The 57,671-nt window shown below is 67.9% G+C and carries 34 protein-coding genes and 5 pseudogenes (1 of these 39 running past the window's edge); 19 read left to right on the forward strand and 20 right to left on the reverse strand.

Annotation, left to right across the window (positions count from 1 at the left end; translation table 11 throughout):
• Positions 1 to 131: 131 nt before the first annotated feature.
• From AB0M93_RS00005 to AB0M93_RS00015, 3 genes and pseudogenes are all read right to left on the reverse strand, one after another.
• Positions 132 to 287 (reverse strand): annotated as a pseudogene (locus AB0M93_RS00005) (IS5/IS1182 family transposase); the annotation flags it as partial.
• Positions 288 to 850: 563 nt separating this feature from the next.
• Positions 851 to 1,006 (reverse strand): annotated as a pseudogene (locus tag AB0M93_RS00010) (hypothetical protein); the annotation flags it as partial.
• A 237-nt stretch (positions 1,007 to 1,243) separates the two neighbouring features.
• A complete protein-coding gene (locus tag AB0M93_RS00015; RefSeq protein WP_364266141.1) occupies positions 1,244 to 2,683 on the reverse strand; it encodes an NF041680 family putative transposase in 1,440 nt (479 codons plus the stop codon).
• A 178-nt stretch (positions 2,684 to 2,861) separates the two neighbouring features.
• Here AB0M93_RS00015 and AB0M93_RS00020 point away from each other — a divergent pair.
• The 7 genes and pseudogenes from AB0M93_RS00020 to AB0M93_RS00050 all read left to right on the forward strand — a co-directional run bounded on the left by AB0M93_RS00020 (position 2,862) and on the right by AB0M93_RS00050 (position 15,248).
• A pseudogene (locus AB0M93_RS00020) lies at positions 2,862 to 3,674 on the forward strand (IS5 family transposase).
• A gap of 341 nt (positions 3,675 to 4,015) precedes the next feature.
• Positions 4,016 to 11,413 carry an amino acid adenylation domain-containing protein gene (locus AB0M93_RS00025; RefSeq protein WP_364266144.1) on the forward strand — a complete coding sequence of 2,466 codons (7,398 nt, stop codon included), beginning with the start codon at positions 4,016 to 4,018 and terminating at the stop codon, positions 11,411 to 11,413.
• A gap of 43 nt (positions 11,414 to 11,456) precedes the next feature.
• On the forward strand, positions 11,457 to 11,636 hold the full coding sequence (locus AB0M93_RS00030) for an MbtH family protein (RefSeq protein ID WP_364266146.1): 180 nt from the start codon (positions 11,457 to 11,459) through the stop codon (positions 11,634 to 11,636).
• Between the two features lie 53 nt (positions 11,637 to 11,689).
• Positions 11,690 to 13,504: an ABC transporter ATP-binding protein gene (locus AB0M93_RS00035; protein WP_364266149.1), complete on the forward strand. Its 1,815-nt coding sequence runs from the start codon at positions 11,690 to 11,692 to the stop codon at positions 13,502 to 13,504.
• Positions 13,505 to 13,623: 119 nt separating this feature from the next.
• Positions 13,624 to 13,797 carry a hypothetical protein gene (locus tag AB0M93_RS00040; RefSeq protein WP_364266152.1) on the forward strand — a complete coding sequence of 58 codons (174 nt, stop codon included), beginning with the start codon at positions 13,624 to 13,626 and terminating at the stop codon, positions 13,795 to 13,797.
• Positions 13,798 to 14,019: 222 nt separating this feature from the next.
• Positions 14,020 to 14,154, forward strand: a complete 135-nt coding sequence (locus AB0M93_RS00045; RefSeq protein ID WP_364266155.1) for a hypothetical protein — start codon at positions 14,020 to 14,022, stop codon at positions 14,152 to 14,154.
• A gap of 911 nt (positions 14,155 to 15,065) precedes the next feature.
• Positions 15,066 to 15,248: a CsbD family protein gene (locus AB0M93_RS00050; protein WP_364266158.1), complete on the forward strand. Its 183-nt coding sequence runs from the start codon at positions 15,066 to 15,068 to the stop codon at positions 15,246 to 15,248.
• Between the two features lie 922 nt (positions 15,249 to 16,170).
• Here AB0M93_RS00050 and AB0M93_RS00055 read toward each other — a convergent pair.
• Entirely contained in the window at positions 16,171 to 17,148 is a 978-nt protein-coding gene (locus AB0M93_RS00055) for a sensor histidine kinase (protein ID WP_364266161.1), read from the reverse strand.
• Positions 17,145 to 18,038 carry an MEDS domain-containing protein gene (locus AB0M93_RS00060; RefSeq protein WP_364266164.1) on the reverse strand — a complete coding sequence of 298 codons (894 nt, stop codon included), beginning with the start codon at positions 18,036 to 18,038 and terminating at the stop codon, positions 17,145 to 17,147. Before AB0M93_RS00060 ends, AB0M93_RS00055 begins: the two co-directional genes overlap by 4 nt.
• A gap of 776 nt (positions 18,039 to 18,814) precedes the next feature.
• On the opposite strand from AB0M93_RS00060, the gene AB0M93_RS00065 reads away from it, so the two are divergent.
• Positions 18,815 to 19,390 (forward strand): DUF4190 domain-containing protein, encoded by a 576-nt coding sequence (locus tag AB0M93_RS00065; RefSeq protein WP_364266167.1) that lies wholly within the window; start codon positions 18,815 to 18,817, stop codon positions 19,388 to 19,390.
• A gap of 165 nt (positions 19,391 to 19,555) precedes the next feature.
• On the forward strand, positions 19,556 to 20,629 hold the full coding sequence (locus tag AB0M93_RS00070) for an ATP-binding protein (RefSeq protein WP_364266169.1): 1,074 nt from the start codon (positions 19,556 to 19,558) through the stop codon (positions 20,627 to 20,629).
• A 210-nt stretch (positions 20,630 to 20,839) separates the two neighbouring features.
• On the opposite strand, the gene AB0M93_RS00075 is transcribed toward AB0M93_RS00070, so the two are convergent.
• Positions 20,840 to 20,998 carry a hypothetical protein gene (locus AB0M93_RS00075; RefSeq protein ID WP_364266171.1) on the reverse strand — a complete coding sequence of 53 codons (159 nt, stop codon included), beginning with the start codon at positions 20,996 to 20,998 and terminating at the stop codon, positions 20,840 to 20,842.
• Between AB0M93_RS00075 and AB0M93_RS00080 the strand changes: the two genes are divergently transcribed.
• Genes AB0M93_RS00080 through AB0M93_RS00095 form a run of 4 tightly spaced genes read left to right on the forward strand, consistent with a single transcriptional unit; the run spans position 20,993 to position 28,897 of the window.
• Positions 20,993 to 22,723 (forward strand): hypothetical protein, encoded by a 1,731-nt coding sequence (locus AB0M93_RS00080; RefSeq protein ID WP_364266174.1) that lies wholly within the window; start codon positions 20,993 to 20,995, stop codon positions 22,721 to 22,723. The genes AB0M93_RS00075 and AB0M93_RS00080 overlap by 6 nt on opposite strands.
• On the forward strand, positions 22,720 to 23,460 hold the full coding sequence (locus AB0M93_RS00085) for a hypothetical protein (protein ID WP_364266177.1): 741 nt from the start codon (positions 22,720 to 22,722) through the stop codon (positions 23,458 to 23,460). Before AB0M93_RS00080 ends, AB0M93_RS00085 begins: the two co-directional genes overlap by 4 nt.
• Positions 23,457 to 27,851, forward strand: a complete 4,395-nt coding sequence (locus AB0M93_RS00090) for a hypothetical protein (protein WP_364266180.1) — start codon at positions 23,457 to 23,459, stop codon at positions 27,849 to 27,851. The genes AB0M93_RS00085 and AB0M93_RS00090 overlap by 4 nt, the downstream gene beginning before the upstream one ends.
• Complete coding sequence (locus AB0M93_RS00095; protein ID WP_364266183.1) at positions 27,848 to 28,897, forward strand: hypothetical protein; 1,050 nt, start codon at positions 27,848 to 27,850, stop codon at positions 28,895 to 28,897. Before AB0M93_RS00090 ends, AB0M93_RS00095 begins: the two co-directional genes overlap by 4 nt.
• 182 nt (positions 28,898 to 29,079) lie before the next feature.
• On the opposite strand, the gene AB0M93_RS00100 is transcribed toward AB0M93_RS00095, so the two are convergent.
• Positions 29,080 to 30,399 (reverse strand): recombinase family protein, encoded by a 1,320-nt coding sequence (locus tag AB0M93_RS00100; protein ID WP_364268883.1) that lies wholly within the window; start codon positions 30,397 to 30,399, stop codon positions 29,080 to 29,082.
• 640 nt (positions 30,400 to 31,039) lie between these two features.
• On the opposite strand from AB0M93_RS00100, the gene AB0M93_RS00105 reads away from it, so the two are divergent.
• Positions 31,040 to 32,245 (forward strand): phage tail sheath subtilisin-like domain-containing protein, encoded by a 1,206-nt coding sequence (locus AB0M93_RS00105; RefSeq protein WP_364266186.1) that lies wholly within the window; start codon positions 31,040 to 31,042, stop codon positions 32,243 to 32,245.
• On the opposite strand, the gene AB0M93_RS00110 is transcribed toward AB0M93_RS00105, so the two are convergent.
• Positions 32,242 to 35,751 (reverse strand): HEAT repeat domain-containing protein, encoded by a 3,510-nt coding sequence (locus tag AB0M93_RS00110; RefSeq protein ID WP_364266189.1) that lies wholly within the window; start codon positions 35,749 to 35,751, stop codon positions 32,242 to 32,244. The two genes, AB0M93_RS00105 and AB0M93_RS00110, sit on opposite strands and share 4 nt — an antisense overlap.
• A gap of 191 nt (positions 35,752 to 35,942) precedes the next feature.
• On the reverse strand, positions 35,943 to 36,383 hold the full coding sequence (locus AB0M93_RS00115) for a hypothetical protein (protein ID WP_364266192.1): 441 nt from the start codon (positions 36,381 to 36,383) through the stop codon (positions 35,943 to 35,945).
• 65 nt (positions 36,384 to 36,448) lie between these two features.
• Here AB0M93_RS00115 and AB0M93_RS00120 point away from each other — a divergent pair, with 65 nt between their 5' ends.
• Positions 36,449 to 37,006: a hypothetical protein gene (locus tag AB0M93_RS00120; protein ID WP_364266195.1), complete on the forward strand. Its 558-nt coding sequence runs from the start codon at positions 36,449 to 36,451 to the stop codon at positions 37,004 to 37,006.
• A gap of 798 nt (positions 37,007 to 37,804) precedes the next feature.
• Here AB0M93_RS00120 and AB0M93_RS00125 read toward each other — a convergent pair.
• The 3 genes from AB0M93_RS00125 to AB0M93_RS00135 all read right to left on the reverse strand — a co-directional run bounded on the left by AB0M93_RS00125 (position 37,805) and on the right by AB0M93_RS00135 (position 41,948).
• Positions 37,805 to 39,136 (reverse strand): radical SAM protein, encoded by a 1,332-nt coding sequence (locus tag AB0M93_RS00125; protein ID WP_364266198.1) that lies wholly within the window; start codon positions 39,134 to 39,136, stop codon positions 37,805 to 37,807.
• 191 nt (positions 39,137 to 39,327) lie between these two features.
• Positions 39,328 to 41,136 carry a tetratricopeptide repeat protein gene (locus tag AB0M93_RS00130; protein ID WP_364266201.1) on the reverse strand — a complete coding sequence of 603 codons (1,809 nt, stop codon included), beginning with the start codon at positions 41,134 to 41,136 and terminating at the stop codon, positions 39,328 to 39,330.
• A complete protein-coding gene (locus AB0M93_RS00135; protein ID WP_364266204.1) occupies positions 41,133 to 41,948 on the reverse strand; it encodes a hypothetical protein in 816 nt (271 codons plus the stop codon). Before AB0M93_RS00135 ends, AB0M93_RS00130 begins: the two co-directional genes overlap by 4 nt.
• Here AB0M93_RS00135 and AB0M93_RS00140 point away from each other — a divergent pair.
• Together AB0M93_RS00140 and AB0M93_RS00145 are read left to right on the forward strand one after the other, a co-directional pair.
• Positions 41,929 to 42,240 carry a hypothetical protein gene (locus AB0M93_RS00140; RefSeq protein WP_364266207.1) on the forward strand — a complete coding sequence of 104 codons (312 nt, stop codon included), beginning with the start codon at positions 41,929 to 41,931 and terminating at the stop codon, positions 42,238 to 42,240. The two genes, AB0M93_RS00135 and AB0M93_RS00140, sit on opposite strands and share 20 nt — an antisense overlap.
• Before the next feature lie 29 nt (positions 42,241 to 42,269).
• A complete protein-coding gene (locus AB0M93_RS00145) occupies positions 42,270 to 43,370 on the forward strand; it encodes a DNA methyltransferase (protein WP_364266210.1) in 1,101 nt (366 codons plus the stop codon).
• 312 nt (positions 43,371 to 43,682) lie between these two features.
• Here AB0M93_RS00145 and AB0M93_RS00150 read toward each other — a convergent pair whose 3' ends face one another.
• From AB0M93_RS00150 to AB0M93_RS00185, 8 genes and pseudogenes are all read right to left on the reverse strand, one after another.
• Positions 43,683 to 43,874: a hypothetical protein gene (locus AB0M93_RS00150; RefSeq protein ID WP_364266213.1), complete on the reverse strand. Its 192-nt coding sequence runs from the start codon at positions 43,872 to 43,874 to the stop codon at positions 43,683 to 43,685.
• 662 nt (positions 43,875 to 44,536) lie between these two features.
• On the reverse strand, positions 44,537 to 45,274 hold the full coding sequence (locus AB0M93_RS00155; RefSeq protein ID WP_364266216.1) for a dienelactone hydrolase family protein: 738 nt from the start codon (positions 45,272 to 45,274) through the stop codon (positions 44,537 to 44,539).
• A 397-nt stretch (positions 45,275 to 45,671) separates the two neighbouring features.
• Positions 45,672 to 46,306 (reverse strand): annotated as a pseudogene (locus AB0M93_RS00160) (IS5 family transposase); the annotation flags it as partial.
• A 37-nt stretch (positions 46,307 to 46,343) separates the two neighbouring features.
• The gene (locus AB0M93_RS00165) at positions 46,344 to 47,225 is read right to left on the reverse strand and encodes an SAM-dependent methyltransferase (RefSeq protein ID WP_364266219.1); all 882 of its coding nucleotides are present in this window, start codon (positions 47,223 to 47,225) and stop codon (positions 46,344 to 46,346) included.
• A gap of 72 nt (positions 47,226 to 47,297) precedes the next feature.
• Entirely contained in the window at positions 47,298 to 48,161 is an 864-nt protein-coding gene (locus tag AB0M93_RS00170) for a Scr1 family TA system antitoxin-like transcriptional regulator (protein ID WP_364266222.1), read from the reverse strand.
• 171 nt (positions 48,162 to 48,332) lie between these two features.
• Positions 48,333 to 48,557, reverse strand: a pseudogene (locus tag AB0M93_RS00175) (DUF397 domain-containing protein); the annotation flags it as partial.
• 1,281 nt (positions 48,558 to 49,838) lie between these two features.
• Positions 49,839 to 51,257, reverse strand: coding sequence for a hypothetical protein (locus AB0M93_RS00180; protein WP_364266225.1), 1,419 nt, complete (start codon positions 51,255 to 51,257; stop codon positions 49,839 to 49,841).
• 944 nt (positions 51,258 to 52,201) lie between these two features.
• Positions 52,202 to 53,791 carry a GMC oxidoreductase gene (locus AB0M93_RS00185; protein WP_364266228.1) on the reverse strand — a complete coding sequence of 530 codons (1,590 nt, stop codon included), beginning with the start codon at positions 53,789 to 53,791 and terminating at the stop codon, positions 52,202 to 52,204.
• Between the two features lie 286 nt (positions 53,792 to 54,077).
• Here AB0M93_RS00185 and AB0M93_RS00190 point away from each other — a divergent pair, with 286 nt between their 5' ends.
• Both AB0M93_RS00190 and AB0M93_RS00195 read left to right on the forward strand, forming a co-directional pair.
• Positions 54,078 to 55,703 carry a PfaD family polyunsaturated fatty acid/polyketide biosynthesis protein gene (locus tag AB0M93_RS00190; RefSeq protein ID WP_364266231.1) on the forward strand — a complete coding sequence of 542 codons (1,626 nt, stop codon included), beginning with the start codon at positions 54,078 to 54,080 and terminating at the stop codon, positions 55,701 to 55,703.
• 26 nt (positions 55,704 to 55,729) lie between these two features.
• Positions 55,730 to 57,671 carry the beginning of an SDR family oxidoreductase gene (locus AB0M93_RS00195; RefSeq protein ID WP_364266234.1) on the forward strand. The gene runs 4,022 nt beyond the window's last position, so 1,942 of the gene's 5,964 nt are visible here — the first part of the coding sequence; it begins with the start codon at positions 55,730 to 55,732; its stop codon lies beyond the right edge, outside the window.

The following is a 57,671-nucleotide window of genomic DNA, read 5'->3' on the forward strand; positions in this document are numbered from 1 at the left end:
CGTCGGTCAAGACCTGCTCACGCATCCTGCAATGCTGGAACATCCGACCCTGCAACCGAAGCCGACACGCCAGCTCATTCTGAACTGACCTCTTAGTGAGGTTGTCCGAGCAAGGAGCTGACTACTGACGGTCATGTGGTGCGGTCGTGCTCGATGTGGAGGATGATCAGGGCCGCGGCGACAATCGTCCCGATCCGCCATGGGTTGAGGCTGACGTTGCGCAGCGCTTTGAACGTTGTCTTGAGCAGCGAGTTCCCGCGTTCGCCGATCGCGCGCAGGCTGTTGTGGGCCTTGTTGGGCTGCTGCGGGCCAGCAGCAGCCCAACGTTCTTGGGTCTCTTGAATGCGACGGTGATGGTGTCGGCCAGGCCTTCGTAGCCCAGGTCGCCGAGGGTGCGCTGACATGGCCGTTTCATGATCGATGGTGGCGGTGAGTGACGATGCTCGCGTAGGCGTGTCGGATATGGACGAAGCTCCGTTGAGGCCAGGTCTTTCCGCAGATCTGGTTCAAGCGGAGCTTCGTCGTGCCGCAGTCGGCCGTCCTCATTGCCGATCCGTCGCTCGTGCCGCTGTCCGAGGACGTCTCGTCCACGCCTTCGTGCCACGGTCTGCTCGACTTGCTGCTCGCCGTCTCGGACAGCCGGTCCGACCCGGGCCGTGATCATCCGTTCGCGGTCGTGCTCGCGCTGGTCGCGGCGGCCGCGGTAGCCGGGCTGAAGGGCTACACCGCTACCAGCGGCTGGGTCGCCGACGTACTCACCAACATCCTCGACAGTCACCCGCACCGCGGTGCTGTCGCCGCCTCGTTGCGCGGCGTCGACGAGGACGGTAAGCCCGGCCGCGGAGACGAACGTCACCGCAGCGAGATCGAGAACCAGCGCGGCCGGTGCCTCCCGTGCGGCGGCGAGGAACGCCCGACGCAGCGGACCGCGGGTCCGCAGGTCCACCTCGCCGCTGACCGTGAGCACCAGCACGCCGTCGCCCGACGGTGAGCGACCGACACCCACGCCATCGGCGCCGGGGCGTCACCGCAAGCCCGTTCGACCGCCTGGTGCTCGTGCCGGTCCAGCTCAACTCGAATCTCAGCGACGACGCCGTCCGGAAACTGGGCTTTCCGGGACGATCCAGCCGACGCCGCGGCTGAGCATGATCAACTGAGGGAGCGCACCGTGTGCCCCGTCCAGTGGGCTGTAGAAATCGTTCAGCCCGGAGCCACGCAGGAGGCTCGACGCACGACTCGTCCTCTAAGCTTGAGTTTTAACCCTTGATGTCTGTTTTCCTGGTCTTGCCGGGTTGTGAAGCGGGGCTCGACGCGAGTTTCGCGATCCCGACGGGCGTCCGGGACCAGGCCGGCAGAATTTTGGTGCGCTGGCAGGCATCGCGGTTGCCGGTCGAACCGCACGGAAACCACGTCGGACCCGGGCAGGGGACAACCGGCCAGGTGCGGCCGGTTTTCGTTCCCAGGGACGCCGCCGATCCTCGACAACAGGACGGGCCAACCGCAGCTGGGTGTAGACTGCGACCATCAGCCACGTCCAGCGATCCGCGGCTTCGGGAGCGCGAACGCGAGGTGTGGTCCAGCCCAGAGTTTGCTTGAGAAATCGGAACGTATGTTTCAGATCGAACCGACGCAGGAACATCTGCCATAGCCGATCTACCTGGTCTGCGGTGGGCGCGGCATCGTTATCGGTCGTGGAGTACCACAGCCACAACGGTTTCGGTGTCCCGGTGCCAGGTAAGTGCTGGACCTGCAGCCGGATCACTGTGCCTTCCACGATCGGTAGCGACTCCGCGTGGCCGACCCAAGCGCCGACACGAGTCAGCTTGGTATGCAAGCGATCCCAGGACTGGGCGTGCGCGACGCCGTAACGGGTGGTGTTGGTGATCGTGGCCTGCGCCGGGGTCGGCCAACTGGTCGGATCGGTGAACACGAACCGGGCTCCGTGCCGGATACGTCGCCCGCGAGTGCCGGGTTGGCGCGGCGGCGCGGGGAAGCGCAGAACCCGGTCTGAGCGCAGCCGTACCAGGATCCGGACCGGGAGATCGGCCAGCAAGAACGCTAACCGCGAACCGTCGTAGCCGCTGTCTCCGATGATCCAGATTTCCGGGTCGCCCGTCTGCCAGTGCCCGGCGGTGATGAGGGTGTCCACCACGGTGCGCAGTTGGGCAGCGGCCAGGTCGGTGTGGTCATCGACGGGACGTACGCGCAGCACGTCCAGTATCGCCGTCCACGAGCTGCGTCCGGGTTCCAGTGCCACGACATAGGAGTAGGGCCAGCCGGGGATGATCTGGGCTTGGCCCTTGCCACGCGCGTAGGTGTGGCAGAACAACCGCTCGGGACTGGTGTTGGCATCCGGTCGCAACCAATGGCTGACGTCGATGGCCAACACAATCCGACCGTCCTGCGAGCGGGGGATCGACTGGTGGGCCAGGACAGCGCGGAATCGATTGACCTCGAGCCGGCCGCGATTCAACCCGTCGTAGAGGGAGCCGTGACCGCGTCGGTGTTCGGTCGCCAGCGACAGTTCAACCAGTGACGTGACCGGCCCCTCGGCGCACAGTACCGCGTCGGCCAGCTCGAACAACGCGTCCGCGCGGGCGGTTAGGCAGTGGTGAAACGCCGCACGGAACGCGGAGAGGTCCCCCAGCGCAGCGGTCGCGCTGGGATGGTGCACACTGATCATCGAAGCCCTTGCTTGATCTTCTTCCCTAGACAAGAAGCATGATCAACCAAGGGCTTCATCCATGATCAACCGGGTGCCCATCGACCCCTTGAACCTTAAAACTCAAGCTAAGAGATCAGTTCAGAATGAGCTGGCGTGTCGGCTTTGCCCGTGACACTGGGCGTTCCAACATCACCTCATGCGTGAGGAGGTCCTGACCGACGAACTGTGGGCACGACTGGAACCGTTGATCCCGGTGCATCAGAGGCGCTTCCGCTACCCGGGCCGCAAGCGCGCCGATGATCGGGCCGCACTGGAAGGCATTTTGTACGTGATCCGCACCGGGATCGGGTGGAACCGGCTGCCGACAGCGCTGTTCGATGCCTCGGGCACGACCTGCTGGCGGCGGCCGACCGAGTGGCACGAAGCCGGCGTGTGGCAGCAACTGCACGAACGCCTGCTCGTCGAGCTGCGCGCAGCCGGGCTACTGGACCTCTCAGTCGCGCTGGTGGACTCCACGCACCTGCGTGCTCTCAAAGGGGGGACCACGCCGGACCCTGCCCGGTCGACCGGCGCAAGCTTGGCTCGAAACACCACCTGATCACCGACGCCCACGGCACCCCGCTCGCGGTCACGCTGACCGGGCGGCCACCGCAATGACGTCACCCAGCTGATCCCGCTGATTGACGCCATCCCGCCGACCCGCGGCTCGGTAGGCAAGTCACGTCGCCGGCCTCGCCGGCTCTACGCCGACCGTGGCTACGACCACGACAAGCACCGCCGCCTGGTTCGCGCCCGCGGCATCACCCCGGTCATCGCCCGCCGCGGCGCCGAGCACGGTTTGGGCCTGAGCGCCATCCGCTGGCCGGTGGAGCGCACCTTCGCCTGGCTCCACCGGTTCGAGGGTGATGCACGGCTGCGGGGCGGCGCCGATCGTGACGCTGCGGACATCGCCGTCAATCTCCCGCGCCTTGGCAGGTGTCAATGGACCCGGCGCGACACTGCACGGTGATCAATTGTCTCCGGAACTCGCCACGCCGCAAATCCTTTCATTCATCGACAACCGTCGTCGGCGCCGACCTCGGCCACGCCCGGCTGACCATCCTCAGCGGGAGAATCGCCGGCACCTGAATCATTGTGCCCCGTCGGCGACCTCGGTCACCTCGCGCCATGGATGCGGGTGCGGCCAGGTGAGATTCCCGTGTGCCTTCGCGCGAACCTTACGAAAAGTAAGTGCCGCCCCACTCTAAAGGGTGTTCTTGTATCAGGCGGGTGGGTGACTCGATGCTCCAATTGCGCGGTTGTTTCTCCCTGACTATGGTTCTGATCATCTTCGAGTAGGGGTCGGAGCAGGTGACCCGCTGCGAACCCAACGATGGGATTACGTCGTTGCCTTCTGTCGATGCGTTTCGTGTGGACCCTATACCGCGGGCACTCAGTGTGGACGTGGCGCCTCAGTCCTTTCCACAGCAACGACTGTGGATAGTCGACCGATTCGAACCGGGGAACACGGAGTACCATTGCTCGACCGCATTGCGGTTGCGTGGCGCATTGGACGTGGACGCGCTCAATCGGGCCTTGTCAGCTCTGGTGGCGCGACACGAGTCGCTGCGGACCACGTTCGGCGAGGTGGACGGCTGCGGCGTACAGATCGTGGGGAAGCCGTACGAAGTGTGCGTCGCGGTGTCCGACCGCGACCTCGACTTGATCCTCGCCGAGGAGGCGGGTACGCCGTTCGACCTGCGCCGGGGACCGTTGCTGCGAACCCGCCTGGTACGGCTCCGCCCCGATGATCACGTGCTCGTCCTGACCATGCACCACATCATCACCGACGGCTGGTCGACTGGGGTGCTGCTTCGCGATCTCGCCGCCCTGTACGCCACCGATACCCCGCTTCCGCCACTGCCGATCCGCTACCTCGATTTCTCGACCTGGCAACGGGAGGAGTCTCCGGAAGAGCACCTCGGCTACTGGAGGGGACAGCTTGCCGGGCTGACGCCGCTGGAGCTGCCGACCGACCGCCCTCGGCCGGCGGTCCGGACCTCAGCAGGTGCGGTTCACGAGTTCGTGGTGCCGGACCAGGTCGCACAGGCGCTCAAGGAGATGAGCCGGGATCGCTGCTGTACCTTGTTCATGACTCTGCTGGCGGCCTGCCAGGTCCTGCTGGCCCGGTACTGCGGGCGCGAAGACATCGCGGTCGGCACGGTCACCTCGGGCCGGGATCGGGCCGAGGTGACCGACCTGGTCGGCTTCTTCGTCAACACCCTGGTGTTGCGTTCGCAGGTTGCTCCGGGGAAGCGGTTCGACGAGTTGCTCGCCGAGGTCCGCACCACCGTGCTGGACGCCTTCACGCACCAGAACGTGCCGTTCGAGCGCGTGCTCGAGGCGGCGCAACCGGTACGGGACCCCAGCCGCACGCCCTTGTTCGACGTGATGGTGTCGTTGCAGAACACGCCCGGCGAGGTCGTGAACCTGCCCGGACTGAGAGTGGACGAGGTACACCTGCCGGTGGTGTCCGCGACCCACGATCTCGTCTTCGAGTTCCAGGAGTCCGACGGGCGACTGCACGGCACGGTCGAATACAACACCGACCTCTTCGACGTGACGACGATCGAGCGGCTCGCCAAGCACCTGGGAGTCCTGCTGGACGCTGTCTCCCTGGATCCGCATCGGCCGGTGGGCGAACTGCCGTTGTGCGACGATTCCGAACTGCGTCAGATCTTGGTGGACTGGAACGACACGGCTCATGATGTGCCGGGTGTGTCGTTTCCCGCGCTGTTCGAGGCGCAGGTGGCGCGAACACCGGAGGCGGCCGCCGTGGTCTCCGGCGACCGGCGGCTGAGCTTCGCCGAAGTGAACCGTCAGGCGAACCGGTTGGCTCGCTACCTGGTCGAGCAGGGCGCCGGGCCGGAACGATTGGTGGCGTTGATGCTGCCCCGATCCGCCGATATGGTGCTGGCGATCCTGGCTGTGTTCAAATCCGGGGCCGCCTACCTTCCCATCGACCGGAACTTGCCGGCCGAACGCGCCGAGTTCATGCTCGACGACGCCAGTCCGTGCCTCATGCTCGACTCGTGGCCTGACACGACCGGGCACGCGGACGTCGACCTGACCGACGCCGACCGGGTTTCTCACCTCGGTCCGGAGCATCCCGCCTATGTGATCTACACGTCGGGGTCGACCGGGCGTCCCAAAGGAGTGGTGGTCGAACATCGGAACCTGGTGAATGTCACGTGTGACCACGCCGCGATGTTCCCGGTCGGGGAACGGCTTCGGGTGGCGTTGACGGCGGTGTTCTCCTTCGACGCTTCACTGGAAGGTCTCGTGTTCCTGGCCGCCGGGCACGAACTGCACGTCGTCGACGACGCCACCCGCCTGGACGCCGCGAGCTTGGTGGACTACGTGGACGCGCAGTGCGTGGACGTGATCGATGTGTCTCCGTCGTACCTGCCCCAGCTGGTCGAGGCCGGCCTGTTCGACAATGGCCGGCACCAGCCGAGCAAGATCATCCTCGGCAACGAAGCCGTCGACCCGGAGTTGTGGCGGCAGCTTTCCGGCTTGCCGGACACAACCGCCTACAATTTCTACGGTCCGACCGAGTGCACGATCGACACGGTGTGCTGCCGGATCGCCGGTGACCGCCCGGCGATCGGGCGACCGCTGTGGAACACGCGGGCTTATGTTCTCGACGAGAATTTGCGGCCCGTCCCGGCCGGGGTGTCCGGGGAACTCTATCTCGCGGGAAATCAGCTGGCCCGGGGCTATCTCAACCAGCCTGGCCTCACGGCCTCCCGCTTCGTGGCGTGTCCGTTCGGGAAGCCGGGGGAACGGATGTACCGCACCGGGGACCGTGCGCGCTGGACCGCCGACGGACAGCTTGTGTTCATCGGCCGGGCCGACGACCAGATCAAGATCCGCGGCTACCGGGTCGAGCTCGGCGAGGTGGAGGCGATCCTGCTCCGCCAACCCGGGATTCGCGAGGCCGCGGCGATCGTCCGGGAGGACCAGCCGGGCCGGAGACGGTTGGTGGCGTACCTGGTCGGTGACCCGTCTCCGGACCTGCGCACGTCCCTGGCCGCGAGTGTGCCGGACTACCTCGTGCCGTCGGCGTTCGTCACGCTCTCCGCGTTGCCGATGACCGCGACCGGGAAGCTGGACCGGCGTGCCCTGCCCGTACCGGAATACGCCGCGAAGGAATACACCGCACCGAGCACTCCCGCTGAGGAAACCTTGGCCCGGATCTGGGCCGACGTCCTCGGTGTCGAACGGGTTGGTGTCACCGACAACTTCTTCGCCCTCGGCGGCGACTCCATCCTCAGCATCCAGATCGTCGCCCACGCCCGGCGCGCCGGCCTCCACCTGACTTCGCTCGACGTCTTCCAGCACCAGAGCGTTGCCGAACTCGCCTTCATGGCGACCCCGGGTGCCGCCGAGGCGCCACCGGACCCGCCGGCGACCGGTCCAGCGCCGCTGACCCCCATCCAAGAGTGGTTCTTCGCCACCCACGACCCGCGGCGGTACTGCACCATGTCGATGTTCGTGGAGCTGACCGCGGACGTGGACGAGGACAGGTTGCGCGAGGCACTGCACACGGTCATCGACCACCACGCCGCCCTTCGGACACGGTTCACCCGCGACGCAGGCCGCTGGTCGCAGGTGGCGGTCCAGCGGGAAGAAGCCCCGGTGTTCCGGGTCGTCTCGGATGTGGGCGCCGAACCCGAGGAGGCGCTGGCTGCACAGCGGAGCCTGGACGTCGAGCACGGGCCGCTGCTGCGTGCTGTGCTGTTCCGTGGGCCACACCCACGACTGTTCCTCACCGTGCACCACCTCGTCATCGACGGCGTCTCGTGGCGGATCCTGCTGAGTGATCTGGAGACCGCCTACCGGGGTGCTGATCTCGAGCACGCCGGGAGCCCCTTCACGCACTGGGCACGTAGGCTCGACGAGTACGTCCGCGCCGGCGCGTTCGAGGACGATCTTCCGCATTGGCGAAGCATTCCCGCGGCGCTGCCACTGCCGGTGGACCGCCATGGGGACAACACCGCGGACTCGGTTCGAGCCGTCACCACTCACCTGGGCCGCGCGGAGACCGGCGCGTTGCTGCGTGAGATACCGGATGTGTACCGCACGCAGGTCAACGACATCCTGCTGAGTGCGGTCGGCGTCGTGCTGGCCCACTGGACCGGCCGCGATCAGGTGTCGCTCACGTTGGAAGGCCACGGCCGCGAGGAAATCCTCGCCGGTGAGGACGTCACCGGCACAGTCGGCTGGTTCACCACCCAATTCCCCGTCGTTCTCGACATCCCCAGCGGTGGCTGGGGCACTATCCTCAAGAGCGTCAAGGAGCAGCTCCGCGCCGTACCGCGCAAGGGGCTCAGTTACGAGGCGCTGAAATACCTCAAACCCGACGCCGGCTTGAGTGGTGCTTTGCCCCAGGTATCCGTCAACTACCTCGGACAGTGGGACAACGCGGGCCGCGGCACCGGTCTCTTCCAGCGGTGGCTGGACCCCATCAGCCAGGAGCAGGAGTCCGGCCAGACCGGCGATTGCCTCTTGGACATCATCGGCCTGGTCGAAGACGACGAACTGGAACTGACCTGGCAGTACTTCGCCAGCGTGCACGACGAGGCGACCGTCCAGCGGCTCGCCGATCAGCTCATCTCGGCGTTGCGTGCAATCATCCGGCACTGCCAGGCACCGGGTTCCGGCGGGCGGACACCATCGGACTTTCCGCTCGTCCGGCTCACCCAAGCCGAAGTCGACGCCGTCGCCGGGGACGGCTCCGATGTCGAGGACATCTATCCGCTCACCCCTTTGCAAGCCGGCATGGTCTTTCACGGCCTGGTCGACTCGCGTGCCTACGTCAACCAGTTCACGCTGGTGCTGGCCGGGATCAACGACCCGCGTGCGCTCGGCAAGGCATGGCAACAGGTCGTCGACCGCACCCCCGTGCTCCGGAGCCGGGTAGTCTGGCAAAACCTGGACGAGCCGGTTCAGGTGGTCCGTCGCCGGGCGACCGTGCCGGTCGATTACGACCAGCCACCACCCGAACCGACGATCATCGGTCTGAACAGCTTCCCGTTGCTGCACCTGACCATCACCGCGTTGGACGACAACCGGGTCGAGCTGACGTGGACCTCGCACCACGTCCTGCTGGACGGCTGGAGTACCGGGTTGGTGCTCAGCGAAGTGTACGAGCACTACGCGGCGATCGTCGATGACTGCCCACCGGTCTTGCCCGCCCGCCGGCCGTTCCGCGACTACCTGCGCTGGCTGTCCGAACAGGACGCTGCGGCGGCGGAGCGGTACTGGCGGTCCGTGCTCGCCGGGTTCGACACACCGACACCCCTGCCGTTCGACCGCCGGCTGCGCGAGGCGCATCGCACAGAATCGACCAAGGCCATCGAAAGCGGCATCGACGCCTGGGACCTCCGGGAGATGGCGCGGCGCAACGGATTGACCGTCAACACCGTCCTCCAGGGGGCTTGGGCCCTGCTGCTGTCGCGCTACAGCGGGGAATCCGACGTCGTCTTCGGCACCACTGTCTCCGGCCGTCCACCCGAGCTGGCCGGGGTGGAGTCGATGGTCGGCATGCTGATCAACACCATCCCCACCCGCGTGCGGGTCGACGGGAGGCAGCACATCGTCGCGTGGTTGCGCGAGCTCCAGGCGGCGCAGAGCCGGTCGCGCAGCCACGACTTCATCGCGCTGCCCACGATCCGATCCTGGAGCGATCTGCCCGCCGGTTCGCCGCTCTTCGACAGCATCGTGGTGTTCGAGAACTACCCCCTCGACGACGCGAACTCCGCCGGCGTTTCCGTTACCGAAGTGGAGGCCGTGGACACCACCAACCTGCCGCTCACCTTGACCGCGCACGCCGACGAACGGCTCGAAATGAAACTGGCCTATGACCCACGGCTCTTCGACGAGCCGACGATGGGCCGGATGTCGGAGCGGCTTTCCCAGCTGCTGGAGGAGATCGTCGTCCACCCCGACCGCCTCGTCGATCAGCTGTCCTGGATGTCGGAAGCAATGCGGCACCAGCTGCTGGTGGAGTGGAACGACACGTCCCGTGAGGTTCCGGACGTGTCGTTTCCCGTGGTGTTCGAGGCCCAGGTCGCGCGGACTCCGGAGGCGACCGCTGTGGTCTTCGGCGACCAGGTGTTGAGCTTCGCCGAGGTGAATCGCCGGGCGAACCGGTTGGCTCGCCACCTGGTCGAGCACGGGGTCGGCCCGGAGCGCCTGGTGGCGTTGAGGCTGCCCCGGTCCGCCGACGTGGTGGTGGCGATTCTCGGGGTGTTCAAGTCGGGGGGCGCCTACCTGCCGCTCGACCGGGATCTGCCGGCCGAGCGCGTCGAGTTCATGTTGCAGGACGCCGACCCGTGTCTCATCCTCGACGCCCTTCCCGACACGTCCGGTTTTCCCGACGCTGATCTGACTGACGCTGACCGGCTTTCTCCTCTTCGCCCGGAGCACTCCGCTTATGTGATCTATACGTCCGGGTCGACCGGGCGGCCCAAGGGGGTGGTGGTCGAACACCGGAGCCTGGTGAACGTCACTGCTGATCACGCCGACGTGTTTCCCGTCGAACGGCGAATCCGGGTCGCCTTGACGGCGGTGTTCTCCTTCGACGCGTCCCTGGAGGGGCTGATCTTCCTGGCGGGCGGTCATGAGCTCCACGTGATCGACGACGCCACTCGCCTGGACCCCGGCGCTCTCGCCGGCTACGTCGACACGCACCGTGCGGACTTCATGGACGTGCCCCCCTCCTACCTGCCGCAACTGATCGATGCGGGCCTGTTCGGCGACCACCGGCACCATCCGCGGAACCTGATGGTCGCCGGCGAAGCGATCAATCCGGAGTTGTGGCGACGGCTTTCCCGATTGCCCGACACGACGGCGTACAACTTCTACGGACCGACCGAGTACACGGTCGACGCGGCGTACTGCCGGATCTCCGGTGACCGTCCGCGGATCGGGCGGCCGCTGTGGAACACCCGGGTATACGTGCTCGACGCGAGTTTGCAACCCGTCCCGGTGGGTTTGCCCGGAGAGCTCTACCTCGCAGGCAACCAGCTCGCTCGCGGCTACCTCAACCGGCCGGCCCTCACGGCTTCTCGCTTCGTGGCCTGCCCGTTCGGGAAGCCCGGTGAACGCATGTACCGCACAGGAGACCTCGTCCGTTGGAACACCGAGGGGGAGCTGGTGTTCGTCGGCCGGGCCGACGACCAGGTCAAGATCCGCGGCCACCGGATCGAGCTCGGCGAGGTGGAAACGGCTTTGCTGCGCGAACCCGGTGTCCGCGAGGCCGCGGTGGTTGCCCGGGAGGACCAGCCCGGCGGGAAACGATTGGTGGCGTACGTGGTCGGTGACCCGTCGCAGGATCTGCGCACGTCCCTGGCCGCGAGGGTGCCGGACTACCTCGTGCCGTCGGCGTTCGTCATGCTGTCCGCGTTGCCGATGACCTCGAACGGGAAACTGGACCGGCGCGCCCTGCCCGCACCGGAATACACTGCCGAAGAATACATCGCGCCACGCACGTCCACCGAACGAACGTTGACCCGGATCTGGGCTGAAGTCCTCGGCGTGCAGCGGGTCGGTGTCACCGACAACTTCTTCGCCCTCGGCGGCGACTCCATCCTCAGCATCCAAGTCGTCGCCCACGCCCGGCGCGCCGGCCTCCAGCTGGACGTCAGGCACCTGTTCACCGCGGCGACGGTCGCCGATCTGGCGCGCGAGGTCAGCGGCTGATGGCCCTTGCCTCGGCTGTTACCCACGAAAGGGGAGCCCGGAGATGAGAGACGGCATCGCCTACCAGGTACTCGTGAACGACGGGGGCCAGTACTCCCTGTGGCCTGCCGACCAAGCTGTCCCCGCCGGCTGGCGGCCCGACGGGACCACCGGCACCGAACAAGAGTGCTGTGCCCACGTGGATGAAGTCTGGACCGACATGCGCCCCAAGGCCCGCCCATGACCGGGTGGCGGCAGGTGCTCCGAGGTGCGGTGACGCTCTTCGCCTGTTAGAACGTGATTGTGCCGAATAGCCGCCGGGTAGCCGGACACGACAACCCCGGCGAGTGCGAAGAGCTCCCGGCGGCCGAAGAACCCGGCGGCGCACCGCGTGCCGGATGGCGTGATCTGCTCCGTTCCACGCACGGGCATCGCGCGGTCCTGCTGACGGCGATGGCGCTGTCGTTGGTCGGCGGCGGACTGGGGCTGGCGCAGCCGTTGCTGGCCAACGGAACGATTGAAGCGTTCTCCCACCGTGCTCCGTACGGCGTGTGGCTGGCGGTGCTGGCGTCGGTGTTCGTCGCGGAGGCAGCGGTTTCCGCGGTGGCTCATTATCTGCTCGAGCGCACCAGCGACGGGATCGTGCTGGGGCTGCGCCGGCGGATCGTGGACCGGTTGCTGCGGCTACCGATGAGCCGGTACCAGCAGCACCGGCTCGGCGACTTGATCACCCGGGTGGCCGGCGACACCACCTTGTTACGCGACGCACTGGCCTACGACCTCGTCGAGGTCACCGTCGGCTCGTTCGTCACCGTAGGCGGCATCGGGATGATGATCTGGCTCGATCCTGTGCTCTTCGTGGTCGTCGCGGGGATCGTCGGGCTCACCGGCGGCCTGACTCTGCTGCTGCTCAAGGGCATCCGGCGAACGGTCGAAGACGCACAGGACAGCCTCGGCGGCATGAGCGCCGAGCTGGAACGCGCGTTGTCGGCGATCCGGACCGTCCGCGTCCTGCGTGCCGAGGACCGCGAGCGCGATCGGATCATGCGCCTGGCCGACAAGGCTTTCCACGACAGCCTGGCGACCGCGCGGCGGGACGCCATCGTCGGACCCGCGATGACCTTGGCGGTGCACGGCTCCATGATCGCGGTGCTCGTGGTGGGGGGCCTGCGGGTGGCGGGCGGGGAAGCGTCACTGGCGGAGCTGGTCGGATTCCTCCTCTACGTCACCTATATCGCCGAACCGATGGCGGGCCTGTTCGCGGTGTTCGCGATGCTGCAGCGAGGACTGGCGGCGTTGCAGCGGATAGAGGACGTCGCCCAGCTGCCCATCGAGACCGACGAGCTGACCAGTCCGGAGTCACCGCCGAGCACCCGAATGCCGGTCGACGCGCAGACGCCGGCGATCGCGTTCGACAACGTCAACTTCGCCTACAAGCCCGACCGGCCGGTGCTGCGCGAAGTGTCGTTCGTCGTGCCGCGCCACCGTTGCGTTGCGATGGTCGGCCCCTCAGGGGCGGGCAAGTCGACGATCTTCGCGCTTATCGCCCGCTTCTACGATCCCACCGCCGGGCGGATCCTGCTCGACGGACGCGACATGGTGCGGCAGATGAGCGTGGCCGAATGCCGGGCGGCGATCGGCCTGGTCGAGCAAAGCGCGCCGATCATGGACGGCACCCTGCGCGAGAACATCACCTACGGTAGGCCCGAGGCCACCGATGCGGAGATCCGCCGTGCCGTGGAACTGGCCAGTTTGGACGGTCTCGTCCGCAGGCTGCCCGCCGGCCTGGAGACCCACGTGGGAGAGCACGGCGATCTACTCTCCGGTGGCGAGCGGCAACGGGTAGCCATCGCCCGCGCTCTGCTGCCCCGGCCACAACTGCTGCTCCTGGACGAACCCAGCGCACACCTCGACCCCGCCAACGAAGCAGTACTCCTCCGCACGCTCCGACAGATAGCCGCGGAATGCACGCTGCTGGTGATCGCGCACCGTCCCGCCACCATTCAAGCTGCCGACAGCGTCATCTTGCTAGACCAGGGGCGAGTGGCGGAGACAGGCCGCCACTCTCAGGTAGCCGCTGTCATCCACGACAACGCCATCCGCGGCGAGTAAGACGCGAAGGAGGCGAACACGCAGAGCACGATCGTGGCCGCGACGGCGATGACTTGGCCGGTCCCGGCGACGCCGGCCCGGATCGAGCGCCGATTGTCCCGGGTGCGGGTTCACTCCTCGTGCATGCGGCTGACGCCGACCACCAGCACCGGGACCAGGACGCCTTCTTCGGCACCCTCCGCGACCTCGAGTTCGACGGCGTCGCGACGGTGTGCGTCTTCGCCTGGGAAGAGCGGGCCGTCGAATCGTCGAAGTTCATGCTCGAACGCGTCACGAAGGAGCTGGCCGGGTAGAGGCGAGCGGAGCGGGCGGGAGGTGCGGGGGTAAGGAGGCGTCGTGGCCGGCCGACGTCGGAAGGTCCGACGCGCCAGTCCGAGGAATTCGACGGCGTACTGGGCAGTCTCTTGTCGGGATGCGAAGCACAGCGGGGGAAGGGGGGACGGCGTTCCCGGCTGTCGTCCGCGGCACGATTGTCCGGCACACCGATGGCGCCGAGGTCGGCTCCGGTCCGGTGCGTGACCGGGTGGGCGCGGCGTTTCAGTGCCGGCGCCGTCGCCCGCCGGTGCATCGGCGCGGCGCCGGTCACCGATGTCGAGCGGCAGGCGGTCGCCCACGGCAATGCGGAGCGGCTGCTGAAGCTCACGAGCTGAACGCCGTCACTTCAGCCGGTTCTTCACCGCTTCGAGCGAGTGCAGCCGGAATCAGCTCGGGGCGATGGTGAGCGTGACCGTACTCGCCCCGTTCTCGTGCGCTTCGCGTCCGCCCGCTTCGAGGCTCCACGGGCCCGGAGTAGTCCGATATCTCCGCCACCGGGAAGCCTTCGGCTTCCAGCACGCCATGGCGGTACCCCTTGGTCCGGGTCATGTCCGCGCGGCGATCAGTCGCCTGCCGGTACCACGGCGCGGCACGCCCGGTACGGCGGCCGGCCTCCCCACCCGATGCTGGGTTGACGACGTCCCACAATGACCGACAGCACTTCGGGCGACTCCTGACGCTACTCATCTGCTCACCACGGACAGACAGCGGCCACTATGCGCCCCCAGTGCTGTGAGGACACTGAGAGAAACCGATCAGTCCGTCCCACCGCAGGCATCGCCGGTGGTCGGACGTGCTGTGCTCGTGCCCGGACGCTGGTATCAGCCGATGCCGAGCACGGACTTCGCGGTCGTCCAGTCGGCGAAAATCGCGTTCTGCGCGTCCGTGAGCGTGGCTCGGCCGGCGCAGAACGCCTTCGTTCGACTTCGATGGCGAGACCACGCCGGTGTGGTGATGTTTTAGGGCGCTGTCGATGAGCCCGCGCTTCCCGTGCGTGGCGCTCGACGGCCACTCTCACATCGGTTGCTGTGGCGGCATTGTCTTCCCTCCCCCGGAGCACGCTGCTGAAGTTGGGCGTTACGCCACCGTCCGCGAGGTGGGCGCAATATTGGCTTGCGGGCGCATGGCGTTCGGATCGTTGATCGTGTGCGCGGGGTTTCGCGGCGACGTCAGGTTGGGTACCCCGAACGTCGAGTGGGTAGGCGACTGGTGATCGGGAACGTCGCCGCGACGAAGGGCACACGTCATGAACGACAAGCTGGAGAACAAGGGCGAAGAGCTCAAGGGCCGGGCCAAGGAAGCCGTCGGCGACGCCACGGGCAACGAGCAGTGGCAGGCTGAAGGTAAGGTGGATCAGGCCAAGGGCTCGCTGAAGCAGGCGGGCGAAAAGATCAAGGACGCCGTCAAGGCGGTCACGCACAAGGACTGACCGGTCTCTCGACTGCCGCATCCCGGGATGTTCCGGGGGGTGCGGCAGTTTTGTGTTGACGGCGCGGTGGTCGAAGCCTTCGCGACCGCTGCGGAGTGTCGTGGGGTCCGGATTCTCTTTGCTGACCCGCCGGTTGACCGTCGAGGAGATGGTCGGCCGCTACCCGGTCCGCCACGTCTGCGTCCGGCAACCAGCTGATCAGATATCTGGAGCGTCGCGGGCGCGCTGGACTACACGATGCTGGACAATATCTCCCCGCACCCGGCCAGCCACGTCTAGTCCACCTTGGAGAACGCATCAACCTGCCCCTGTCCAGCACTGCGAGCAAGCCGCACGGACGTCTCGCGTGGCACGACCTCGGCACGTACTGCCCGCCGGGGCCGTACCTGGGCCACCCGCGCTACCTCGCCGCGTGGTGGCGCCTGCCGGACGATGACCGTGAGGTCCACCGCTCCGGCGTCGAACTCGCGTTCTGGACCACCGCCAGGTCCGCCGGAGCGCGTGGCGTGTCCCGCTGACTGCACGAGAGCGAGCCCGACATCCTCTCTGCGGCGGTCGGTGCCGTAATTCAAGCCAGCTCTTCCAGCTGATCGCGTGAACATTCTGGTGACGGCCTTGGGGACCCGCGATGGCATCTAGCCTGAACTTCTCAGGCCTCAGCCCTCCTGCGTCGGCCCTCAGAACTGCCTCGCAGGACCCCGACGGTCATGGGAGGGGTTCTGCGAGAGCAGGCCCGGGAGAACTGCTCGGGACTGATCTCCTGGCACGCCTCTCGCAATTCCCATGGTGAGAATGGCTTGAGATCGCATGGGCCGCAGATGGTCGTCCGGTCGGGGTTCCCGCCCAGTTCTCTAAGCCCCGGTTGTGCCGCGTTCACCCCACGCAGTCGTGGGATGTGACGTGGCGCGACCGGGGCCGGGTGTCAGGCCAGGGTCAGGTGCAGTCGCACGGTGGTCTCGTCGGGGCTGGTGTCGACCTCCATCAGGTCGCATAGCTGGCGTACCGCCCATAGGCCGTGGCCGCGTCCTTGCTCGGGGTCGGGCGGCAAGTAGCCCAGGTACCAGTCCACGCCGGGGGCGTGGCCGGGGTTGGTGACGTCGCACACAATGCGGTGTCCGGAGCGCCGCAGGGTCACCTGTCCCTGACCGCCGCCGTGCTGGAGGGCGTTGGTGGCGACCTCGTTGACGGCGAACACCAGCCGCCGCGCCCTGTCGCTGGGCATGCCCAGGGTGTCGGCGGCCTGGGCGACGAAGGCCCGCACCACCGTCAGGTCGTTTCCAAAGCGCATTACGGCCTCCTCGCCGTCGGCGGACACGGGAGCGAGCCGGCGCTGCCAGGGTCCGCGGCCGGTGTCGGGGGCGGCGTAGTGGTGGCTGGCCTCCGTGCAGGGGCCTGTCATCAGTTCGGGATGGGTGCGCCGCGCATCGGCCACCACGTCATCCGGCAGGACGCGGGTGTCGTAGGGGCAGACGATCCATGCCGGGCAGTCAGCGAAGGCGACGTTGATAACCGATTCGTAGCGGGTCCACTCGGCCGTTTCCAGTGGGTCGCGACCGTGCCACACAGGCTCGCCGATCACCCGCACCTGCCGGTGCCGGCCGCCTGTCGTGCGCTGGTCGACGTAGCGGTAGTAGGCCCCCAGCGTGCGTCCGGGCGTGTGGTACCAGTCGTCGGCGTCGACGAACTCGACCTGCCGGGCCGCATCTCCCAGTGACTGGCGCAGCAGGCCGATGTTGTGCTGGGTGGTCACCGCCAGGACGGCGTCGTCCGCTTCCAGGCCGTCCAGGCAGAAGGGTGCCATCGCGGTCAGGAACGCCTCGTCGCTGCCGTAGATCAGTCCCTGATGGGTCAGGTGCGGTGCGTTGTCGTGGTGCGGGTGCGGTGCTGTGACGTTACTCATGCGAGCTCCCCCCGCGCGGTGACGGTCAGGGACGGTATCTGGTCCCAGCCGACGACGTGGATGACCTCGCTCAGCATCGGCTCGAGGTCCACCAGATGGAGCCTGCGTTCCGCGGTCAGCCGCTCGGCGGTACGGACCAGCGCCCGTATACCGGCCAGGTCGATGAACTGGAGGGCGCTCATGTCGACCGTGATGTCGCCCGGCCAGCCCAGGGCCTCCTCCAGTGCGGAAGCCAGTGCCTCGGCGGCGTGGTAGTCGACGTCACCCGCCACACGCAGCGATCGCTGTCCGTTGCGCAGGGATGGCACCAGCCGCAGCGTCGAGCTCGTGTACAGCGGCTGCTGTTCCACGGCTCCTTGATGGCACTGGTCGTAGCCGTGCAGGGAGGCAGAGTCGAAGCGGCGGGCGTCGTACTGGCAAATCGCCGAGGCGGGCTGCCCGGCGAAAACCTCGTTCACCTTCGTCTCGTACTCGCCCAGCCGGTCGACGCCGGGAATGTCCCGCAGGGCCCAGGTCGTCTCACCGCTGACCCGGAAGCCGGTGAAGCCGGCCGCGAGGGAGTCGCAGACCTCCCTCTGCAGGCTGGCCACCATGGCATCGGGGTCGAAGGGCCCCTCGGCCAGGTAGCTGTCGTCGGCCGTGGTCACCGTGAGCTGGCCGCTGTCCAGCGCCGCTCCCGGATCCGTTCCGGCTTCGCGCAGCCAGGAAAGGATCTGCGTGGGCGTGTTCTGGTCGGCGACGTACATCACCCGCTCGCCGCGCTCAAGGCCCCCCGCCAGATAGGTCGTCACCACCCGCCGCTGCTCGGCGTCATCGGTGAACGCCAGACACAGGTGATCGCCATGGCCCACGTCGTCGACCGCGCGCTCGCGGGTGCTGTAGGCGATCAATTCGTTCCCACCGCAGCCTTCATCGTCTCCCTCTTCCTCCGGCCGTTGGCTCCACCTGCGACGGGGCTGGTCGGCTGGGCTGAAAGTTCCGCCATTCTATCGGTTGTCCCCTCTGCTGTCCGTAGCCGGTGGGAGCACGCGATCCGGCGGAGGCCGGGGGTCCGGAAGGGCTGTGTGACCCCGCTGCGTGAGCAGGGCCCAGCCGCGGGCGGCTTCGGCCAGGCTGCGTGACCAGCGATTCGCGCACGAGGCGCCGCCGACACAGGCCGAGCTCGTGCTGATTGCACGACCGCCCGCGGCGAGAGCTGGCGTGGGGCAAGTCGTGCTGCAGCCGCGCAGCCGACGAATTGGCAGTCTCGATTTGTGGCCGTGCGGGGTCGACCGCAGGGGTGTGGTCGGTACTGTCCGAGTCGACGCGTCCTACCGGCGCCGGGGTTCGGCACAGCACTCGTTGCGGCAGCGCTTGCGCGCGGAGCGAGCTATCGATGGTCGACGACCGCGATCGGGGAGTCGCTGGCAGCACGGGCTTTCTGCGCGGCCCAGGATTGGCCAGCCGAGACACGGCTGAGCGGTCCATTCTACTGCTCTCACATGAAACTTGTGAACGACGACGAGGCCTGACCCCCGGTCGGCTCCTCACTCACGAGTGAGATCGCGGCTAGGTACACCGTGGCTACGTACGACCACACCAGAACGGTTCACTTACCTGAAGGCGGCGAACATGCGCCTCTTACCGGCGGCCGCAATCACGGGAGGGCCGAGCTGTCCTGTTCAGAGTGCTCTGGCGAGTTCGGTCACCAGGTCGGTCAGGAGCCGGTCGAAGCGTTGCAATTCGACTGATCTTCGGCATCGTCGGGACGCTGCGCGCCAACCGCGGCCAGGCGAGCAACAAGGGGCTGGCCATCACCGCCGTCGTGCTGTCGGCGATCGGGCTGGTCATCTGCGTGCTCTGGACCGCGGCCTTCGGCAAGGCCGTCAACGACGCCGGGAACGGCCTGCCGACGGCGGCCGCGCCGGCTGCTGTCGCGGACGCCGGGTCCCAGCCGGCCGCGGCAGCCCCGACCGCGGACCCGGCGGCCAAGCACACCGTCGTCCTCGAGGTCACGACGGCGGCGAAGTCCAATCTGCAGTGGGGGAGCGGCTTCACCGAGAACTCCCAGGAGGTCCTGGAGAAAGGCAAGACCTGGAGTCAGACCCTGACGATGGACGATCTCGTGTTCACTTCCGTCAGCGCCACCCCGGTCGAGTTCAAGATGGGCAGCAAGGACAACACCTGCAAGATCACTGTCGACGGCAAGGTCGTCGTCGAACAGCACAACAGCGTCGGCGCCATCTGCACATACCAGCCCTGAACTCAAGTTGCACGCCGCTGTGTGGCCGACCAGCGCTCGGCACGGACTTCACCGAGTAGATGATGACCGTCATGCATCGCAGTGGGGGTGCTGACTCGACTCTTCCGCTGGTCGGATACAGCTTCATGCCGTGCAATCGGTCACCAGCATGGACTAAGGATGGGCATGGCCGGAGACCTCGAATTCGCCGAACCCGTACGCCGTTGGCTGCGTGTCCGCAGCGGAGAGGACCAGGACGACCCGCCGTTCGAGCTGGACGACGGTGGGTTCCTGCCGGATCCCACCGCTGATGAGCCGCTCCGGATGGGGACGGGCATGGTGCGCCCCGAGGACGCCGTGGTCGGACGAGGCGCCCTGGTCCTGCTCGGGGAACCTGGAGCCGGCAAGACGACCACCTTCGCCCGGTTGACCGACGCCGACCGGAGTGCCGGGGAGCCCGAACCGGGGTCTCCTGGCACGGTATGGATCACCGGCTCTGAACTCGGTGATAGCAGCTCTTTCAACGAGGTCTTGGGCGAACACCTCGCGGCGCTGCCGGTGGCCGGAGCCGCGGGACCGCTGACTGCGACGCTGACCATTGTCCTCGATCAACTCGATGAAGCGGCGAACTTGTTCCGGTTGCCGGCGCGATTGAAACGCGCACTCAATGACAAGGACACCCGTGCACTGCGGTTCCTCATCGCTTGCCGCACCGCGGACTATCCCGAAGGCCTGACTCGAGTGCTGGAGCAAGCACTCGGCGCGTGCGTCGTCGCTGATCTGGCGCCGCTCACTCGCGACGACGTCGCCACGCTTGCCGCCAGCACTGATGTGGACGCAACAGCGTTTGTGGACGCCGTCGTCGCGGCTGGCGTCGGAACGCTTTCCAACACGCCCTCGACTCTGAAGGTCTTACTCGCGGCGTTCCGGCAGGAGGCGGATGCTCTGAGCAGGACACCTCGAGAGCTGTTCGAAGCGGGGCTCCGGCTCCGGGACTGGCTCGAGGCGCACCGCTGGCCGGAGGACGAGGTGGACGACCTCGTGCTCGCCGTCAGTGAAGCGGTGAGCAACAGCATCGAACACGGCTACGGCGTCCCCGTGGACTCGGCGCTGCTGCCCCACCCCGGACAGATCGAAGTCACCGCCGCCGTGAAGCAATCCGCCGTCGGCCCCCGCCACACCGAGCTGACGATCCGGGACGCGGAAACCTGGCGGGAACCGGGCAGGGGCCGGTTCCACGCGGGTACGGGCTGGACCTGATGCGCGCGGCCGGGCTCTACTTTGTGGTCGAACGCTCCGCCGACGGGACGCAAATCCGGTTCACCAGCAGAGCAGTGGCCGACATCGCCGCAGGGCCACCGAGGTCGCCGGAATAGCCGCAACGGCCGTTCGCCGCCACCTGAACCGCGGTCAGCGTCGTTCGGCATACGGCAAGCTGAGGAGCGCACTCGGCAGGGCGGAAATACGAGCCTATTGGTCTTGTGAGCGATCGGCGGAATCTGTCGTGCTGGTTGGCGGGATATTGAGTGCGGCGAGGTCGTTGATCGTGGCGACGACGACGTTCCAGGAGATCCGGACCGTGCTGTCTTTTGGCGAGTATCCCTGGGTGAACTGCTTTTTCGGGTGCACGTGCCCGACGGTGTAACCCTCACCCCCAAGGCGCCCGACGATGTGCTGCTGCGCGTCCGGCCACCGAAAACGGTGCAGGAGCCACGGCCGCCCGCTGCCCTAAGGTGCCGGCGGCGTAACGGTGACGCGCTCGTAGCCGATCTTCCGGGCATCCACGCACCGAGGGGGTGGCACAAGATGAGTGCTCCGCGGACCGTGGGCCGCGCCGTGTTCGACGAGGCCTTTGGCGGGCGGGTGCGGGCACTCCTGCGAGCCCGGCCGGTCGCGGACGCGGCTGACAATGCGAGCCGGCAGTCCTGGGGCACCCACGACTACGACGTCGTCACCCTTGCGCTAGCCGCCATCGACACGGTGATCTCCCGGCAGGGTTTCGAGGAGGAAGTGACCTACGACGAGGCTGTCATCGGCCTGGCGAGGCTGGCGGCGAGCGCATGTCCCGAGCAGCCCTCCGAGGTACACGAAGCGGTCGCACGGTACGTCATCGATGCGCTGCTGAACCGCCGGGAACGCGAGGCCCCGTTCGCCTACCAGGTCTCGGACTTCTCGCTCGAACCTGACGGATCTGTGCAGCACCGGGCGATTGCTGTGGAGTTCCGGCTGTTGAGCGAGCACGAAGACCTGCAGCGGGGCGTGAACGTGCTCCGGGCGTCCGCGGACGCGATCAACGCGCTGGTCGGGGGTTTGGAATTTGACGTCGAGGACGAGCAGGCCGCGGTCGAGCTCATGCTCGATCGGCAGCTCAAGCGAGGCGCGTTCGGCCAGGCGGAGAAGGCCGCGGAGCGGTCGCGGCTGCTGTCGGTGCGCTACAGCGACGAACTGCGCGCGCTCCTGACCGACACCGTGCGCGACATCCGCACGGTCCTCGACCGCTGGGCCCGGGACGTCCCGGCACAGTTCGAGCGAAACCGGGTGCACCTCGAGGAGCGGCTCGGCGCGGAGGGCAGGCTGCTCGACCACGTACGGAGCGCCCTCGACACGGCGGAGGCGGATCCTGCGATCACCGCGGCGGCAGCCCGGATCGCGGGTCTGCTCGAAGAATGCCGTCGCCGGCACACCGAACTGCATGGCAGGCTGGTCGGCGCGCGGACGATCTTCCTCGACGAACAGCTTCGTCAGTCCTTCCGGCCGATCGGCGGGCTGCGGAACCCGGACATCGCCGACGGTGTGTTCCTGCCGCTGTTGACCATGGCCGCCGAAGACGCGGCGGAACCGGCCGAGGCGTTCGCCGTGTTCGCCGCGGGGCCACAGGTGCCCCGGATCGTGCGGTTCGCCGACCTGGTCGACGACCTGCTCGCGCCGCGCCGAGAGCCCCGGATCGACGAACCACCGCTCGACGACGAAGAACTTGGTGACCCGGACCCGCCCGCGGTCTCGCCCGAGATCCTGGCGGCCGCTACGGCTGTGGTCGACTCCGTCCCGTTGCCCGCCCGATTGTCGGTGTTGCTGCTCGCCGTCCGAGCCGCCGACCTGCCCGGCGAGCTCGATCGAGGTGCTGTCGAGCGGCTCGTCGTGCTCGCGGCACTCTGGACCTACGCCCCGGAGAGCGCGGAAGACTTCTCCACCGCAGTGGACACCGCCGCCCGCATTCTTGGCCCGGCTGCGGTGGTCGATGCCGACGGCAGCCTGATCGACGTACCCGGCTGGTCGGGAGACGACCTGATCGTGGCCGAAGACGAAGAAACACTCGCCCGCTGGGCCGCGACTTCCGTTCAGGAGGTGTCATGACGCTCGGCCAGCAGGACCTTTCAGACGTCGGCGTACTCATCGGTTGCGCGCTCCGCCCGAAGCAGCGGCCCGGCGCCGATTCCGACTACCGGACTCTGCTCGGCCGCTACCGCGAGGACGCGGAATTCCACAACGCGGTGACAAGTGTCCTCGACGGGCTGGACCTGCAAGTGCTGGCCGCCGGCGAGCTCGGCCTGGTGCTGGGCGCGCGCCGTGAGTCGGTGTTCGCGTACCGGCTCACGGATCTGCCCAACGTGAGCACAGTGGCCCACCGGCTGCTGGTCGGGCTGATCAGCGCGGCCATCGCGGCTTACGTGTTCCCGGCCCCGGCCGACTTCGACGACGATCGTGTCCGGTGGGTATCGGTCGACGAGATCGAACGGTTCGTCCGCGACGCGTGCGATCGGCTTAAGCGCGCACCGGAACCCCAGATGCTGGAAGATGTGTCGTTCGAAGAGGCATGGCGGACGTATGACCGCCTGTCTCCCGGCTATAAGGCTGATAGGGGGAAGGGACAGGGACGTCGCTCGGCCGCGTCCTCCACTTATTGGGTCGCGAACGTCCTGAACTGGATGGTCGACCAAGGCCTGGCGCGGCTGGCGCCGAACCGCGGCCCCGAGACTTTCCAACTCCTCGAACGCTTCCGCATCCAGGTCGGTGAGCTGGCGGGCAACGCGACCTACGAGCTGTTGGCCGCGAGGCGCCGAGGCGACCACACTCCGGTGGTGGGGACGTGACCTACCAGCTTTCGTCCTTCCGCCTCGCAAACGTCGGGGACCGTGCCGCCCGCTTCACGGATCTGACGCTGGACGTCTCGACGGCGGGCGAGCGAGCACCAGTCGACTCGATTCTCTGGCTGCGCAACGGCGGCGGGAAGTCGAGCCTGCTGTCGCTTTTCTTCGCGCTGTTGCTCCCGCTGCGCAAAGACTTCATGGGCAAGACGGTCAAGCGTCACCTCGAGGACTACGTGTCCTCCGGCGACACGAGCCATACAGTGGCGGAATGGGTGGCCCAGCCCGGCGGCGACGCCAGCCAACCGGCCCGGCTGGTCACCGGCGCCGTCTACGAATGGGACGAACGGCGAAAGCCCGCCGACCCGGATCGCGACCGCGAGAAGCTCAAGGGCTGGTACTACAGCTTCTTCGCCGTCCCGGGTGTACTGGACCTGCCCGGCATGCCGGTGCGCGACGAATCTGGCCGGACGCGGACAATGGCCGAGTTCGTGAACGTGCTCAAGGAGATCGCGGCGGCCAATCCCCAGCAGTTCAGGTTCGTGATCACACGCCAGCGTGGCGAGTGGACGGACGCGCTGACCGCGCGGAACCTCGACCCGGCGGTGTTCGCCTACCAGAAGCAGATGAACCATTCCGAGGGCGGCGTCGCCGGGCTGTTCGAATTCGCGACCACGGACAAGTTCATCGACTTCCTGATCGATCTGACGGTCGACAGCACGCAGCCCGACCTCGTCGCGAACAACCTGCGGAAGGTCGTCGACGTGCTCGCGCGCAAGCCCGGCCTGCTCGTCGACCGGGAATTCTGCGGGGAGCTGGAAGGCAAGCTGGAGCGGCTCGCCGAACGGCACATGCTGGCGAAGGCGGCGGGTGAGGCGGCTGCGGGAGCCCGCTCGTCCGCTGCCCGGCTTGCCGGAGCGTTCCGTACCGCGGCTTCGGCGCGGGAGGGCGACCGGAAGTGGCTGGCAGAAGAAGCGGACCGACTGGGGAACAGCGCTCGTACGCTGGATCGGGAGCGCAGCCGGGTCAACGACATCGCGAGCGAGCTGTACCGGGTCGCGGCGAACCACCGGAAGAAGACCGCGAAGGCCGGGTGGGAAAGGGCGACCGCCACCGCGGACGAAGCCAACGACGAGGACCTGGCCTGGCAGGCGGTGGGGCACCTCGCCGATCGGGTCGAAGCTCACCTTCACGCGGAGGACGTGCGGCAGCAGATCGCCCAGGAGGACCGGGAGACCGCTCCGCTGCGGGAAGCCCGAGACAACGCCGCCGCGACGCTCAAGGCACGCTACGCGCAGCTCTCCGAGGAAGAGCGCGAAGCCGAAACGATTGCGGATACGGCAGCCGGCGAGGCGCAAGCGGACGCGAAGACGGAAGGTGCTCGAGAGCAGCAGAACCGGAAACTGGCAGTCGAGGCCGGTGTGCGTGCCGAAACCGCTCGAGGCCGGCTGATCGAAATCCGCGAAGAGGTGGCCGCCGCCGTGGTGCTGGGCGATCTCGCGGACGATCAGGCCGATCCCTCGATCATCTTGGCCGGAACGAAGCAGAACCGCCGCGAGAAGGAGGATCTGCAAGGCCAGGTGCGGAAGCGCCGTGAGGCCCGGCCCGCGGTTCGCGGCGAGCTGGAAGCGCGGAGCCGGAAGCTGGCGACCGATCGCACGGCCGCGACGGCCGAACGCGATCGCCTTGATGGCGACAGGCGCAAGCTCGTGGCCAGGGCCGACGCACTCGCCACGGACGTCCGGCTGGCCGAGCTGACCCAGCTGGCCGCCGGGACCCGGCTCGACCTCTGGGTCGAGGCCGCGGACCTGCGCGCGGCGCTGACCCGGGAGGCGTCGGCCGCCGAGTCGGCCGTCGTGGCCACCCGGGTGGACGCCGCCGAGGACAACCGCGCGTTGGACGGGCTCCAGACCGACGACTTCCTGCCCACCACGCGCGACGCCGAACGGGCCGCGGAGGTGCTCGTGGCGGCCGAGGTACCGGCGACACCGGGCTGGCAGACCCTCCGTGACCTGGTCACCGAAGCCGAGCGCGCATCGGTGCTGGAGAATCCTGGCGTCGCGGAACTCGCCGCTGGTGTGGTCGTCGCCGACGGCGACGCGGAGAACGCCCGCCGTGCTCTTGCCTCCAAGCCGTGGTACACCGTCGCGCACGTCGCGGTATCCACAGCTACGCAGTTCGAACGGGCGGTGGCCGCGGCGCCGCCGGCATACCTGGTGTTCCCCAGCGAACCCGCGCTCTATGACCGCGATGCGGCGGAACACGCGCGAGCGGACCGTGAAGAGCGTAGGCGTGACCAGGACCGGCGGATCTCGGAGCTGCAGGAACAGGCGAAGGCGGACAGGGCGCTGCTGGCGACGCTGGAGTCGCTGCTCGAAGACTGCCCGGCGGGGCACCTCGATGCGCTGGAGAAGGCCGTCGAAGAGTGTGACGAGGCTATCTCGGGCCTGACCGACGACGATCAGGTGGTCCGGGCGCAGATCGATGAGCTGGACGAGCAGGAAGCCGAGGACGCGGTAACCGAAGCCGGCTTGAGCGACGAGCTGAACCGGCTGGCGCAGCGGATCGAGCGGCTGAACGCGCTGGCGAAGCGGACCGCCGAACGGCCGGGGATCCAGCTGGCGATCGCGCAGCTCGACAAGGAGGTCGAAGTCTGCACCGGCATCGCCGACGAGGCCGCAAGCCGGGTGTCGGAATTGCAGGAGACGGAGCGAGCCGCTCGTTCGCTGGCCTCGCAGCACCAGGCGAACTGGAAGCGGTACGAACGGGATTCCACCCAGGTCACCCTGCTCGACGGTGATCGGGAGGCCGTCGTGACCGGCGACGGCGATCCGTTGTCGTGGCTGAGCAGCCGGTTCGCCGAGCTAGACTCGCAATGGCAGACCGTGGCTTCCCAATCCGTGCTGGCCGAGCGTCTCACCGCACACCTCGAGCGAGGCAAACGGGCGGACCGGGCGCTGGCCGAGTACCCGGAATCCGCGCGCGAGCTCGCGCAGCAGCTGCTCGCGACCGGCGACGGTCAGGACGTGGACCGGCGAGCAGCAGCGCGGAAACGCTCCCGCGAAGTGGCCAACGAGGCACAACAGAAGCTGAGCGAGGCGAAGACCGAACTCAACCAGGCATCGGAAGAGGTCAAGCAGCGCACTCCGCGTGATCGGCTGCGGCACGCCCCGCTCGACGACGAGCCCGCGACCGAGGCGGAGGCCCGGGAACGAGCGGCGGCGGAAGCCGAGCGAGCGACCGAAATGAGCAGCGAGGTGACCCGGCTCAACCGCGAGGCCGAGGACGCGGGCAAACTCGCGTCCGAAGCCGACACGGCGGCCCAGGTGTTCGCTCAGCAAGCCAAAAGGCTCGCTGGCGCCGCCACTCCGGTCGAGGTGCCCGGAGACGTCCCGGCCTATGCCGGGGACGAGCCGGAAGCCGAACTCGAGTCGCTGCTCAGTCGGCTCCAGTCGGCGAACAAGGAGGCCGAGGAGACCGCCGACCGTGCCACCAGGTCGATCGCCGAGGTCCGCAGGATCGCCGCTGAGGCCCGGTTCGCCGAGGTACCCGGCGCGATCCGCGACCGTCTCACGGGGGACGACGCGGACGTGCTTGCGGACCGCGCCGAAGCCCGCGCGCAAGAAATGCGGGTGCGGTACCGGACGATCGACGGCCAGCTCGCCGAAATCGGGCGTGATCAGCGGCTCGTGGTCGGGGAGATCGCGGGCCTGGTGAAGGACGTGCTCGCGACCCTCGAGTCCGCGCATCGGCACTCGAAACTACCCGGCACGCTGGGGCGGTGGGCCAACGAGCACTTCCTGCGGATCAGCTTCCTGCGTCCGACCGGTGACGAAGACCTGCATGCCCGGATCGACGCGGTTGTCGACCGGATCGTCGCGGACAAGAAGACGAAACCGGAGGGGCTCGCGGTCCTCAAGAAGTGCGTGCACGAAGCGGTCGCGCCGCGCGGGTTCACAGTCAAGGTGCTCAAGCCCAACAGCGATCTCGCGGTCGAACCGGTCGACGTCACCCACCTCGGCAAGTTCTCCGGTGGTGAGAAGCTGACCGTGTGCGTGGCGCTCTACTGCACGCTCGCACGGCTGCGGGCAGTCAACCGCGGACGCGGACGGGCGGCCATCGGCGGGACTCTCGTGCTCGACAACCCGCTCGGCACGGCCAGCCACGTTGCCCTGCTGCGCCTGCAGCGGGACGTCGCGGCGGCGCACGGTGTCCAGCTCGTGTACACGACCGGCGTGGAGGATCTCGGTGCGGTGGGCCAGTTCCCCAACGTGCTGCGCATGCGCAACGCGCCCGGCTCGCTTCGCAACCGGCGCTACGTGGTGTTAGACCAGCAAGCCACCGCGGATGACGACGGTATCACCAGCGCCCGAGTCCTGCGCGAGGACGACTCGTGAACGCGTTGGCCGAGCGGCTCGCCGAGCACGTCGCGGCGTCACCGGTGCAGCGAGTGGAGTTGGTTGACCTCTACGCGGCCGCGGTCGCCTTCGACCGAAGTCTGGCCACGACGCCGAGCGCCCGAAGCGAAATCCGCGAGGCACTGGACGAGCTGGTGGCGGCCGGTCAGGTGGCGTTCCCCGTGTCGCGTCAGCATTTCGACACGCGGGAGGAGCCTCCGCTGCCGAAATGGGTACGTCTCCCGCCCCGCCGGCGCCCTGGTCGTGCGCCGCGGGACGTTCGAGTTTGGCCGGCGGCGCTCGAGGCCGCGGGACGCATCGCCGCCCGCGACGACGAGATCGGGGTACTCGAGATCGCCGCAGTTTTCCTGCGCGACAAAGGTGCGTCGCGCCCGAGCGTGCCGGTTCGCGAACGTTCGCTGGAGCTATTCGGTGACGAGAAGCGGCTGGACCGCCTGAAGTCGACGCGCTTGTTCACCTCGGGCGCGTTGACGCTGGACCTCTTGCGCTGCCACGAGGTCCCTATTCCCTTCGTCTCGCAGTGGGTGGCGGGTGCTCCGGACCCGCGCGGTACCGCGCTGCTGATCGCGGAGAACCATCACACCTACACGTCGCTGCTCGAAGCCACGCGGCTCAGCGCTGCCGCCGGCGGCCCGGCTCGGTACGTCGGTTACGGGACGGGTAGCCAGTTTCCGTCGGCGGTCTTGTCCGTCCCGCTCCTGTCTCCGCCGCCGGATCGGATCGTGTATTTCGGCGACGTCGATCTCAACGGTTTGCAGATCCCGGCCACCGCGAGTCTTAACTCCCAGCGTGCGGGGCTTCCGGTGGTTGAGCCCGCGTACTCGCTCTACGACCTCCTGTTCGCGACGTCCTACCGACGTCCTGCTGAGCCGGTGGCCGAGCACGTCGCCGCGCAGGTAGCGGGCTGGATGGGACCCTTGGCCGGGCAAGCCCAGGACGTGCTGACGGCCGGTACGCGGATCCCGCAGGAGGCCGTGGGGTACGAGCTGCTGATGGCTCGTCTTCCCGCGCTGGATGCCGCCTGAGCGAAATTGGGCCTTGGCCAGGACCGCTGTCGTGAGCGATCGAGACCGGTGACTCTGCGCTACACTGAGCGCATGATCTCCCCGAACACGGGAGATATCCCACGTATGGGGGTTCAAGTCCTCGGACACAGTATTACCCCACGGATCGCGAAACGCGATCTTGAAACTGGGGCAATCGTAGCTCAGCTCGAATCGATCTCCTGCAGTCGCCATCCGGCATTGTCGCAGACGATGACCTGTCCCGAATCACGCAGTGCTGTCGCGACGCGGCTGCTTCGTGTCCGAGCAGACTCCAGCGTGGCGTGACCGTCACCGTCTTGATCTCCGAGCCGGACGTTGATCTGGTCGACGAGATGATCCTCGCGGATGTAGAGCGTCTTCGGTCGAGGCTGGCTCGCGCGTTGAGTGCTGGTGTGGCCATGGCGGCACCGGTAGGTCGGACGTCCGTGATTCCAGTGCGAGTCCAGCCGACGGTCGCAAACGCCGCAGTGGATGAGCCCGGCGAGGGCGAACCGGCGAGTCTGACCGTCGCCAGCGGGGCGCGCCGCCCGGACATGCTGCGCGGCGACGAAGTCCTGCTCCGTGACGAGTGCCGGATGCGCCGCCTTCGCCGACAGCGCGGGCGTTGAGGCTGGGCCGCTGGTGTCGGTGGCGCGGCGGTTCCAGGCTTGTCGTCCGGTGTAGCGCGGGTTCGCCAGGATGACGGCGACGGTGCGGAGTGTCCATGCGCCTCCGGTTCGGTGTCGGTTGCGGTCCGGGTCGGCACTGGAGGGGCAGGGGACTCGGCGTTCGTTGAGGTGCCGGGCGATGCTCGCGATGCTGTGTCCGGCCAGGCGCTGGCGGAACATCCAAGCGACATGCGGCGCCGTGCGGGGGTCAGGAGCGAGGCGCTGCAGCCGTCGACCCCACCGGGCGTCGGCGAGGTTCGGGTGCGGGCCGCCGTCGACGAGCTGGTAGCCGTACGGTGGTCGTCCACCGAGGTAGCGGCCTTGCTGAGTCGCCTGGTTGTGCATCGCGGCCAGCACCCGGTGGCGGGCGCGCAGGACCTCGCGCTGCGACTGGGTCGCCAGGAGGGATAGCAGTGCCCGGTGATCGCGGTTGGCGAGATCGACTGGACCTCCGGTTTCGGGCAGCCACAGCTGGATGCCGTGCCGGGTGCACCAGGTGTAGAGGGTGAGGAACTGGGTGCCGGTAAAGGCGCGTTCGTACTCGCCAACCACGATCGCATCGACCGCAAGTTCGGGGCTGGAGAGCGCGGTCATCAGCTCGGCGGCCTGTGGTCGCTGCCGCCACGGGACGCGGCGTGAAGTGCCGGCGTCGAAGTAGGCGCAGACGACCTGGCCGTGGCCATTGATGAGGTTGTCGGCCATGTCTCGCTGCCATCCCTGCGAGGACACGCGATCTTGGTTACGGACGGTCGAAGTCCGGCCGTAGAACACAAATCGCAGGCCGTTGACCTGGGCGTCTGTGGATGCTGTTCCGGTTTGGTTCTTTCTGCTCACCCACTGTGCGAGCAAGTCCACGGGGTCTTTCGGTGGCGAGGGCTGAGTCTGGTGTGGTTGATGTGCATGCACGTTGGACCGATGCCGAGGCTGGGTGCCCATGACGGCATGGTGGGGATCGTTCGCCCGATCGGCTCAGCGGATCGGGCGCCCGTTGGTTGTATAACGACCTATGCATCGACGGTGGTGTGATCGGCGTCTCGGGAAGGCATCGGCGTCTGGAAGCCAAGTGATCTAGGCGAAGTCGACAACGACGAAACAGCGTTCGGTCGCCCCATCTCTGGTGCGGGGCGACCGTTCATCGGCCTGGGCGATCGAGCCCACGGACCCCAGAGACGGAAATCTGAGCCAGGCCGTGTGCCAAGCAATCCGGGCGCCTTCCGCCGCGAGGGTCACAGCTGGTTCGGCAACGGCACGCTCGACGACCTGCCCCGGCACTCCGCTGAGCTACGGCGGGCCACGCGGTCGAGCACCCGGAGCGGCTGAAAAGCGTGCGGGTGCTCGCGCTGGTGGTGGACGACGTGGGCGACGGCTCGGACCGGGGGCTGGGGAGACTGGTTGTCGCCGCACATCACTGGCTGACCGAGTCGTGCCGCCGGTTCGCGCCGACAGCACCGCTCGGCGACTACGCTGTCCAAGCGTGCCGACCTACCTGACTCCCGGCGTCTACATCGAGGAGCTGTCCGCTTCCGAGATGTCGCCCTTTCCGCTGACTTACCGTGCGGAGCCGGAGGAGCAGGCCGAGATCACCGCGCCGAGGTGGATTGCCGAGCACTCGACGGCGGCGTTCGTAGGGCTCGCGGTGCGGGGACCGGCGCACATGCCCACGCTGGTGCATAGCTGGCCGGAGTACGAGCAGCGCTTCGGCGGACGGCTAACGGGGACGTATCTCGGAGAGGCCGTGTTGGGGTTCTTCGCCAACGGCGGACGGTCCTGCTACGTGGTGCGGATCAACGACCTCGCGGTCGACGCCGTCGGGCTCGACGACCTGGTCGGTGACTCGGATGACCGGTCTGGGCTCGCCGGCCTCGAGCTGGTCGAGGACATCTCCGCGGTCGCTGTGCCGGATGTGATGTCGCTGTACGAGCGTGACGCGCTGGACATGGACGGAGTCAAGGCGGCGCAGCTGGCGACCATTGCGCACTGCGAGATCGCGGGCGATCGGCTGGCGATCCTCGATTCCCCGCCCGGTCTTTCTCCTGATCAGGTCCGGAATTGGCGGATGGACGGAGCCGGTTTCGACTCGAAATATTCGGCGCTCTACTACCCTTGGCTGAAAGTGGCGGGACAGGAGCACTACGCGACGCCGGTGCCGCCGTGCGGGTACGTCGCCGGTGTGTTCGCACGCACTGACCTCCACCAGCACGCGGCCAACGAGCTGATCCTCGGAACCCTTGGGACCCAGACCGAGGTGACGCTGCAAGAACAGGAATTGCTCAACCCCATCGGGATCAACGCATTGGTCGATGCGGCCGGCCGTGGCCTGCGCGTGTGGGGCGCGCGGACCTTGTCCAGCGACCCGTCGTGGCGGTTCGTCCGCAAGCGAAGGTTGATGAACTTCATCACCCGCGCGGTGCGGCACGCCGCCGGTTGGGTGATCTTCGAGGACGCGCAGGACCGGCGAGTGCACGCTCGCCTCAAGCGGACTCTCGACGACTTCCTCGCCGTCCTGTGGCGCAGCGGGATCCTGGGCGGTGAGGACCCCGGCGAGTCGTATTACGTCATCTGTGACGCGGAAACCAATCCACCGGAGGCGGTGGACCGGGGGCTGATCACCGCCGACTGCGCGGCCAGCTTGCACGATGGGTCCGACTTGCACTTCAGGGTCGTCTGCTATCTGGGCTAGTCGTCGAGGTCGAGAAGACCCAGTTCGGCCAAACCGAACACGGCCGCCGGGGTGCCGATGACCCGCAACAGCCCGATGGCCGGGTCGCGGACCGGCGAGTTGCTCCGGACCAGTCCGAGCAGCTCGGGCACAGCGTCCCCACCGGCCACCCGCAGCCCCTCGGCCGCCGCGGCTCGCGTTCGCGGCCTCAAGAACGCGCGCACGAGGACGGGAACGTAGTTGTAACTTGAGCGCGCCAGGCCGCGGGCCGCCACCGCACTGGTCTCGGCGTCCTTGTCGTAGAGGAGCCGCGTCAGTCCCGACCGGGCCTCGTCGCCGACCATGCCGTCGAGCGCCTCGGCGACAGCCCGGCGTACGGCCGGTTCGGGGTCGCGGTCGAGCTCGGCGAGCAGCGCCGACGCTGCAGTTTCTCCGATGCCACGCAGAGTCGCGACGACGGCAGCCTGGTGCCGTCGCTCGGTCGCGGTCCGCAAGACGGTCAGCAGGGCAGGCACGGCGATCCGGCCAAGTCCCGCGAGCGCGTCCGCCGCGAGTGTCACGACTCCCGGGGCGGAACCGAAGAGCAAGGACACCAACCGGTCTGGTCCCGTACGCCCGGACCGGGCCAGCGCGGTCGCGGCCAGCTGCTGCACCGGTCGATCCCGCCCGTGCTCGAGCACGTTCACCAGTGCGGACCCGGCCGGAGCGCCGATCGCGCCGAGCGCTTCCGCGGCCGCCTCGGCCACTTCGGCCTGAGCATCCGAGAGGGTGGTCACCAGGGCTTGAGTCGCTTCCGCGGCGCCGATCTTGCCCAGCGCCCCGGCGGCGGCTTGCCGGACTGCCGGGTGGGGGTCCACCAAGGCGGCCAGCAGGGCGGGAACCTCTGCGCGTCCGCCGCATGCCCACAGGACCTCGGCGGCCCGCCAGCGCACATCGGCGTCGTCGTCGCCGAGTGCTTCGGCCAGTCCGGGCGCAGCCGGCCCGCCGACACTGGCCAATGTCTCCGCAGCCGCCGACCGCTTCTGTGCTTGGGGGCTCCGCAACGCTTCCAGGAGCAGGGCGACGTACTGCGGGCCGACCGCCTCGAGTGCGGCCCGCGCATCCGCCCGCACCCTGGTGTCGTCGTCTCGCGTGGCGGACAGCAACGGCATGACCGCCGCCTCACCCAGTGCTCCGAGGACGCCGACCGCTCGCCACCGCACGTCCACGTTGAGATCGGCGGCAGCCTCGGTGAGCACCGCGGCCGCGCCGGGTGTAGTCATGGCCGCCAGCGCGCCGGCTGCCACGGAGTAGACACGCTCGTCGTGGTGCCGCAACGCCTTGCGGAAGGTGGGCAGCACCTTGGGGAGGTCGATCTGACGCAAGGCCTTGAGGACGACCAGCTTCAGGTCCACATCCGGCGTGTGGGAGGCTTCCAACAGGGCGGGGATGGCTGGCTCGCCCACTCTGGCAAGTGCGGCTGCGGCGGAGTCCCGCGCCTGGGGTTCGGGCGCGTTCAGCGTCGCCATTAAGCCGGGGATCGCGGCCGGGCCGATCGCCACGAGCCGATCCACGATGGCCTGCCGCCGGTACATCGCCAGCTCGGTATCGCCGAGACTCGGTAGCAGTCGCTCGTGTTCGTGTTGGGCGAACTCTTGCTCGACGTAGTCCAGCGCCGGGTCCAGCCGGGTGAGCATTTCGTAAACCGGGGCGAGGCGTTCGTGCTGCCAGCGGTAGGCGTCGGCGCGCCCGTTGTCGTCCCACTCGCGCGCGGCCAGGCGGAAGCGGCGCAGCACGTGAAGGTCTTCGCGTACGAGCTCGATCCATCGGCTCAAGCGGGTCCAGCCGGTGAAGAGCGCCTCGTGCGCGACGAGCACCACCGGTGCGCTGCTCGGCTCGGCGCCGCGCACCAGGAGCCGAGCCAGCGTGAACGCTTCCACGAGCCGTCGTGAAGCGGCGTCGGCGGCGATGCGGGCCAAGTCGGCCCGCCGCCGCGTGGCGAGGCCCCCTTCGCCGATCTCGACCAGGTCGCGGAACACCTGGGAGAACGACGCCTGCGCCAGGGCGTCGAGCCGCTGAAACGTGTCCTCCGCGCGCGTTCCGATGGCCCCGCGAACGCCACCGAGACGGTCGTAGGCCGCATGGCCGAGAACACCGGTGTCGCCGCGCGTTCGGTACAGCTCGTCGAGGGTGTAGGCGAGCAGGGGCAACGCGCCGGAAGCCCGTCCCGTGTCGCTGAGAATCCGGCCGACCAGCGCCTCTTCGAAACCGAGCCCGGCCCGCTCTGCCGGCCGGGTGATCATGTCGTACAGCGTGTCCTCGGGCGCGGACAGGGGGAACTGGCCGTTCTCTAGCAGCGCGGCGAGGGTCGGGGAGTCCAGGCAGCGGTGGTAGAAGTCCGAGCGGATGGTCACCACCACCCGGATCCTCGGCGACGACGCGGCCTCCGCGAGCGCGCTGGCGAACGGGGTGATCCACTCGTCTGGTCCCGCGGTGAACAGCTCCTCGAACTGATCGACGAACAGCAGTGCCTCCGCGCCGGCCGGCAACCCCTCGAGGGCCGTGTTCAGTCGGCCCGTCATGAGGTCGGCCCAGCCTTCCGTAGGCACCCCGATGCCGGCCTCGGCCGCGAACCGTGCCGGGGTGAACCGCAGCGAGTTCCACGACGAGGTCTGCGGGTCGTACTCCGGTAGGAGCCAGGCCGGGACGTCGGGCAGGGCACCGGCCGCCAGCCGCGGCAGCAGACCGGCGCCGACGAGCGAAGACTTGCCCGTACCACTGGCGCCGACGACAGCGACGAACCGGTTCGCCTCCACCCGGGTGACGAGCTCATCGGCCTCACGGCCGCGGCCGAAGTAGATCGGCGCGTCCTCCGGCGAGAAGGGGCGCAGCCCCGGGAACGGCGAACGCGGCCACAACGGCAGCGGCACACTCCCGCCCCCGTTTGCTGGAGAGCCGATCCGGCGCAGCGCTAGCGTCTTCAGGTGAGATTCCAAGTTCGTCCGGAACTCCTCCGGCGTGTGATAGACGTTGTGCCCGCGGAGGATTGCGCCGCTGCGGGGATCCCGGTGCCGTTCGAAGAAGCCGCGCACCAGCCGGCCCTGCCGCCATTGCTCTTCGGCGTCCGGCGCATCCGGGTCGACAGGCACCATCGGAGTCCGGCGGTAGAGCAGCACTTCGGGGGTGCCACGCTCCTGTGCGCCGCGCAGGGCGTCCTCGAATTCCCACTCCGTGCCCGAGCCGAAAGGCTCACCGTCCGCCCGGTGGTATTCCGGATGCGGCAGCGGGGTGCCCAGCCGTGACCAGAAGATGACGACCACAATGTCGCAGTCGGCCGGCCGCCGCAGCCCTTCGTCGATCGATGCCTGCGGCGTGCGTGTGGCCAGGAACGGTGCGCTTGCCCCCGGCCGGTCCCATGCAATCGCCTCGAAATCCACCTGCCCGCGCAGCTGCCGGTCGAACCGAAGGCGGTCGAGCACATCCAGCGCGATCCCGCGTTCGTCGCGGACGTCGCCCGGAGAGGAGAGGAACACCCGGATCCGGCGCATCCTGACAGTTTAGCGAGGCACACGGACCGCGGCGGCGCATCTGGACCCACGGCAATAGCGCGGCGGCTTGACAACATCATTGAGAAGGTCCTTCGCCCGGAATTACGTTCCAGATACTGACGGCGCCCCGCTAGCACCCGTGGCACGCGGCGCTGACACCGGCCTAGTACACGGTGCCAGCACCGCGAGTCTCAGCCCGGCACCGCGTTCCCCGGGATGTGCACCCAGGCGTCGGCTTCGGTTTCCTTGATCGATACGTGCACCGGTCGGTAAGAAGCGAGTTCGACTCTTTCGGCGCGCCGGACCACTTCCTCGTAGAACCAGTCCGAAACGACCAGCGCGAGCCCACCGTCCGAGCCTGCCAAAGCATGCTTGAGCGGTGCCGCGTCGAGCAACCTGAACACGAAGTTCACCGACGACCCGGTCACCCCGTGCTTGTCGAGCAGCAGTTCACCGGCATGCAGCGCCATCCGCAGCCGGAGCCGTCGGGTCTCCGACCGCACGGCGTTGTGCCTCCGGATCAACGCGTCGAGCCGATTCGGCAACAACTCGACGAACCTGCCTTGGGTGCGACCGCCGGAGCGACGATCAGCACCCCGTCGCCGATATCCTCCACCCGGCAGGCGTCCCACGCGACGCCACTCTCCTCGAAAGCCGCGCGAACCACTTCGATTGAGGACTGCCAAATTCCATTATTTTGCGAGAGAAGTTGTATGCAGACTTTAGGGAGGATTTCGACGGTGGACTTAAGGCTGTCCTGGAGAGTGTCGCCGGCATCTCAAATGCTCACACCGGCCGCGTTGATGACCCTCAATATCACTCCGATTGGGCCTTTACGTGGACCGTTGACACGGAAGATCGTGCCGCGTTCTTTATCGTTGTGGTAGAGCAGGCGCAAGGACAGCCGTACGCAGTGCTTGCAAATGTCACAATTATCGCCGACGAGGCATCCTCGCTCGACTATATCGAAAAGGTTGACAAGAGGCGGCGCGACGAAGCCCATGGGAGGATTATTCAGCTCGTTGTCGACGAGCTGAATGCAATGGAGACCCTCGCGATCCGACTCGAAGATCAATTTAAACAGATGTTTGAATATCACTTGTCGGATGAGGCCGGAGAATATCTGGCGGTAATTTCTGTGCAACGATTAGGTATGGATGCCGGGCATGATGTGATATATCGGGTAGAAGATCATCTTCGCCAAATTCTTGAACACATGAACGATGTCGCGGCAGAAGGAAAGACTTCCGGCTGACATGGGACTGGTCATAAAACTTCGTCACGTCCGCGAGGAATGAGGTGGACTTGCAGTGGTTCCACAATCGCGCGCGAGCGCTGATGCTTGGCCTGGGCGGCCTGCCTGAGTCGGAGTTGGCCGAGGCCGCGACCCCAGTTCTGACCCGGTGTTGTCTTTGCTCACGTCGGGTGATTTCCGCTGTACCGAGCCAGTCGGGTCATCCGGGCCTGATCGGATGACAAGATGCGGACTCTGGTCACAGCAGCGACAGTCGCGGCCGGCTATATCGCGGCGTGGCTCTCCGTCGCGGCGGGCGCTGAACTGCATGATCGCGACGCCTTCCTCGACGCTCCCCGCAGATGGCGGCGGTCCGCGCGGCACTCGACCAATGCGGGGACACGCGGCCAGTGCGCACCTGGTTCGACGACCACCCACAAACAATCTTCAACTTAGTTCTTGACATCCATAGGAGCATCCGCGCCAACGGTATGGAGATACACCGACTACTTTCAGTGGCGGCTCGACTGTGGCGGCTGCGATTGCGGAGGCGTGCAGCAACGTGTGTTGCGAGAGGGTCTCTCGCCTTGAGATTTCCTGGCCGTGCCGGCTTCGCTCAGATCCTTATCGCGTGCCTCCGGTCGTGTGTTTAGTCGGCCACTTGGCGATTGACGGATCTGCCGTGGCGACATTACGCCGAGTTGATCGAGCTGACTAAGGTCTTCTGTCGCTGGTCAAGTGGGTAGGTTCATCCGGCGCGCCGTTGTCGGGTCCGCGAGAGCGCGATGCAACGCAGGGAGGCCCGTCGAACGATTCTCTTCAATGGTTGGCATACCGAAGGATTCGAAGACTTTCCAGGCGGATCGCCTGCGGGTAGATGGACCGGTAGATGTTGCAGTTGGGGGAGCGAACGTCGAAGCGGCCGGTAGCACGGAAGGTGGCCGCCGCGCAACCTCCCGAACACCAGTGGCGCCAGGTGCAGTCCCGGCACCCGGATTTCTCCTCGACGAGGAGGTTGCGGATACCGGTTCCCGACTCGCGAATGGCTTGCACCGGGTCCGTTGAGCCGATGTGACCCAGCGTGCCGGCCAGGTCCATGTGGCACTTGGCGAGGTTCCCGTCCTGGTCCACCACCACGTAGTCGTCGCCGACGCCGCAGGATCGGCGGCGTGGCGTGAACAGCTGACCGCGGTCCAGGACGGACCCCAGCACGCTCCACCGAGGCAGCAGTTCCTCGATCACCGCGAAGGCACGTACGAGACCGTCGACCATGGTCTGTTCCTCGTACTGGAGGTCGTCGAAGGTCGCGGAGCAGTCGTTGTCGCGGAAGAAGTTCATGCTGAAGGTCAGCGACCGCTCGATCGCGAACCGGACGACGTCGGCGACACCGGCGAGGTTGCGGCTGGTGATGGTGATGGAGATGTGCGGTGACAGACCCGCGTCCCGCAGGCGGTCGATGGTGCGGACCACCAGCGCCGAGGACGGCTTTCCGCCCAGGGTGGGGCGTTGGGCGTCGTGTGCGGCGCCGAGGCCGTCCAAGGAAATCATGACCCGGATGTCGCGCTGCTTCAGTTCCGCGGCCAGCCGGGACGTGATTGCGACGCCGTTGCTGAGCAGGACCGCGGAGAGGCCGATGCCCGCGTTCGCGCAGCGCGCCTGGGCGTGGTCGTGCAGTCTGAGCAGGACATCGTGGTTGAGGCTTGCCTCGCCGCCCGCGTACTTCAGGCGCAGGGACCGGAAACCGTTGCGCGTCGCCGACGCGACCAGGGCGTCGACGGACTTCCGTGCGGTGTCGTCGTCCATCGAGGCGTCCGATTTGTGGACGTAGCAGTACGGGCACCGCAGGTTGCACTTGTTGGTGACGTGCAGCCAGGCGGTGAGTTCGCTGCTGTCCTCGAACGCCGGGGCCGGGGGACGGCCGACCGCGTGCACGAGATCGAAGGCCAGCAGAGTGCGGAGAGCGCCTTGGACGGCATCCGGGTCTGTGCCGGGGGACACCAGATCGGCGACGCGAGCCGGGGTCGTCAGACGGCCGGCCAGCTCCCGTCCGGCCTGGTCGACCACGACCACGCCACCGTTTCCCTCGGGGCTGAAGAGGGCGGAATGGTCGTCGTCGATCGGAATGTCGAGGACGCCAGCTGTCCGGACCAAGAGTCCTTCCGGCAGGGCGGGCAGCGTACGCCGGACCCGTTCACCGCTCGGCGGGCACGCACAGTCCTCACAGGCGTGCACCAAATTCTCCGGCTCGTCCGGGATGTCCAAGATGGACAACGCAATCACGCGAGCTCCGTCCACATCATGCAAAGTAGCCTCTCACGGGCAGGTCGCGTGCCGGCTCAGCTTCAGTAGAGCCGGTCCAGCCGGGCCAGAAGTGTGTCTGCGGGGTCGTTGGTCCGTCGTGCAGACCATGCGGTGCGCAGGTGTGCGTACCAACTTCGCTGTACATCGGCGGGCGGCTTCTGGAACAGTTCCCCGAATCGAGTGAACTCGGCGGTGAGCGCCGCCTTGCCGTGCGAACCGACGCGGTGCTCGTCCAGTTCGAGCAGTGCCGTCGCGTACTTCGGCACCGTCCGGTTCAGTGCCCCGTGGTCCTTGCGGGCGAGCGCGTCGTGCACGGCCAGGTGGCCGGTGAGCAGGTCCCACCGTGGTTTCAGGTCGGCGAAGCTGTAGCGCTCGATGGCCTTGAGCACCTGCGGCTGTCGGGCACTGATCTCCTGGCGGTACCGGCTTTCCCTGGTCCGCGTCCAAGTCCGGTAGCACAGTTCGAGCAGTTCGATCAGGCTGGCGGACAGGAACCAGCCGTCCGCCACCTTCTCCGCCTGCTCGACCGCGCCCCGGAGATAGTCGAGCCCGCGATCCGGATCCTCCGCACCGAAGATGCGGCCTGCCCGGTTCAGCGCGGAGGGATACCAGCGAACCGCCCGTTCCTCGCAGATGGTGAGGGAACGCTCGATCAGGTCCTTGGCCCGTTCCAACGGCCGCTCGTCCAGCGCGAGGTTGTTCTTCGCCGCCTGGAACAGGCAGATCGCCTGTTCCTGGTAGATCTGGCCGAGCCAGGGGACGTTGCGCAGTGTGACGAACAGGACCTCGGCCCGCTGGTAGTGGTCCCACGCGGTGGCGTATTGCTGGTCGTACCGGCAGACCTCGCCGGCCGTGCTCAGCGAGATGGCCATGCCCAGGGGACGGTTGAGCTTCCTGCGAACGTCCAGCGCGCTCTCCACCAACCCGTGAGCCTGCTCGTAGTCGCCTTGCAATGCCTTCAGGTACGCCCAGTTCGTCCGGATCGAGGCCAGCTCGGCCCGATCTTCCTCGTCACCGCCCGGGTGCACGATGTCGGTGATGGCGTTGCACGCGTGGAGGTAGTGGTCGTCGGCTTCGCTCCAGAGCCCGATGTTGCGTGCGTAGAAACCCAGTTCTTTGCGGGCCTCCGCGATGAGCCGTTCGCGGTCCGGGGAAGCCATGGCCCCGGCGTGGGCCAGCGCCTGCTCGAAGTGGGCGCCCGCGTCGGTGACCTGCCCGGGGATGCGCATGCAGGCGTTGCCGTGTTCCTGTGCCAGCCGGTAGGCCAGCAGGGTGTCTTCGCTGTCGGGCAAGGAGTTGAGCAGTACGACGGCCGGTAGGGGCTGAGAGCTCTGGATCAGGTACCGGGCGGCGTTGAGGCCGAGTGCCAGCAATCGCTCGGGATTGTCCCTCAGCCAGAGCCGACAGCGGTCGATCACCATGCTGATCGCGTCGAACGCCGGCTTGGCTGTGGTGTGCGGGCCCACGAACCGGTCCAGCTCGTGGTTGGCCAGCTCCATGAAGTGCAGGTCGTTGCGGGCGACCGCGGCGTCGAACTGGGTGGCGAACACCTCGGTGCCGCGATCGATGTCGCTGAGCAAGAGGTAGTGCAGCCGCGCCGCGCGCAGCTGGTCCATCCGGCGTTTATGCACGTCGAGCTTGGCCACCTGCTGCATGGCCGTCGGGTTCTGCTCCGGGTCGTCGACGAGCAGCTGGTCCATGGCGGCGATGACGTCCGGGTAGTCGGCCGCGGCGACACCGAACGCGGCCGCAGCCGTGCGCCAGAGCTGTGTCCGCCAGGTCTCGTCCTGGTCGTGCAACGGGATCAGGCGCTTGGTCAGCTCCTCGGCCAGTGCGTCGTGCAGGGTCACGTCGCGTCCGTTGGCACGCGGCGGACCCAGGGCTGCGTGCGCAGCGTCTCCCAGGCGAGCCCCCAGTCACCGCGGTATTCGGGCGGCAGGGCGCGGTCGGCCATGATCGCGCGCCAGATGTCCTCGTCGACGCTGTGCCGCACGACCGCGAGCCGCTTGATCGCCTCGGGCCAGAAGTCCGCGCTGCGGAAGGGCGTCACCATGCGCCGCCGGAACCGGTCGCGCAGCTCGTCGTCGTGGGGCGACGGCTCTTCCAGTTCGGGCGGCAGATCGAACTTCCGGAGGTAGTCGACGGCGAGCTCCAGCCAGAGCGGGTGACCGTTGGTGAGCGACACCAGAGCCTGGATGAGTGCCGGGCTCAGGTCTGGGCTGATGTCGCTGTCGGTGAGAAACCGCCCTGCCTCGGCATCGGTGAATCCGGTAACCGTCACGGTGACGGTCCGGAGCTTGGACTCGTTGTCGGCGAAGATCTCTTTGATGGCGTCGCTCCGGTCGGCCGCGGGCCGGCCCGAGAGAACGACGAGCGTGGCGGGCAGCTCACGCATCCAGCGGTGGAGCTGGGTGAGGAAGAACGTGTTGCGGACGACTTCGACGGTGTCCAGGGGAATGACCACCGTAACGGCGTTTTCTTCGACGAAACGCCGGTAGCACCGGCTGAACGCCCCTCGCGCCCGCTCGTGGTGGCCGAGGACGGCGTCCCGGCTGAACGGAGCCGGCTTGGTGGCCGCGGTTTTCGTCAGGTAGTCGATGAACTCGCCGAAGAACAGGTGGTGCGCGATCGCGGCCGCCCGCATGCTTGTATTCGGCGGCATCCTCGCCGTCTACACCCACACCGACTGGTCGACCGGGCGCCTGATCGACCAGTCCGGAGCGATGGTCGCCGCCGCGCAGAACGCCGACCTGCTCTACCTCCAGCACATCGTCACCCTGCACACCTCGATCCGGAACGGCCGCCTCCAGCCGCCACCGCAAACCGTTGGGTCGGTGCGCGACGACGTAAGCCAGCGCGCGCAGCGGCTCGGTTCGCCCGAGCCGCACACGCGCGTACACGGCGACGTCCTGCTCTTCGCCCAGGCCCACGCCGACGCCGCAGACCTCCGATGACCGAACAGCCGAAGGACAGGTGCACCCTCATGACCACCACACCGAGCACGGCGCCGTTGCCGGTCGACGAGCCAACCATGCCGCTATCGCGCGCGTTCATCGACGCCCTCGATACCACCTCGCCCGTGTCCGACGGCGCCGTCGGACAAAGGGCGAGCGTCCCGCTCGCCCGCACGGATCGGGAGGAGCGGCCAGTGTCGGTGTGGGCGACGGCCCAGAGTTCGCCGGCCGCGCAGCGCAAGGGCCGGTATGTGCCGGAGTCGACCGCCCACCCGGCCAAGATGCTGCCCGCCGTCGCCGCGCACGCGATCGAGCACTACACGAGGCCGGGCGAGCTGGTGCTGGACCCGATGTGCGGGATCGGCACCACCCTGATCGAGGCAATAGACCTCGGCCGCCATGCAGTTGGCGTCGAGTACGAGCCGCACTGGGCCGACATCGCCCGCGCGAATCTGCGCTTCGCGCGTAAGCGCGGCCACGACCACGACGGCCAGGTCGTCCGGGGCGACGCCCGCCAACTCGAGACGCTGCTGCCAGATGAGTACGTCGGCAAGGTCGCGTTGGTGGTGACGTCGCCGCCGTACGGCCCGTCGGTGCACGGACAGGTCAAGACCGACCGGGAGACCGAGGACGGCAAGGTCCGCAAGCACCACTACCGCTACGGCAGCGCACTGGACCGCGGCAACCTCGCCAACATCGGCCACCACCGCCTGCTGGCCGGCTTCACCCGCATCCTCACCGCGTGCGCGCGCGTTCTGCGTCCGGGTGGCTACGTGGCGATCACGGTCCGGCCGTGGCGCGAGCATGCCGAGCTGATCGACCTGCCATCCCAAGTGATCGGGTGCGGCGTCGCCGCAGGGTTGACGCCGGTCGAGCGCTGCGTCGCGTTGCTGGCCCGGGTCGCCGACGCTGACTTGGTCGCACGCAGCAGCTTCTTCCAGCGTGATTTCATTCGCAAGCAGCGCGAGGCCGGGATGCCACTGCACCTCATCGCCCACGAGGACGTCATCATCCTGCAAGCGCCGGCCGAACGAGTTCGCGTCGAAGTCCAGCGCCACGCGGTGGGGCGCCGTCGATCTATGGGGCGAGACGAGTACGGCGCGATCGGCCCTGGTCGGTGGGCTGCATGATCATCGGGGATGATGGCTCACTCGACGCCGGACGTCGCTGAGTAACACGTGGTTCCTAGGAAGAATCCCCGCGAACGGTGATATTCGGCTGGTGATCCGGGCCGGTTCGCTCGCCGAAGCCTGCGCCACCTTGCACCCGGCGTGACGTGCGGGATGTTCTTCGCCTCACCCCGCCCGCACGCGGTCGGCGACGGATCGGACAAGCCGAACACACGTCCGGCGGGCAAAGCCGGAGACCGGCTTTGCTTCCGACCGGGTCGATGAGCTCGCTGCCCCGCGTCTCGCGCAAAGCCAGCGTGCAAAGCAGACCGACTAAGCAGTAAGCAGGACGCCGCAGGTGACGCTGCCGTAGCTGCCGATGCTCGCAGCGACCAGTGGCGGGATGGCGCCGCCGAGTACGCCGCCAAGGCTGTAGGACAGGCGAACGGCGGTGTAGCGGTAGCGAGTCGGGAACAGTTCGGACAGGAAGGACCTGGCCACGCCGAAGCCGACTCCGGCGATCATGAACGTCACGATCAAGCCGAGGTATAAGGCGCCGATCGTGCCTGCGGCGAGGACCGGAACAGCAGAAGGGCCCACGGAATGCCGATGGTGTTGGCGGCCAGCAGGACTAGGCGCCGCCCGAACCAGTCGGAGAGCACGCCGCCCCACCCGCAGAACAGGGCGTTGACCAGGTTGTCGACGATGCCTGCTGGCAGTACCGAAGGGACGGGTCAGGCGGAGGGTCTCGGTGCCGGCAGTGCTTGGGCGAGTGTTCTGACGCTGTCGGGCCGCCGCGGCCCGTGAAGCTGGTGGGGCCGGGCTCGCCCCCGACACGAGCCCGGCACACCGCTTTCCCCAGGTGCCGCCCTCTGCCGCACGGCCGCAGGTGAAAGTGGTGAAGCCCGCACGCGGCACCGAAATAGTGTGCGTCGGTGACACCGTCGCCGCTCGTGGTCGTGACGAGCCTGCCGATCATGAACACCCGGGCGGGGGATACCCGACCGCAACCCCGGACCGTCATCCGGCTCACCTCAGAGACGCCTTCCGGCAGGGCGACAACGACAACCGGCCGGGTGCGGGCACTCGTAGGCGGCTGCGGCAGTGCGGTTCCGCGGTGCGGACTTGAGGGGAGAGCTGTCAGAGCCGGACGCCGACCAGACAAGGCACCGTCGTGGTTGCCTGGGTCATATCCCCAGGTCCTCCGTCAGGGGCAGGCACTCGGCGAGCAGGTCGACGACGTCGCGCCAGGCTCGCTGCGCGTGCTGTAGGTGGTAGCCGACGCCGGGGACGGTGGGGTGGTCGACCGGCGGGTGGTGGAAGGCGTGCAAGGCGCCGCCGTAGACCGTGAGGCGCCAGTCGACGCCCGCGGCCTGCATCTCAGCGGTGAACGCGTTCCGTTGCGCGGGTGGCATGATCGGGTCTTCCGACCCGACCCCGGCCCACACCGGGCAGCGAATGCGCGCCGCCTCGCCCGGCCGGCCCGTGGTAGTTGCGTTGACTGTCCCGATCGCGCGCAGGTTGACCCCATCGCGCCCGAGTTCCAGCGCGATGGCGCCCCCGGTGCCGTAGCCGACGGCGGCTATCCGGTCGGGGTCGGTCCGCGGTTCGGCGCGCAACACGTCGAGCGCCGCGTGGCCGACGCCTCGCATCCGGTCGGGGTCGGCGAGCAGCGGCAGGCAACGGGCCAGCATCTGCTCGGGGTCGCCCAAATAGCGCCCACCGTGAAGGTCGAAGGCCAGCGCTACATATCCCAGCTCGGCGAGAGCATCCGCCCTGCGGCGCTCGACGTCGCTGAGTCCCATGCCCTCTGGTCCGAGCAGCACCGCGGGCCGGCGATCGACACCGGCCGGGAGCGCGAGGTGCCCGATCATCGTAAGACCGTCGGCCGGATACTCGACCGTGCGCGTCGTGATCGTTGTCATGAGTCTGGACTGTAGTGATCGTCGACCCCGGTCCGGCCGGTGTTCTGCCGCCAGCAGAACAACCCGGGTAGTCCAGATACGGCGAGGGTTACAAGAACCGTCACAGATCCTGTCCCCACGGCAGCGCTATCAGATCACCTGCCCAGGCCACGGTGTTGGAGGCTGACCCGCAGCAGGATTCTGGAGTATGCTGGCCCGCTCTCGTGAAAGGGTGTCACCAACTAGCGAGTGCCGGCCCCGTTGACCTGGGTGTGCCGTTACCGCAGACTCGCCGGGATGAGCAGCTGAGTTCACGGTCGCCGGCCTCGGTGAGGCCGGTGCCTCCCGTGGAGGACAGCGGTCAACCAAACGAAGCGCGCAAGCCAACGTCCTGTCATCGGCTACTTAAGAGCGTGTCTCATCTGGCGATTTTCTTGTAGCAGGTGATGGCGGCACCGAGGGTGGGGAAGGCCAGGAAGTGGCTGGGTTGCGTTCGTAGCGGATGGTCAGTCGTCGATAGCCGCTCAGCCAGGCGATCGTCCGTTCGATGACCCACCGGTGTTTGCCGAGTTCGTCACCGGATTCGATGCCTTTGCGGGCGGTGCGCGGGATGATCCCGCGGCGGAACCGGATCGCAGGCAGCGCATTGACCAGGGGTTTGAGCGCGTGACTGTCGTGGGTGTTGACCGCAGAGATGCCGAAGGTCAAGGGTATGCCGGCTCGGTCGGACAGAGCGTGGATCTTCGAGCCGGGTTTGCCGCGGTCGACCGGGTTCGGGCCGGTCAGTCCGCCCCTTTTTACCCGGACGGATGCTCCGCCGAGGACGGCACGCGACCAGTCGATCATGCCTTTGCTGCCCAGTTCGTCCAGTACCGCCTGGTGCAGCTGCCACCACAGTCCGGCTTTGGTCCACTCGGTGAACCGGCGATGCGCTGTCGGTACGGTGACTCCGAAGTTGGGCGGCAGACGGCGCCAGGCGCACCCACTGGTCAGCACGAACACGATCGCGGTGACCACTGCCCGATCGTCCACTCGTGACATCCCGCCACCTTTGCCCACACCTCCGTCAAGATCCATGTGAGACACACTCTTAGGAAGATTTACGTGCGACGCCCGCGAGGGCGATGGATCTGCTCGGGTCTCGCAGGCATGTCTCGATGTCGTTATCGCTCGCCAATTCGGGGTGCCACAGGGGCGTCCAAGTGACTCCCGGATCGATGATCGTGAAGTCGCCGAAGAAATCGGTGATTTGGCTGCGGTCTCGGAAGATGATGGGATTGCCGGACTTGTCGTACATGGCCTTGAGATCGACGAGCATGGAGGCGAAGTCGTCGGGGACGCCTTGGTCGGTGATGTGGGATATCCCGAGGTAGGAGTTCGGGGGGAGCAATTCGCGGTACCGGGCAACCAGGCTGGGCCCGAGGTCGGCTGAGCCTTGGGAGGGATCGGCCGGAGGTTGACGGATGTGGAGGACGGCGATGAGCAGCAGTGCCACTGGCTGAGTGAAGTCGATGACGCCGGAGTCGGCGATTTTTTCCCAGAGCCGGTCGGGTGCTCGCATGTCGGCGTGGATGACGGTGTGCCGGTCTTCGTCGCCGTGTTCGCGGAGCAGGGTACGTGAGTGGGCGACGGCCACGGGCTCGTAGTCGACGTAGGCGACACGGACCTCGCCGGGAGCGACTTGGTCGGCGATCTCGTGGGCGTGTCCCATGGTGGGTACGCCGGATCCGATATCGATGAACTGCCGGATCCCCACCTGGGTCAGGTGGCGGACCGCTCTGTGGAGAAACCTCCTGTTGGCGCGGGCTACGGGCCGAAGAATCGGGTAGTTCTCGAGGACGCGTTCTGCGAATTGGCGGTCGATCTCCCAGTTGGTGTCGCCGCCGAGGTAGTAGTCGTAGATCCGCGCGATGCTGGGGCGGCTGAGGTCGACTCCGGGAGGCGGGAAGGGTTCCTGCTCGAGATCGGTCACAGTGCTGCTCCCTCGTGTCGATCCGGTGGGTACTTCGGAGTGTTGCAGGTGTTGCCGGGTTCGTCGGGTGGCTCAGGGTGAACTCGCTCGGCGTAAGGCCTGGTGAAGCAATTCCATGGATGCCGTCGCATTGAGAGCGGCGTCGTTGACGATTCGCCAGTTATCGGTGAACTCTTTGTACTCGGTGGTTTTCGCGTCTTTCTTTACGACTCCGTACACGGTCTCGGTGTGGCCGAAGTTCAAGTTGTCGTCCTTGAACCCCAGGATCGTGAAGTCGGGCGGAACGTACAGGGCATTCATGAATGGAACGATGCGAATGATCACGCAGCGGTGCTTGGCCGGCAGTTGGATGAGATGCTTGATCTGGTCAACGGCGACGAGGGGATCGGTGGTCTTGCTGAGCAGCAGGCGTTCTACCGCACTCTCGCTGGTGATGAATTCATAGTGCCGTTCCGGATTGGCGGGAAAGATGTCGGCGCGTTCTCGGCGTTCGAACACTGCGTCGTCGAGGGCGGTGGTGCGGCCGTGGGCGGTGAACTGTTCGATCATGTAAGCCTCGGACTGCAGTAGTCCCTTGAGCCGCTCGCCGGTCCAGGCGTGGATGGTCGTCGCGTCCAGCTCGGCGTCGAGGATGGGGGTGAACCAGCGCGGGGTCGCTACGTGGCGCCGTCGTGAACGCGCACCCTTGGAGTTGACGATGTTGAGCGTGCGCATGAGTTCGGCGGTCGTGGGTTCGACGTCGAGTACGGACAAGATGGCCTCCAGCACGTACTCGCTCACTCGGAGTCCGCGCTCCATCTTCGAGATGTGGGCTTGGGCGTACCTGCAGGCGTCGCTGAGGTCGTCTTGGCTCATGCCGGCCGCTGTGCGGGCAGCTTTGATCAAGTTGCCCAGTTCGCGGCGCTGGGTTGTCTCGGCCTGCTTGCTCGGAGCCATAGGCGCGTTATCCCTTCAGTGGGGACTTCCCCATTGTAGGCGCCGCATGAGGGCCCATGCTTGTTACAGTTGCATGCTGTGCCCAGTAGGGCTGCCTTCGCGATCCGCCTTCACGCTTTTGGGTGAGGATGATGGGAAGGGCTCACGATTGGTATGCGATCGCCGGTGGTGATCGAACTGGCCGGCCCGGACTGCGTCGATAAAAACCTGCCACTCGTGGGTGTCGAACACGAGAACAGGACTGGCGGGCAGTTTGGTGTCGCGCACGGCAACCAGGGCCGGGTGGGCGAGGTTGACTTCGACGCAGTCGCCGGAGTTCGGGCCGCATGGCGTCGGTTTCTGCCAATCGGAAGCGGGGAATGCGTCCCCGACCTGCTCCGGACGGTACTGTATCACAGTCACCCCTCTGTCAAGAGACTTCCAGTGCTGGAATATTCTCATTTCAGAGTCAATCAGGAATATTCTCATTGCAAGCGCGGACAGGGGATCGTGGCCCCCATGTCGTAAGGATTTCACTCGAATGGGCAGTGACGTGGGACCTGCGACCGCCGGGCTTTCACGTTTCTGACCATCGGCGGCGCTGCTTATCCGGGTCGGCTCTGCCAGGTCTTCAGCGACGCGGTGGTAGCGGTGAGTGTCGCGTGAGCGAGCCGCGCTCCACGGGCAACTTGGGCCTTCCGAATCGGTGTTCCGGTCCGGCCTGCCGGTCGAGGCCCGGCGGGGGTGGGCACTGTGAGTGATGGAACCGAGGCAGCGAGTCCTCCAAAGTGAGTTCAAGCCGACGCGAGAGCTGTCGCCATGGCAGGCCGCCGAGGTGGCGACGGGTGCGAGGCCGGCAGGGTCGACGCTGACCGGCTCGGACGCCTTGCGCGAAGGTGAGGGGCGATGGGGGAGACAAGCGGAGTGCGTGCGTCGGACTCGAAGCACCATGCAGCGCTGTTTTTCCCATCGCTCCTGCTCGAAGGGCTGTGCTTGCATCGGACGGCCGGCATCCGATGAGCGGGGCACGGCGAGGTCAAAGGCCGCCGGCTCGAAGTGGTGTGGCTGCTCGCGCACATCGGTATCTACCTCGGTGCGAGAGTCGTGGTGTTGTCTACACATTCATCCCTGTGCACGAGGGCTGCGGGGCGTCTGCACGGGCTGCTCGTTCGCACCGGGCCGCAAGGGCATGCCCACCGTCGCCGGCAAGCCCGAGCTCGACTTCCTGGGCAAACAGGTGCTCACCAGCCGCAACCCCCGCGGCGGTCAGTAGGTCGACTTCGCGCTCGGCGACCTGGATCACCGGGTCGAGTACCACCTGAAGAGCTGCCACCGTGTCCTGCCGTACAGGCATGGGGTGAGCGCTCTTTACGAGAGGGGCGTGCCTGCCGTCCGGCGCTGACCGCGGCCGCGGCCTTCATCAGTTCGAATTCCCACGGAACTTGCCGGCGTGGGGCGTCGACCGCGGTTGACCAGCGGCGGTGTCGCCTTGCGCATCGGCGGAGCACTGCCCGGCGGCGGCTGGAGCATGCCGACAGTGGTGACGTCTGCGAGAGCTTGTCCGAATTCGGTGTCGTGCGACCAACCGGGCAGCTCGGGTCGAACGCCCGGACCGGCGAGGCCGGCGGCCGCGGGCACCGGGGTGCGGGGTTTGTGCAGCCGGATGAGGTGGACGCTGGTGTGTGGCCGCGTCGAGCGTCATCGCCGCGATGACAGTGTCGTGGTGCTGGGGCTGCTGCCACTCACCCAGCGCAGTGGATCGGCGGTGTGCTCGGTCAGCCGCTCCGTCCGTCCCAACGTCTGGTGCACGACGGAGTAGTCGCGATGCGGATGCAGCCGCCGACGGAACGTGTGCAGTGCCGAGTGCACGCGTCCGGAGCGGACCCAGGAGCATTCGTCCAGGAACCGTTGCCAGGTCGCACACGCTTGTTCCGCATCGCCTTGACGCAGTTGCAGCTCGGCCAGCTGGTGCGTGGTCAGCAAACGCGCACGCCGTTCGGCTTCCGGCCGGTACCGCAGCGACTCCCGCAGTGCGTTCTCGGCGTACCGGTAGTCGTGCAGCGATGCCAATGCCTGGCCCGTAAGGTGCTTCAAGTCGGCGTGGTCGGTGTCCCCGTTCGGTTGCCGCAGGTCGTCAGCTTTGTCGAGGTACCTTTCGGCCGCTGCCAGCCGGGCGAGTGCAGTCTTGCGGTCGGACATGGCCGCATGTGCGACGGCCGCCTGCCCCGACAGCACTGCACGTGTTCCGAGACGCTGAGATGTGCCGATCCGGTCCACCGCGGCTTCCGCCAGCCGCGCCGCGCGGCGGTAGTGGCCGAGGAAGCATGCCTGTGTACTCATATCGCGGAGCACCAGGGCGTGGCCGGTTCTGTCGCCCGCCTCGTCGGCCAAGAGGAGCGCTACCCGGTGGTAGCGCTGGGCGAGATGGTGGTGCAGGTCGTCGAAGCACATAAAGCCGATGAGGCCGGTAAGCCCGGCCGTGGTGCTGATCAGTTGGCCGCGTGTGCATTCGGCTGTGGTCGAACGCGCCAACCCGACCGTCTCGGTCTCCAGGTAGGCGGCGAGCGCCAAGCGTGCGTGGCCGCCGCCGAACGCCCGGTCGGCGGCGGCGAAGGCCGAAGTCATCGCGGTAAGTGCCGCCAGGAGCCCGGACTGGTGGCCACCGTCGAGGGCCGGGCGGGGACGAAGTCGGTCCGGGCGCTCACACCACCGGGGTGCCGATGCCCAGGTGACCCGGAACGGCTGCTCGCGCAAAGCGGTCCGCTGGCGCGGCTCCAGGTCCGACTTGAGCAGTCGATGCAGCGCCGCGAAGCCGGAGTCCCGGGTTGAGAAAGCGGAGTCGACCTCCTCGGCGGCCGGGTCCGCCATGCCCGTGTCCGTCGCGTAGACCGGGCGGCCGAGCCGGCGGGACAGCGCTTCGGCGGCGAACGTGGGCACCGGCGGGCGCGGGCGGGTTCCGGACAGCCAGTGCGAGACGCTGGTCCGGTCGTAGTGCAGCCTGATACCGGCTTCCGCGGCCACGCGGTTCACCGCGAGGGAAAAGTTGTGGTTGGTCCACCGCGCTTCTGCGAGCAAGGCGCGGAGGAGGTCGTTGCGCGTGTGCTTCCGCAGTGTCACGGCTCTCCTGGTCGAACGCGTGTCGCCGGCGCAGCAGGGTCGTTACCACGTCCGGTGATGTGATCGGGCAGGTGTCCCACTCCTGGTCTCGGGTTCCAGTCAACGGGCAGACCCGGACGGTCGGCCATCGGACGGTGGGGTGAGACCGGACGTGATCGCTCCCTGGTATGCAGAGTGGTATCGACCGGCAGGAGCTCACACAACGTGCCCGTCGGCTGCGTGCTGCGCACCGGACAGGTGGGCTTGGAGCACACTCGTCAGCACACCAGAAATCGGAACTACGGAGCGTGTACAGTGCGGTGTGGCGCTCGTTCTGCTCCTTTCGGGGAGAGGTGGATCCGGCGCGATGGGTTTGACCGGGCTCCCTGACAATTCGTCAATCGGGTCTGTCGGCGCGGATGCGACGACGTCGACATGGCGGCGCACCGACTGTGGAAGTGAAAGTTTCGGAATGCGACCGACCGCGGACTTGCCGGCCCCCGGCCAGGTGACACGGTTTCCAGGAGATGGTGCTTCCCGGTCGGAAGCGGCGCCATCGAGGTCGATGAACTCCGCCGGCGACCTCCGAATGATGTGCACCAGATTGTTGGCGCCTCGCGTGACTAGCCTCTCGCCTGGTGAGCCTGCGCTGGCCGGCCCGGAGCGGGCCGGGCTCCGCCGCATTCCGGAAGCGAAGGGATCGGATCGTCACCGGGCCTGGCAGCCGGCGAGCGAAAGAGTTGCTGCAGGCTCACTCGACACTCGCCGTCACCAGCGCGTGGCAGCCGGCCGGTGGGATATCCGGCCGATGCCTGTGTCGGCCCTGTGGTGTCATCGGGCCCGTTCACGCTGGCGTCTACCGCGACGCCGGGTACCTCATCAACGAGGAGCGTCGTTGATGAGGTACCCGGCTACCGGGACAGGTCGCCGCCGGTCGGTCCCGGAGAGCGTCGTAGGTGCTCGTTTCAGATGGTGGTGCCGATGTCGTGCGCGGTGATGTGGTCGAGGCAGCGTTCGGCGAGGGCGGTGATGGTCCAGGACGGGTTGCAGCAGGCCGTGGAGCCGGGGATGAGGGCGCCGTCGGTGACGTAGAGGCCGGGGTTGTCGTGGACGCGGCCGTGCGGGTCGCAGACGGGGCCGATGACGGCGCCGCCGAGGGGGTGGAAGGTGGTGGGGTCGGCGGCGTTGCCGGGGGTGAACGCGCCGCCGCTGGTGAGGGTCATGCGGAGGGTGGCGGCGTCGAGGGCGGCTTCGACGTTGAGATCGGCGGTGGGTGGCCAGATCAGCTGCGCGTTGTCGGTGACCGGGTCGTAGACGAACTCGCCGTGTCCCGCCGGGATGCCCATGCCCACGACGTACATCGAGAACGTCTCGGTCTCGAAGGGCGCGGGTGTGTGGAACAGGGTGACCGGTCCGGTGTCCGCGTCCCAGTCCAGCATTGCGACGGGGGACGGGCCGCCCTGGTAAGGGAGGGTGGGCCGGAGAGGATTGGTGCGGAGGTAGAGGCGATCGCCGTTGTTGCCCCAGTATCGGCCGACGTCGGCGGGGAGACCGGGCAGGGTGCCGGTGGCCCGGGCGCGGACGAGCAGCCGGGAGGTGTTGGCCGAGCCGGCGTTGAGGAACAGGGCGTCGGTTTCGACGGTGACGTTCTCCAGGACGGTGCCGTCGGTGTCGATGCGGCGGCAGCGCAGGACGTAGCGGTGGCCGGTGCCGGCGGTGACGTCGGTGACCACGTGCAGGGGGGCGATGGTGACCAGTCCGGTGGCCAGTGCCTGGGCGAGGTAGGTCTTGTCGGTGGAGTGGCGGGCGCCGTTGTTGACGCCGTAGAGCACGTCGCCGTGCGCCGACCACGGCGGCAGTTCGCCGCGCAGTTCGGCGCGCACCACGTCCCAGTCCATCGGGTGGTTGACCCGGACCGGCTGTCCCCCGGCGAGGGCGGCGTCGGCGAGGAACTGCCTGCTGGAGGTGTAGCGGGTGTGGTTGAGCACGTCGTCCGGGATCGGCGAGTAGCCCAGCATGGCGGCGACCCGCGGGTAGTACACCGCTGCCATCTCGTCGTAGTCCACGCTTGAGGGCATCACCCGGGTGAACAGTTCTTCCGACGGCTGCAACGAAACGCCCTCGTAGTGCAGGGAACCGCCGCCGACACCGGCGCCGCACAGCACGCTGAGGCCGACCCCGCGGACGCGCTCGACCAGACCGGTGTAGGGCTGGAACACCGCCGGCGGCGACGTGGGCATCACCGGCGCCGGCTCCAGCCAGCTCACCCGGCGGTCGGGGTGGTAGAACCGCGGAAACGTGTTGTCGTTGGGGTAGCTGTTCCACCACCGGCCCCGCTCGAGCACCAACGTCCGCACGCCGGCCTGCGCCAGGCGCAACGCCGCCACCGAGCCGCCGAAACCACTGCCCACCACCACCGCCCGGTACGTCTCCTCCCGCGACGGCACCGTGGCCGGCACGGCCGAGGCCGTCGACGCGGGCAGCACGGCCGCGGTAGCCGCAGCACCGACACCGGCCAGCAGAGCACGCCGGGACAGACCACTCGCCTCGCTCATACCGATTCCTTTCACCCGCCTTGTCGTGTACTCAACATCAAGGGCCGGCCGCGGGGACGGCAATGGTGCGCTCGGACCCGGCCACCCGGCTCGAACAGGGTGGTGGCAGCGCTCCCACCACGTCCCTTCCCTCCGGCAGGACGGGGTCCGCCCACACGCGCCGCGGCGGTTCATCACGCTTCCGGGCCAGCACGATGAGGCGGCTTATGCGGCCCATCGGAGGGAAGCAGACTCGGTCAGGTGGCTCCCCACCGATCCGCGGTGGGGACGGAGAGTGGGAGAGTGGATGTCTGCCGGTTCCGAGGTGCGGTCCCAGGCGCGGAGCGGACAGCCCCGAGACGCGGCCTCGGGCCGGGTGGTCTTCGACCCCGCCGGCCTGGCCGCGGCGGCGGCACGTGTGCGTGAGCCGACCCACGTGGTGACGGCCGGCGGCCACTCCGGTGTGGCGTTCGGCCCGATGACCGATGCGGTGGCGACGCCCTTCGGGGACGGCCACCACGTCGGCACGCTGCCGGCCCTCTACCCCGAGTGGTTGGGCGACCTCGCGTTCTGCCGTGACCACGGGACGCGCTTCCCCTACGTGGTGGGCGAGATGGCCAACGGCATCGCCACGGTCGGCATGGTGGTCGCCGCGGCGCGGACCGGCCTGCTCGCCTTCTTCGGGGCGGCCGGCTTGCCCGTGTCCGTTGTGGACGCCGCGGTGGACGAGTTGGCCTCCGCTCTGCCCGGGCGAGACAACTGGGGTGTCAACCTGATCCACTCGCCCGGCGAGCCGGCGGTGGAGCGCCACGTTGCCGACCTGTTGCTGCGCCGGGGTGTCCGCCGGATCTCGGTGTCCGCGTTCACCGAGCCGACCGCTGCCGTCGTGCGCTGCGCGGCCACCGGCCTCCGGCGTGGACCGCATGGGGTGCACCGCTCCGTTCACCTGTTCGCCAAGGTTTCGCACCCCGGCGTGGCCGAGCGTTTCATGTCCCCCGCTCCGGCGAACCTGCTGCGGGCGCTGGTCGACGAGGGCGCATTGACCCCAGAGGAGGCCCGGCTCGCCGCAGAGGTCCCGGTGGCCGAGGACATCACGGTGGAGGGGGACAGCGGTGGGCACACGGATAACCGGCCCCTCGCGGCTGTGCTGCCTGCGGTAATGTCGGTGCGCGACGAGGTGGTGCGGCGCCACGGCTACAGCAGCCCCATCCGCGTCGGCGCGGCCGGCGGGTTGGGCACGCCGGCCGCCGTGGCGGCGGCGTTTTCGCTGGGTGCCTCGTACGTGTTGACCGGCTCGGTCAACCAGTCCGCGGTGGAGTCCGGTTTGTCCGACGACGCCAAGGCGATGCTGGCCCGAGCCGACATCGCGGATGTCGCGATGGCGCCGGCCGCCGATCTGTTCGAGTTCGGCGGCAAGGTGCAGGTTCTGCGACGCGGCACGCTGTACGCCTCGCGGTCGGCGAAGCTGTACGAGGTCTACCTCGACCATCCTTCACTGGAAGCGGTACCCGAGTCGCTGCGCGTGAAGCTGGAACGCGAAGTCCTGCACGCCACGTTCGCCGATGTGTGGGAGGAGACCGCCCGGTTCTGGCGGGCGAACGACCCCGGTGAGCTGCTTCGCGCCGAGAACGAGCCCAAGCACCGCATGGCCCTGGTGTTCCGCTGGTACCTGGGCAAGGCCAGCCGGTGGGCCATCGCCGGCGATCCCGGCCGCCGCACCGACTACCAGGTCTGGTGCGGCCCGGCGATGGGTGCGTTCAACCGGTGGACTGCCGGCAGTCACCTCGCCGAGCCCGCCAACCGGTCGGTCGCGCAGATCGCGTTGAACCTTCTGGAGGGAGCCGCCGCGGTGACCAGGGCGCAGCAGCTGCGCGGCCACGGTGTCCCCGTCCCCACGACCGCTTTCTCCCCCGCCCCGCGCCGATTGGCCTGACAAGCACGGAGTCGCACGTGGAAACGATGACCGATCCGCCCCACCCGCGCCAAGTCCCGATCGCGGTCGTCGGAGTCAGTGCGCTGCTGCCCGGCTGTGACGCGATCGAGGACTTCTGGCGGGCAGTCCTCACCGGACGGGACCTGATCACCGAGGTCCCTCCGACGCACTGGCTGGCCGAGGACTACTACGACCCCGACCCGTCCGCCGTGGACAAGACCTACAGCCGACGTGGCGCGTTCCTGGGGCCGACCGACTTCGACACCCTGTCGTTCGGAATTCCGCCCAAGGCGCTGGCCGCCACCGACACCACGCAGCTTCTCACGCTGGTCGCGGTCGAGCAGGTGCTCACCGACGCCTTCGGCGACCGGACGGCGCCCGACGGGGAGAACGTCGGTGTCGTGCTCGGCACAGCGGCGGTGGAGCTGCTGTACACCATGGCCGCGCGGATGCAGCGTCCCGTGTGGCTCAAGGCGCTGCGCGAGTCGGGCGTCGCCGAACCCGAGGCGCAGCGGATCTGCGACCGCATCGCCGGGCACTACCCCGAGTGGCAGGAGGAGACCTTCCCCGGGTTGCTCGACAACGTCGTCGCCGGCCGCGTCGCCAACCGGTTCGACTTCCACGGCGCCAACTTCACCACGGACGCCGCCTGCGCGAGCTCCTTGGCTGCCCTGTCGGCGGCCGTGGACCAGTTGTCGCTCGGCCGTGCCGACGTGATGATCACCGGTGGGGCGGACACCGCCAACGACATCCTCATGTACATGTGCTTCTCCAAGACGCCCGCTATGTCGCCGTCGGGCGATTGCCGGCCGTTCTCCGACCGCGCCGACGGCACCGTTCTGGGAGAGGGCGTGGTGGTGTACGCGCTCAAGCGCCTCGCCGATGCCGAACGCGACGGCGACCGCGTCTACGGGGTGATCAGGGGAGTGGGCAGCTCGTCGGACGGACGGGGCGCCGCCGTCTACACCCCCGTGCCGCAGGGGCAGGCCCGGGCGCTGCGCCGGGCGTACCGGGCGGCCGGGTACGGCCCGGAGACCGTGGAGCTGGTCGAGGCCCACGGCACGGGCACCAAGGCGGGCGACGCCGCCGAAGCCGCCGGGCTGCACGAGGTGTTCGGCTCCGGTGGGGACAGGCCCCGGTGCGCGGTCGGCTCCGTCAAATCACAGTTGGGGCACCTGAAGTCGGCGGCGGGCGCGGTCGGCCTGCTCAAAGCGCTGCTGGCGGTGAACCACGGCGTGCTGCCCGCGACCGCGAAGGTGGAACGGCCCAACCCGGACCTCCACTGGGACGACGGCCCCCTCTACCTCAACACCGCGCCGCGTCCGTGGGTCCGCGACGGTTCCCACCCGCGTCGCGCCGCGGTGTCGAGCTTCGGGTTCGGCGGCAGTAACTTCCACGTGACGATCGAGGAGTACCGGCCGGGGACCGGCTCGGCCGCGCGCCGGGCACCCCGTTTCCGCGCACTGCCCGCCGAACTGGTCCCCCTCAGTGCGTCCTCGCCGGCCGAGTTGCTCGCCCGGCTGGACGAGCTCGCCGAAGGCGGCCCGTTGACGGCGACGGCCCGGACGGCACAAGGCGCCTTCCGGTTCGAAGACGCCCACCGTGCCGCCTTCGTGGCAGGTGACCGGGACGAGCTGCTGCGCGAAGTGGACCGGGTGCGGCGACAGGTCGAGGCACGGCCGGAGGAACCGTTCTCCACACCGGCCGGCTCCCACTACGCGGCCGGGGAGGCCGAGCCGGGTGGGCTGTGCCTGCTGTTTCCCGGCCAAGGCAGCCAGTACCCCGGCATGGGCGGGGACGTGGCTATGCATCTGCCGAAGGCGCTGGCAGCGTGGGACCTGGCCGCGTCGGTCGCCATGGGCGAGCGCGCCCTGCACGAGGTGGCGCACCCGGTGCCCGTCTTCACCGATGCCGATCGCGAAGCCCAGCGGGAAACGCTGACCCGGACGGAATGGGCCCAACCCGCCC

Origin of the sequence: Amycolatopsis sp. NPDC051102 (assembly GCF_040682815.1) — a bacterium.
Lineage (GTDB): Bacteria > Actinomycetota > Actinomycetes > Mycobacteriales > Pseudonocardiaceae > Amycolatopsis.

Bases quoted from the DNA above. Each gene is read 5' to 3' on its own strand.
- AB0M93_RS00145 (WP_364266210.1), top strand. From the start codon at position 42,270: ATGACCACCACACCGAGCACGGCGCCGTTGCCGGTCGACGAGCCAACC.
- AB0M93_RS00110 (WP_364266189.1), bottom strand. From the start codon at position 35,751: ATGCGCCGGATCCGGGTGTTCCTCTCCTCTCCGGGCGACGTCCGCGAC.
- AB0M93_RS00015 (WP_364266141.1), bottom strand. From the start codon at position 2,683: ATGATCAGTGTGCACCATCCCAGCGCGACCGCTGCGCTGGGGGACCTC.
- AB0M93_RS00170 (WP_364266222.1), bottom strand. From the start codon at position 48,161: ATGGCTCCGAGCAAGCAGGCCGAGACAACCCAGCGCCGCGAACTGGGC.
- AB0M93_RS00155 (WP_364266216.1), bottom strand. From the start codon at position 45,274: ATGACAACGATCACGACGCGCACGGTCGAGTATCCGGCCGACGGTCTT.
- AB0M93_RS00055 (WP_364266161.1), bottom strand. From the start codon at position 17,148: ATGAGTAACGTCACAGCACCGCACCCGCACCACGACAACGCACCGCAC.
- AB0M93_RS00135 (WP_364266204.1), bottom strand. From the start codon at position 41,948: ATGCCGCCGAATACAAGCATGCGGGCGGCCGCGATCGCGCACCACCTG.
- AB0M93_RS00150 (WP_364266213.1), bottom strand. From the start codon at position 43,874: ATGATCGCCGGAGTCGGCTTCGGCGTGGCCAGGTCCTTCCTGTCCGAA.
- AB0M93_RS00070 (WP_364266169.1), top strand. From the start codon at position 19,556: ATGGCCGGAGACCTCGAATTCGCCGAACCCGTACGCCGTTGGCTGCGT.
- AB0M93_RS00185 (WP_364266228.1), bottom strand. From the start codon at position 53,791: ATGAGCGAGGCGAGTGGTCTGTCCCGGCGTGCTCTGCTGGCCGGTGTC.
- AB0M93_RS00050 (WP_364266158.1), top strand. From the start codon at position 15,066: ATGAACGACAAGCTGGAGAACAAGGGCGAAGAGCTCAAGGGCCGGGCC.
- AB0M93_RS00030 (WP_364266146.1), top strand. From the start codon at position 11,457: ATGAGAGACGGCATCGCCTACCAGGTACTCGTGAACGACGGGGGCCAG.
- AB0M93_RS00085 (WP_364266177.1), top strand. From the start codon at position 22,720: ATGACGCTCGGCCAGCAGGACCTTTCAGACGTCGGCGTACTCATCGGT.
- AB0M93_RS00190 (WP_364266231.1), top strand. From the start codon at position 54,078: ATGTCTGCCGGTTCCGAGGTGCGGTCCCAGGCGCGGAGCGGACAGCCC.
- AB0M93_RS00140 (WP_364266207.1), top strand. From the start codon at position 41,929: ATGCTTGTATTCGGCGGCATCCTCGCCGTCTACACCCACACCGACTGG.